Genomic DNA, 42,229 nt, shown 5'->3' on the forward strand with positions numbered 1-42,229 from the left:
AGTCTTTTCTACGCAAAATACTACTGTAAAGCAAACAAGCTTTACAAAAATAAAATTTTAATTTATTAAGGAGGGTCTAGTATGTCACAAAAACTAGTTCCAGAAGCTAAAAACGGATTGGCAAAATTTAAGAACGAAGTAGCTAACGAAATGGGCGTTCCTTTCACAGATTACAACGGAGACCTTACTTCAAAACAATGCGGTAGCGTTGGTGGAGAAATGGTTAAAAGAATGGTTCAACAATACGAACAAGGAATGAAATAAGAAAAACTGAATAAAAAAATAAGATATCCTCTTAGAGGGTATCTTATTTTTTTACTGCAAAAACTCTTCTACCATTTTGTACCCCAATTTATTTCTTTTACCTTTTTTCCCTTTAATATTATAGTTTATTAAAGATTGAAATACGCAAAATATTATTGTAAAGTGAGATACACTTTACAAATACTAAAATATAAAGGAGATAATATTATGGCACAAAAATTAGTTCCAGAAGCAAAAAACGGATTAGCTCAATTTAAGAAAGAAGTTGCAAACGAATTAGGAGTTCCACTAAGCGATTACAACGGCGACTTAACTGCAAAGCAAAACGGTAGCGTTGGCGGAGAAATGGTTAAGAGAATGGTTCAACAATACGAACAAGGAATGAAATAGAAAAAACTAAATAAACATAAATTAAAGGATGATATCATTTGATACCATCCTTTAATTTATCTCTATAACATTTGGTGGCTTACCGGGGAATCGAACCCCGGACACCTTGATTAAAAGTCAAGTGCTCTACCGACTGAGCTAGTAAACCATATATGGCAGGGATAGCAGGATTTGAACCTACGAATACCGCAGTCAAAGTGCGGTGCCTTACCGCTTGGCGATATCCCTACACATGGTGCGTGTTAAGAGATTCGAACTCCTGGCCCACGCCTTAGAAGGGCGTTGCTCTATCCAGCTGAGCTAAACACGCATAAATAACATTATAAACTTTCGATTTGCTAAAATCTACTAACTATAACATTTTTCTTATGAAACAAGGGTGATAATTTTGTACACCTCTTGACCACGTCATTTAGTATATTATCTTTATCACCCTTTGTCAACATTTTTTTATATTTTTATTACTTATACGATTCTCTTCAAAATCTATTATAAATATAATTTTCTTACTCTAAAGGTTTTTCAGTTAAAGTTGCAAACTCAAAATTATGACAATGTTGATCTACTACTTTAGTTGCTCCCTTTATTGCATGAACATGCTTATCAGTTCCTCTAATTTTTATATCTAATCCTGTTCTAATCATTATAGGATGATGATGACCATCTGGGGCAGAGTCAGTCTTTGTTTTTATAAGATGGTAGTGACGTCCATTTTCTAAATACTTAGCTTCTCCTGTTATTCCTGCAGTACGATGGTTATGTCTATCTTCACCATTCTCTGCTAACTTTGTACTTCCTGTAAATTCGTGTACGTGTTTATCATTATAACATCCACTATATTCTTCAGTATAATATTCATTGCCTGAATTACTCATAACTTCTCCTCCGTATTTTATGATTTTAACTAATAATGCAAAACTCTCTTCATTTAATTACTTCGAAAGAAAATTCTCACTATCTGTTAGTCATAATACATAATATGCAATAGCAATAATATGTTGCATATTAAGTATTAATATTTTTATATAAATAAGGCATCGTTAAACATATATGTCTAACAACGCCTTATAAAGGTATTTAAACAACTTTTATCTATAATCTTTTTTCAAAGTTACCTACTACATTCATGCCTTCATTAAAAATTATAAAAGCCTTTTCATCACTTTCGTTAACAATTTTTCTAAGTTGTCCAATTTCATATTTAGATATAACAGTTACTAAAATCAAAGTATCTTCTCCTGTATAAGCTCCATATCCATGCCATAATGTTACTCCTCGTCCAATTTCACTCATAATTCTTTTATCGATGTCATTCTCTTTAGTAAATATCATAGCCGTAGTATTAATATTTTGATAGTGAATCTTATCTACTATCAAGCCAAAAAATGTAGTATAAATGATAGAATATATCGCTGTTGGTAATTCAAATAAAACTGCACAACCTCCATAAATAATTGCATTTATTATCATTCCTAACTTTCCTACACTAAATTCTGAATACTTCTTAGCAAAATAAACGCCTAGTATATCTATTCCACCACCAGACCCACCAGCCTTTAATGTAATTCCAATACCTGTTCCTGTTATTATTCCTCCAATTAAACAAGCTGTTAATCTATCATCAATTATTGGCACTACAGGTATTGCTATAATTGAAAAGAATACTGTCTGAAAAACTATACTTACTACCGTTCTAACAAAAAACTTTTTAGAAATACTTTTATAAGCTATAAATAATAACGGTATATTTAATAAAAAGTTAATAATACCTGATATATCAAAATTATTTGGTATGGATATATAATTTCCTATTAATGTACGTATAATTTGAGATATACCTACAACTCCTCCATTATATAAACCAACTGGAACTATAAATAAATTAACTCCTAAACAAAAAATTAAAGCACCTATAATTATAACTACAATTTTTTTTATCTCTTCTTTATAAAGCACTTCTTTTCACCCCATTAATAATAATTATCACAAAAAATAATTCTATCATAAATTTTAAATATATCATATATAAATAATCTAAAATTTTACACACACAAAAAAAAAAAAAAAAAAAAAAAAAATAAGAAACTGCGATTAATCACAGCTTCTTATTTTAAAGTTAGTCTTGCTTAATATTAATTACAATTTGATCATTTTCTCCATGGATTATAACATTTGAACCATAAGTTATCTCTCCTGCAATAATCTTTCTAGCAAGCTTATTTTCTAGAGTATTTTGAATATATCTCTTTAAAGGTCTAGCCCCATATACAGGATCATATCCTTCTTGAGCCATAATATGTTTAGCTTCCGGAGTTATTTCTAGAGTTATATTTTTATCCTTTAATCTATTTGATACTTCTCTTAAGAATATATCAATAATCTTAGTAATGCCATTTTCACTTAAAGGCTTAAACATTATTATATCGTCAACTCTGTTTAAGAACTCTGGTTTAAATCTCATCTTCATTTCATTCATTACAGCTTCTCTTACTTGAGGCTCTACAGTATCTTCCGAAGTATTTTCTAAAAGATAGCTGCTTCCAATATTAGATGTCATTATGATTATAGTATTTTTAAAATCTACAGTCTTACCTTTGTTATCTGTTAATCTACCATCATCTAATATTTGTAAGAATATATTAAATACATCTTCATGAGCTTTTTCAATTTCATCAAATAATATAACACTATATGGTTTTCTTCTAACAGCTTCTGTTAATTGACCACCTTCATCATAACCTACATATCCTGGAGGCGCTCCAACTAATCTAGATACAGTATGCTTTTCCATATATTCTGACATATCTATTCTTATAATATTATCCTCAGAATCAAAAAGGTTTCTAGCTAATGTTTTTGCTAGCTCTGTTTTACCTACCCCAGTAGGCCCTAAGAAGATAAAAGAACCTATAGGTCTATTCTCATCTTTAAGTCCAGCTCTTGCTCGTAAAATAGCTGATGTTACGGAAGTAACGGCTTCCTCTTGACCTATTACTCTCTTACTCATTTCATCTTCTAATCTTAATAATTTTTCTCTTTCACCTTCTAAAAGATTACTTACAGGAATACCAGTCCATCTTGAAAGAATTTGTGATACTTCCTCTTCAGTAACTTCCTCTTTCAATAAAGCTCCTTCGTAATTTTCCTTTACTTCTACTTCCATAAGCTTTATAGCTTCTTCTAGCTTAGGTATATCACTATACTGAATCTGAGCTGCTTTATTATAATCATAAGCTCTTTGAGCTGCTTCAAGTTCTCCTCTTGCTGTATCAAGTTTAGACTTTAAATCCTTCAACTTTTCAATAGCTCCCTTTTCTCTTTCAAACTTAGCAGTCATTTCATCATTTTTAGCTTTAAGCTCTGCATACTCTTTTTCTAGTACCAAAAGTTTCTTTTTAGAACCTTCATCTTTTTCCCTTGATAATGCTTCTTTTTCTATTTCTATTTGAATAAGCTTTCTTCTAACTTCATCAAGCTCTGCTGGCAATGAATCAATTTCAGTTCTTATCATAGCCCCAGCTTCATCAATTAAATCTATAGCTTTATCTGGTAAATATCTATCTGAAATATATCTATCTGAAAGCTTTGCAGCAGCAACTATAGCCGAATCTTGGATTCTTACTCCATGATGAATTTCAAATCTTTCTTTTAAGCCTCTTAATATTGATATTGCATCTTCTACAGTTGGTTCATTAACTATAACAGGCTGAAATCTTCTTTCTAGAGCTTTATCTTTTTCAATATACTGTCTATACTCATCAAAAGTCGTAGCTCCTATACAGTGTAATTCCCCCCTAGCAAGCAATGGCTTAATTAAGTTACCTGCATCCATAGCACCATCTGTTTTGCCTGCTCCAACTATGGTATGAATTTCATCAATAAACAGAATTATTCTGCCTTCACTACTTTGAACTTCTTTTAAAACAGCCTTTAATCTTTCTTCAAATTCACCTCTATATTTAGCACCAGCAATTAAAGCTCCCATATCTAGCGAAAATATGATCTTATCTTTTAATCCTTCTGGTACATCTCCATTAACTATTCTATTAGCTAATCCTTCAACTATAGCTGTTTTACCTACTCCAGGTTCACCGATTAATACTGGATTATTCTTAGTCCTTCTAGAAAGTATTCTAACTGCCCTTCTTATTTCTTCATCTCTTCCTATTACAGGATCAAGCTTATGATTTCTTGCAAGTTCTACTAAATTTGTACCATACTTTGCTAAAGCATCATAAGTTCCTTCTGGATCTTGTGTATCTACTCTCTGACTTCCTCTCACCTCTGATAGAACCTTCATAAAACTATCTTTATTTACATTGTATTTTTCTAATATTCTCTTTGTTGACCCGTTTTTATCTACACCCATAATAGCTAACATTAAATGTTCTACACTTATATAAGAATCTTTAAAATCTTTAGCTATTGAATCTGCTTTTACTAAAACTTCTTCTACTTGTCTTGTTATATAAACTGATGAATTGTTAGCTCCCTCGCCAGTTACTTTAGGCATGTTACTTAAAGCCTGATCTATATCATACTTCATCATTTTTATATTTATTCCCATCTTAGTAAAGATGTTTGGTATTAATCCATCCTCTTGTTCTACTAGAGCAGAGAACAGATGAATTATTTCAATTTGTTGATGATTGTGCTTAACAGCCGTTAAATTAGCATCATTCAATGCTTGTTGTACTCTTAATGTCATTTTTTCAACGTTCATATTCTACTCACCTCATTTAATGTTTTTACCTTTAATAAAATAATAATACAAAAGTCAAAGAAAGTCAAAGTAAATTTATATATTTTTCATTTTTATTTTTTACCAATAAAATCATAATAATAATTAATATATTCATTTGTAACTATTCCATTAATATTTCTCCCCCTTTTGTTTTTATACCTAGTTATTGGTATAATAAGTATCATAATAAAAACTTATAAGAATCTGAGGTGAGATTTTGAGAAGGGAATTTATAAGTTATCCATTAGATTTACCAATTAAAGTATCATATTTTAATATTAGAAATTATCCAATACACTGGCATAATTCTATTGAAATCGTATATGTGATAAAAGGTTCCATAGAGATAACAATTGATTCTGATTCCTTTACTCTTAATGAAAAGGAAGTAGAAATTATAAATGTAGACGAGGCACATAAATTTTATAGCAAAGAAGATAATAAAATCTTAATTTTCAATATAGACCCAAGCTTTTTTGAAAAATATTATAAAGATATTAAAAATGTATTTTTCTATACAACATCTACATCTAATCAAGTTGGTGAGGAATATGATGAGCTTAAAGGGTTTTTAGCTAAACTTCTATGTGAATACGTTCAAAAACTTGAAGATTACGACGAGGAAATTGAAGATATTTTAATTAATTTACTATATCATTTAATAAATAATTTTCATTACTTAACTACTGAGAAAGAAGAGCTTAAGGAAAAAACAGAACAATTAGATAGGTATCATAGAATTTCAAAATATATATTCAATAATTATAATAATAATATTACCTTAAAAGATATTGCTAAAAAAGAATTTTTAAGTCCACACTATCTTTCTCACGAAATAAAATACGCAACCGGGTCTAGTTTTACAGACTTAATAAACCAAACTCGTGTTGAAGAATCAATAAAACTTTTATTAGATAGTGATATAAGTATTTCAGAAATTTCTGATGAAGTAGGTTTTTCCCATGTAAGATATTATAATAAAAACTTTAAAGAGTACTATAACTGTACTCCTCTTCAATATAGAAAGAAATTTTCTCTTACAGAAAAAGAATTTGAACTTGAAAAAGTTCTTTATCCTTTGCCTTTAAATGAATCATTAGAATCTTTATCTCATACTTTAGAAAAATATAATAGATATAACTTTGAAAATAAGTTATGGAATATTCATATAGATATGGATGAGACATTAAAGATATTTAATCCAGACTTTGGTCATATAATAAATATAGGTGAGGCTTTCGATTTATTAATTGAAGATAATAAAGATATACTAGAAGAAATACAAGATGAAATACATTTTGATTACGGTAGACTTGAAAAAATGTTTCATAACGATATGGGAGTATTTATAGATTCTGAATTTTATAATTGGAATAAAGCTAAGGCGGTTTTAGAATTTTTAACAGATATATCTCTAAAACCTTTAATCCTCTTAGATTCAATAGAGTATTCACTAGAAAAATATAAAAATATACTTACTAGTTTCATAGATTATTTTTCTCAAATAGATTATTTTGATATAGCTGATTTTTGCTTTCAATTTTCATCAGATTTATCTACAGATATTAAAGAGGGCTTAAAGTCATTTATAACTGATAATTATGATCTTGAAGTTCAAGAAGAAACATTTTTCTCAATAAACTCTTTAAACCCTATTTATGATACCGCATATATGTTACCATATATTATTCATAATACTGTTTTAAAAGAAAAGCATCTAAACTTTTTAAGGGCTTTTGATGTTTTAGAGAAAGCTATGAACATAACAAATGAGGTCTTTATCGGTGCTCCAGGCCTTATTAATGATATGGCAATAAAAAAACCTTCTTATTATGCTTATTATCTTTTAAGTAAATTAGGAAGTGAAATTGTATCAATTGACGATGGTTACATAGTAACTAAAAGCGATGATGAGTATGCAATACTTTTATATTCGCATGGAAATGATATAGATACATTAGCTAATTATGAAGATGTTTACTCAAGTAAGGGATTAAAAAAATCCTTTGAAAAGAAATTTTCTCTTAACATAGTAAACTTAAAAAATGATACTAGAATTACAACTTATGAAATTAACGAAAAGATAGGTTCATCTTATAATTATTGGCTATCTATGGGATCTCCAGATAGATTAAATAAAGAAGAAAAAGAGATTTTATATAAGGCCTCTTATCCTAAAATAGAATTTAAATATTCAAAAAAGAGTCTAGTTTTAAATATAATTACAGAATTAAAGGGGTACGGAGCTAAACTTATTGTTCTAAAAAACATAAAATAGCACATTAACAGTACATTTATATGTTATTTTTGTGTTTTCCATATATAACTTTTAAAGAATAATAACCTAATTGTACCTTTAAGTTGAACATCGATGTGAATATTTATGTTTAAGCCTTTCGTATATAATATAAATATAAAGAATTTTGAAAGGATGTTTTATATGAGAGGTTTATTCTTCAATTCAATGTTGTTAAGTGAATCAAAAAGCAAGTGGGCTCTATGGATTCAAATATATAATCTTTTTCACTAATTTTAATTGAATAATATTTTTTTGACATAATAAAGGGCTATTCAACTGAGTAGCCCTTATTTTAATATTAATTTTTCTCCAAATTCATTGCTAAAGTAAAATATTTTATAGCTTCTCTAGGCTCTCCTATATTATAATATAGCTCTGCCATTTCAGTATATCTTTTATATGTATCTTCATCATTAGCAGACTTTAAAAAGTAATCAGTAGAAATATTCATATATGTTTCTGCCTGCCTATATAATCCTTGTCTTTGTAAAATCATACCTTTTAAATAATATGCTCTCTCAATTAAACTTGTATCCTCGGAGCAAATAGACAGATTTAAGGCTTTATCTATCATTTCATCTGCTATTTCATATTCCTTATAAGTATAGAAAGTTTCAACACAATCTATTAAAACATCTATGTATTCATTACTTTCACCTTCACAGGATATTTTCATTGCATCTAATGTCTCTTGTTTCCCATTTTCAGCATTTCCAACTTGATAATAATATCTACCTATCCTTGACTTAATCTTAGATAAATAACTTCTATCACTTTCTAAGTATTCATAAGAAAGTTTAATATATTTCTCTGTATTAATGCTATATGATAATATACTAAGACATGCAAAAATATGATAAATAAGCCCCTTTAAAATTATGTCTTCTATGTATTCTATCTTATTAATAATATTTCCAACTAACGAATAAGATTTTTCTATTTCACCAATTTCCATATAACAAATACCTTGATTAAAAGATGCACGTATATAGTCATCACTATCTGAAAGATTATCTTCTTTTAACATTTCAAGTATTTTATCATAATAATTTATAGCCTCATAATATTCTTTTATTGTCATAAAAAATGTAGCCATATCCTTATAATAAATCAGTGTATTTTCTCTTATTTCATTTTTTATATATATTTCATAGTATTGAGATATTATTAATTGCATAAATTCTAAGTTATTATTATTTTTAAATAGTAAAAATAATTTATGTATAATTATAAAAGCTAAGTCATAATACTCATACTTCACCGAATAATCAAGTATATATTTAATTAAATCATATAATTCTTCTTTAGGTAAGTTACCTTTATCAATTACTTTTATATTTTCTTCTATTTGTCCCCTTATATCTTGAACTAAGTAGTCATAATTTACTTTTAACTTTTCTGCAATGTATCTCAGTGTATTTTCATCAGCTTTAATCTTTCCATTTTCAATACAACTCATTTTAGAAATTGATATTTTATCTCCACATAACTCTTTTAAAGTTATGCCTTCGTATATTCTTGCTCTTCTTATCTTGTCTCCTGTTGATAATATTTCCATTGCTACCCCCAGTAAATTAATTATTCAAAACGCCTAGCTCTTTCAATATATTTACACCTTGATCTAAATATTTAGCTGCTTCACTATCTTTTTTCCAATCAATATAGAATTTCCCTATCATAATAGCAACTTGTGCAGCCTTCTTTGACAATCCATTTGCTTTAGCTAAATTGAATGTATCTATAAGTATATTTTCCGCCTCTTTATACATCTCTTTTATAGTATATACCCTGTACCATAAAAGATTATATTCAATAACATTTTCAATAACATTTTCATCTATTACACGATTAATTTCCTTAAGAGTAATTTCACATTTTTCCATATTCTTAAGCTTTATATAGTTTTCGCATATATTAAATAATGTCTCAACTACTCTTTGATCTCTATTTCTCATTCTTAACTCTTTAGCTCTTTCTAAATGCTTAAATGATTCTTCAAAGTTTTCAAATTCATAAAACAATTTACCTAAATTATTTTCAATGTGCGCTATATGATTACCTTTATTAAGTTCTCTATATACCTCCAATGCTTTCTTAGAATACTTTATAGCATTTGATAAATCACCATTTTCGCTATATTTTTCTGATATACCAAGAAGTGTTTTGGCATATCCCTCCTCATCATATACCTGCTCAAATTTTTCTTTTGCAAGGAATGAATAATTCATAGCTTTTGATATGTTATCTATTTTAAAATATGCTTCTGCCATTTGATAATATATCTCTCCTAGCAATAAATCATTTCCTATTTCATTATCTAAATAAACTTTTTCAGCTTGTCTTAAATAACTAGTTGCAGAATGATATGCCTTTAACTTTAGAGTAATCTTCCCTAAATTAAGGAATGTATTAGTTACTTCCTCATATTTATTATTTTTTATAAATATAACATTTGCCGAAAGATATATTTGTTGAGCTAGAGCTAACTCTCCATTTTTCATAGCCACATTAGCTCTAATATATAAATTCTTTGCTTTTCTATATTCTAATCCAAATTTTTCAGCATAATATAACGCATTTTCAATGTATTTTTCTGCACTTACAAAATCTCCACTTAATACATATGATTCTGCAGTTCCTTCATAAAAAACACAAATTTTCTCTGCTTGACTTTCTTCTGACTCCATAAGATACTCAACAGAAGTTTGAAGATTCTCTGCTAAATACTCTAATAAATCCATAGATGGATTGGACCTTCCTGACTCTACTAAACTTATTTGACCTGGAGTAATTCTATTTGCCGCCAAATCTTTTAGCGTCATATTTAATTCTTTTCTTTTCCTTTTTATCTTTTCTCCTAATGAAAGAATCTCCATATTCTACTCTTCCCTCTTCTTTTTACAATTTATTGTAATTTTCAAAAAAATCTTTAATTATTTTTAATTATATCATAATTTTATTCAAAAAAGTATATATTTTATTCCACTTATAAGAAAACTGTTATGAAAAATATTCATAACAGTTTTTATACTATTTTATATAATGTAATACATTATCATATGCATCCCCTACCATACAACACATTTTCTTTCCAGTTCTTCTTACAGCTCTTTGAGTCTTTCTATCAAGCTGTGGTAAAATAACAATAGCAGCAGCTGCTCCTACTACAATTCCGGTTGCAAATCTCTTAAACATATTAATACACCTCTCTTAATAACTTTATTAATATTATTATGTGTATTTTTTGTTATTCTAAACGTGTTAAAATTTATTTACTTAAAGCTTCCTTTGCAAGCATATCTGCCATATCATTGTACTTATCACCACTATGCCCTTTAATTTTTTTAAATTTTATATCAATAAAATTCATTTTTTCTTGCATAAACTTATTATAATCTTGAGTTATTCTATTATTTCTCTTCCATGTACCTATCGCCCAAGATTCAACGCCTTGATAATCATAAGCTATAGTAACTTCTTTGTAACCTTTATCTAAAGCAAATTCTACAGCTTTTTGTGCTCCAAGTACTTCTCCCGAAACATTTCTAAGTGCAATAGCCTCCTCATCAAAGCCTTTACCATTATCTTTGTGTATAACCTCTCCATCCTCTACTGCAACTAGTCCAAATGAATAATTTCCTTTTTCTATCATAAAGCTTCCATCTACATATATACATAATCCTTCATTGCAATTCTCATCTTTTTTAACTGTGCTTACAGATTTTACTTCTGCATTCAATGCAATAAAATCTATAGCTTCTTTTTCTGAAGTAAAACTTTTGTAGATAGCACCTTTAAACCCTATAACTTCCTTTTTACATTCATCCCAAGAATTAAAAATTTTAGGCGCTCCTGATTTTCCTCTATAAACCGCGTAATATTTCAAACTTTATCTTCCTTTCATTACTAAACAGATAAAACTTCTTCAACAAACTCATATAAAGTTTCAACATTTTGAGCTGCTGTAAAGTTTGTTATATATTCTATTAAATTTTTTATTACTAATATTATATCATTTTTACCTTGCCAATTTTCTAAAATTATATGCAAGGGAACATCTTTTACAATTCTATTTAAAGCAAAAAATGCAACTGCTAATTCATCTATTTTACCTATAAACGGTATCTTATCTGGAATTATATCTGTAGGTACAACTATATAAGCTATAGATCCAGATATTATTAACTTCGTCTTAAGTGATACTCTATTATCCTTTAACAATCTTGTTAATAAAGCTGCTATATCAGGTATTACAAAAATATAATCAGAATACTTCTTAACTTTTTCAGGAAGCTTTTCTGATAATTTTTCTCTTCCAACTGTATATATATCTTCAGTCTTACCTCTTTCCTCAGCTTCTCTTAATTCCTCTTCATTTTCCTCTTCCTTGAATAGCTTAACTTCCTTTTTAAGCTCTCCCCCTAAGGAAATAGAAACATTATTAACTCCAACAACTAACTTATCATCTAATAATCTTAAGTCATTTATCGCAAAATCTATATAAGGAACATCCTTTAATATATATTTATATTGAATATTAACCTTACCTTCATTATAAGTTATTCCTTTATCAGCAAAAGACTTTAATACATACTTTAATGCTATTTTTCTAAAGAATGATGCTATTCCTATATTTAACACCTTAAATTTGCATATTTCCCCTTGAATCATATCATTATCTGCTGAATTAACTCTTAATCCGCATTCAAAATCAATAGATAATCCTTTTTTAAAATTACCTTTTATAAGTATACAATCAGATATTTCTATACTATTTACAGTTAATCCTTCAACTGATACGAAATCATTTAATATGCTTAAAAGGTCTTCTCCTGTTAATCCAACAGCTACATTTGTTATATTCATTATTTTAGCCCTCTCCCCTAAATTCAATCTATTTTTCAAACAATTAAAATCTTACTTTAAAGTATACTTCATTTACTTCTATTTTTAAAGCTTGTCTTTATTCTTTGATAAAGTTGTACATAAGTTTAAAAATGTAACTCCCTAAAAAAATAAAAAAGGTCTTTAGCCTAGAAAATATTTTCTAATCTTCTAAAGACCTTTTTGTATTAATTTTCATATCTCATTCTATTTATATAACAAGAATCACTTTCCATTATAAGGTACTACATGCGCTCTCTTAAACCCTCTTTTGTGCATATCTACCATTACATCAATAGCTTCATTGTAATCTTTATAATATCCAATACATACTCTCCAAGCTCTTTGCTGTGTCTCTTTTGGCTCAGTAACTGGAGTAAGTAATAACACCTTATCTACAATTGCCAAACATGCTTTTGCCACCATACGCCCATAACTTTTGCTATCAAATTTCTCCTCTACCTCAGCATTACTTAAGTACTCTCCATAAACTATAACTGACATAATAGAAACGTTATCATATTTTTTGCTCTCATCTTTCAACACTCCTTTTTCATCTGTTCCTAAATCACATAGTATTTCTTCACTTATAAGCTTTGCTAGCCTCTTATTATCATAGTTATCTTTACTATAAAACACCTGAACTCCTTTTGTACTTGTATCTATATGAGAATTCATATGAAAACTTACAAAAAACCTTCCATTATTTTTATCAGCTATGCTTAAACGTTCTTCTAAGGATAAATAAGTATCATCTTCCCTAGTCAGTATTACTTTTTCGCCATTTCTCTCTAAGTGTTTTTTAGCTTCTAATACTGCTTCTAATACTATATCTGATTCTTTTCTACCAAGCGTTCTTCCAATAATACCTGTGTCATTTCCACCATGACTTGCATCTAAAATCCAAACAGCCATGTTGTCATATCTCCTTTGAAACAATGCTATATATTTAATATATTAACTCTAAGATGCCTTTGTGATTAATTAATAGTTAAATTAATAATAAATGAATAAAGCCAGCAAAACTGCCGGCTTCAAATAATATTCTTAAAACTTCTTCTTAAGTTTTAAATGTAATTTTTATTTCTAACTATTAATTATTCCTTGATTAAAATACTGGAACAACTGCACCTTTATATTTTTCATTTATAAAATCTCTTACTTTATCAGAAGTAAGTGCTTCTGTCAAATCTTTTATTTTTTGAGTATCCTCAGTACCTTCTTTAACAGCTAATACATTTCTTCTTTCCTTTAATGCATCCTTATCCTTATCTTCTGCATAAAATGCATTTCCATTTACATCTAATCCTGCTTCTAAAGCATAGTTTCCATTTATTACAGCTATATCTACTTCTTCTAACACTCTTGGTAAACTTGCTGCTGTTAGCTCACTAAATTGTAAATTCTTAGGATTAGATGTTATATCAGTAATCTTTAATATATCTCCCTCTGCTAACTCTATAAGGCCTGCAGCTTCTAGAACTTTCAAAGCTCTTGTTTCATTACTAGAATCATCTGGAACAGCTACTGTTGCACCGTCTTCAATCTCTTCTACAGACTTATATTTATTAGAAAACACCCCCATTGGCTCTAAATGAATTTCTGCAGTATAAGTAAGATGTGTTCCTTTTTCTTCATTAAATGTATTTAAATATGCAATATGTTGAAAATAATTTGCATCAAGATCTCCTTCTTCAACAGATGTATTAGGTAATACATAGTCATCAAATTCAACTATTTCAACTGTATACCCTTTTCCTTCTAGCTCTTCTACAGCTTGTTCAACAATCTCTTTATGCGGAACTGGAGATACTCCAATCCTTATAGTTTTATCATCACTTGATGATGAATTGCTTCCCCCACAACCTATAAGTGATACTGCTAATGCCCCTGTTAATACTAATGATAAAATTGATTTTCTTTTCATATTTAATTGCCCCCTTATTTTTTTAGTTTTACTTATTTCTAATTTAATTTTTTATATAAATAATTTCCTAAGCTTTGCAAGCTTTGAACTATTATTATCAAAATAATTACTGTTGTTACCATATAGTCTGTTCGGAATCCCTGATATCCGTATGTTATTGCAACCTTTCCAAGTCCACCTGCTCCAACACTTCCAGCCATTGCTGAATATCCAATAACGCTAATAATTGTTAGCGTTAGCCCTGAAATAATACTTGGAACAGCCTCCTTAAGCATTACTTTAAATATAATTTGACCATCTGATGCTCCAAAAGATTTAGCTGCCTCAATTACTCCTGGATCTACTTCCTTTAATGAAGATTCAATTATTCTTGCTACAAACGGTGCTGCTGCTATCGTTAAAGGAACTATCGCAGCTGTATTACCTATAGACTTCCCTACTATAGCTCTTGTCAACGGTATTATAAAAACTATTAAAATAATAAAAGGAAAGCTTCTTAGCACATTAATTATAGCATCAAGAATTTTATACACTATTCTGTTAGGCTTTAATCCACTTGGTGAAGTAACAGTTGCTATTATTCCAAAAACAAATCCTAGAATAGTTGCAAATAATGTTGAGAAAAACACCATATATACTGTGGCTCCTAATTCTTTTATTATTATATTTATCATTTTCGCATCCATACTATAGCACCTCCAATATAATATCTTTATTTGATAAATAACTCATAACAGCTTCTCTATCTTTATTATCAATATTTATAGTTAATGTTCCCAATACTTCATCTCTAAACTTTTCAAGTTTCCCTCCAACTATTGAGAAATCTATATTAAGTTCTCTTGCCATCTTTGTTATAAGCGCATTTTCTGAAGATTTACTTGGAAAGAATAATTTTATATTTACACCTTCATGAGATAATGTATCATCATCCTCATCTCCTAAGAACTTCTTTAATGAAACTCCTGGTCTTAAGAATATTTCCTCTGATTTACCTTCAGCCACTAATACCCCACCATCAATCAGAGCTACCTTTTGACATATTTGCTTAATAACCTCCATTTGATGTGTAACAACCACGATGGTAATACCTAATTTCTTATTAATATCACTTAAAAGAGATAAGATATCTTTAGTAGTTTTAGGATCTAATGCTGATGTTGCTTCATCACATAAAAGAATCTTAGGTTCTAAAGCTAATGCTCTTGCTATTGCAACCCTTTGCTTTTGCCCACCACTTAACTCATTCGGCTTATTCTTAGCTTTGTCCGTAAGTCCAACAAGTTCTAGTAGCTCGTCCACTCTATTTTTTATAAAATCCTTTTTATATCCCCAAACTTCTAAAGGTAATGAAATATTTTCAAATACTGTTTTTCTCTTAAGAAGGTTAAAGCCTTGAAATATCATTCCTAAATCTTTTCTAAACTCTCGTTTTTCCTTCTCTTTAAGACATTTAACCTCTCTCCCCATTACAATTACTGAACCTTCATTATAATCTTCTAATCCGTTTATGCATCTTAACAAAGTAGATTTTCCAGCTCCACTATGACCTATAAGACCATAAATTTCACCTTCATTAATACTTAAAGTTATTCCCTTAAGAACTTTTACTTCTCCAAAACTTTTTTCTATATCCCTTATTTTTATCATTAATTTTCACCCCTTTTTTATAATCAAACTCCTTCTCTTATGGTCGAATGAGTATACTCTGTGTAACTTCAAGTATCCAAATTAAAAATTTAGATTTTCACTTATGAAACTCCTTTTACTAAATCACAGATTTAAATAAATATAGTCTTCTAAAAAATAAAAAAAAGCACTTGAGAATAAACTCAAGTGCGAAACAAATCACTATTAATTTACCCTCTCATCTATCAGCTCTAAAGCTGCTGGAATTAGCACCACGAATACAGTTAAGAATTAAGAGTTAAAAACTAAGAGTTAATGCTGAAATTTCCTAGAAATTTCTTAGCTTAAATTGTATAAAACTCTCTTACAAGTTTCATCAATAACTCTTAACTTTTCTCTATTAACTATTAACTAGTAACAGGTTGCTGGGTTTCACAGGGCCAGTCCCTCCACCACTCTTGATAAGAAAAAATATTAAGTTTTAATTTAGTTGATGTTATAAATATATACTTTATTTTCCTTTATGTCAATATTTTTCTATAAATTTTAATAATATTTTTTAAAACTCTATAATTTCTTCTTCGATATCTATTATTTCCGCTTCGCAATTTTCTTCTATAAACGTGATTATATCTTCCTTTGATGCATGTAGCACATCCTTAGAGCTTGCTACTTGTGATATTCCAATTTCTATAATTTTATGGGTATCTTGTTCTCCAATTTCTCCCACTGATACATTGTATTTATTTCTTAATCTCTTACTTATACTTAAAAGTATCATTCTCTTCTCCTTTAATGAATGTACCCAAGATGCTCTCAACTTAATTTTCAACACTAAAACCTTCAAATTATCACCTCATAATTATTTTTCTACTACCTTCAGTTTTCCCTTTTGAAATATGCATATAACCTTTTCTCTAATTAATATTCTAAATTTTATAGTGTATTCTTTTCTAACAGTATATCCTCAACCCTAACAGATAAAATTAAAAAAGCGAGAAGTTTTTAGTTTCCCGCTTTTTATCTATGTATAATTAATATGACTTTTAAAATATCATATGTATTAATATTCTTTTTTTATGCATAATCCAATTGCTCCTGGACCAGTATGTACTCCCATAGCTGAACCTATAGTTTCAAAGGAAATTTCACTAATATTATGTTTATTTTTAATTTCTTCAAAAAAAGCTCTCGCTTCTTCTAATGCTGCCCCATTTAATACCCAAACTCTACATTTTCCACCTTCTAAATAAGAATTAAGTATCTCCTTTAGCTTTGATATAGATTTTTTTCTACCTCTTACTTTGCAAAAAGGATAAAGATGTCCTTCATCATCTGATGATATAATCGGTTTTAAATGCAGCATCTCTCCAACAGTTCCTGCTACTCTACCTATCCTTCCGCCTTTTTTCAAAAATTCTAATGTATTAAAGGTAACATATCCACTTATACTTTTCTTTATATTAGGCAGCTTGTCTATTATTTCTTCAAAAGACGCCTTTTCTTTTATAAGCTTAGATACTTCTAAAGCAATAGCGCCAACTGGGAAACCTAAAGTTTTTGTATCAAAAAAATAATACATTAACTCTGGATGCTCTTCACAAAGAAGCTGTATACTATTAAAAGTTCCTGATAAGTTGCTTGATACACTAACTACTACAACATGAGTATATCCTTCGTCTTTTAATTTCCGGATAATATTCTCAGTGTATTGTAAATCTGGTAGCGAAGTGGTTGGTATAATTCCATTAGATAAATCTTCATATACTTGTTCTTCGCTTATTGTCACTTTATCTAAGTATTCTCTATCACTATAGATTATTCTAAATGGTAGTACTTGTATGTTATTCTCTTTAATAGTCTCCTGACTTAAGTCACATCCACTATCAGTTATTACTGCTATCTTTTGCAAATTACTTCCCCCTAGTTAAAACGATATCATAAATATATCATACAAAATTTGAATTAACCATATTAATTTTTTTACAATTCCTATTCTTATCTGCTTTTTTTGTGAATTCTATCCATATAAAAACTTATTATAAGTGTTAATGCATAATCAAATACTAAGAACACTAAGTTTGCTATTATTAAAAATAAAACAAAAGTAATCATCTTTGTATCACTGCTTATAAATCTCGAAAGAATTTCTTCAACACCTTTTATCACATTTATCCCCAATACATTTTGAAAAAGAATAAATCCTATTATAAATGCTATATTAAAAAAGCCTATTTTATATAATACTTCTAACTTACTCCTACTTCTTTCTGAGAAAAACTTAATAATACCATATATTCCAAAAAAAACAGCATAAAGTATACTTATATTGATTGGTACAATAAATAAGGCTATTAAAGCTGATGCTATATATACAAAAATAGCAGTTTTAATATCACTTCTTATAATACATATTGGTATTATTGCTGATGCTATAGTTAATATAGTTAGTGTATTTATAGGTATTAATGAAGTTGAATATAGAATAATACTTGTTAATGCAACCATTATCCCACCTAATGTTATTTCTTTAGATTTCATTTAATACCTCCTTTCATTAACTAAAAATATTTTTTCCTTACCTACTTTAATTCACTTATTTAAATTCTAAGTAAGAAACTTACTTTGCTAATTAACAACAACCTATTAAGTCTCCGCCCATCATCTCACAACAACAATCTGCACATATAAGATTATTGCAACAAGTACATGCATCAACTCCACCTTGAGCAGTTCTATATGGATTAGCATATCCTCCTGCTCTCATCTTCAACTGATTTAAACTTTGTCTATATTCAAAATTATTAGGATCCATTTGACATGCTCTCTCAATATTGCTAAGGGCTGAATCAAACCATCCTTTATTTAATTGAACTGCTCCATATAAGAAATGCCATTCAGCATCTCTATTTGACATAGCATTTAATCTTCTTTCTGCTTCTATATTATTTCTCATTTGAATAAGTCTTCTTATTTCAGCGTAGCCAGCTACATTATTGCTATATCCGCTATTATAACTTGAGTTTGAATTACTACTATAGTTGGAACTATAAGTACCTCCAGAGTTTCCTCCACCATTTTTTAACATATCATAAGCTTTATTTACTTCTGTTAATTTTTCTTGTGCTAAATCCTTAAGTGGATTATCTCCATATTGATCAGGATGATATTGCTTAACTAACTTTCTGTAAGCAGCTTTAATTTCTTCTTGGGATGCACCTTGCTTTACCCCTAGTACCTCATATGGATTCATTTTAAATACCTCTTTTCTTACTACTTTTACAATTACAATTTTGAACTATCCTAGTATACTTATCCATCATACCAAGACTAATTATATTTTCTAATATTTCTTTATTTCTTTTTAATGGCAACATATCTAAAGCTTCTTTACAGTTATAACCACAATTTAATATTGTGAATTCTATTCTTGGTTTTATTTCTTCAATAAATTCCTTATAACTTTTATTTTCTTTATTATATAAGTAATTTATAGGATTAAACTTATTATTATTAATATCTTCTTCTAAATCATCTAAAGCATCTATTACATAAATCCATTTTCCTATAGCATATCCTAAGTTATATAGATTACTTCTTAACACCTCAGAATCATTATCTATTTCTTCTGGATAAAGCTCTAATATATTCGCCACTATTAAGCTAAAAGGATCACATATTTCATCTATAGAGTTGAAATTTTTCTCTTTTTCTAATAAAGATAATTTATTTAAATTTTCTTCTATTATATCATTTACCTTTGTAACATTTCTATTAAATTTCTTTTTATATGGAGATAGTACCATTGCTCCCATTTTACTCTTTAAACTTTTATCATCATTTATATCATCTATTAGCTTATAATAAATTAAACTAACATTCATAGCTGCAGCATAAGAAAGTGCTTCTCCCTTTATAGCCATAGGCTTTTTATTATGTGGATGTGCTATACATCTTTTCATCTCAAATTTCGGGCCTTCACTATGAAGGGCATCTAGAAGTATTGCTAAAAAAGTCATATCATAATTCAAAGTCATTCTTGGTACATTCCCAAAGTTATCCTTAATGTGCATGCATACACCGCAGTAATATGCTCTAAAAGTTTCATACTCCCTTATTTTCATCTCTGGTTTAAGTGGAGTTACATATCCAAACAAAAAATCACTCCCTAAATATTTATATTAGTATTATAACTTATTATGTTAATCCATCAAATAAAATTTATACTTTTATCAGGTAAAATTCACAAAAATAGGTTATGCATAAGTTTATTGCATAACCTATTTCTAAAATTATTTAATTAGATAGCTATCTACTGGATTTGTTAAATCTTTGAGTATCCAAAATATCTTCAGCTCTATTTCATCTAAATTATCATTTTCAATCTTAATATATGATTTAAGCTCATAATTTTCACCATTGTCACTAGTAAGAGAGGTTCCATCTGATGAAATTATTAATTCTCCAGCTTCATCAAATACGCCTTCGAAAGTTAATCCTTCGATATCCTTAGCTTTTAAGATTAGAATATTATTTCTATACGAAATAAATTCAATATTGTAATTATTCTTTTCAATATATTCTCTTTCTAAATTAACCTTAATATTTCTATCATTTTTATTTGCATAATATACACCATCACAAGTGAATTTTAATGTTTTAATCCCATCATCTAATTCCCCTTCAAACTCTAAATACTTATTTCCAAGATCATCACCTGATATAAAAGAAGAGGAACTTACATATTTATTCCCTTTATTATCTACTAATGTTGGATTTTTAAAACTCATAAAATCATATATTTCACTTTCTAAATTAAACTTCATAACAATTCTAGTTTTAGATGTTTCTATCTTATCTATTACAATATCTCCAGCTTCTGTTTCTATTATATTATCAGATATTTCAATCTCTTTTAGTACATTTCCAAATATCTCTTTTTCTAATTTTATTGGAACATTAAAAGTTGTTATATAATCAATATTTTCTCTTTCAAAAAAGCTACTTTCATATTCATTTTCAGATAAAACTTCCCCTACTTTCGCTTCAGAATTTTTGAATTCTTTCTTTCCTACCTTTAATTCTAAATCAAACTCTTCAATATATTCAGTAAATCCTATTTCTAAATACGCACTTTCAGTTTCTTCCCCATTATAACCACTAAAACTAATCATACTAGGTATTTCTTCTCCTGTATTTTTATTAATAAATTTTGCCTCAACTATATAGTTGTCTGAGCCTATTAAATCATAGCTTATCCATAACCTTTTATAATCTCCAGCTAATCCATTAACTATTAACTTAACTCCATCTTTCTCTTCTATATAACTCATTTCTTTAGTTAATCCTTTATCTACTGCATTAGTAAAACCTTTATCAAAAGTTATTAGTTCTACAAGTTTATCAAGCCCAGGTATAAGGCTAGCTGCATAAGCTACTTTTGGAAAGATGTTAACTAATAATACAAATGTTAAAAAGGATGCCACTATCCCACTGGTGCATTTATATATCATTCTTCTTTTTCTTTTTGCTCGTCCTTCTTTTAGTGTCTTATTAATCATAAAATCTAACTCTTCTGGTATATCTATATTTTCATATTCTAATTTTTCATCTTCAAAATATTTTTTACCCATAACTAAACCTCCTTTATATCTACTCTAAGTAAACTTAACGCCTTATGCATTCTATTTTTCACTGTAGAAACTGAAATTTCTAATATATCAGCCACTTCATTTATTGTATATCCATGAAAATACTTCAAAATTATAATCGTCTTAAGTCCTGGATCTAATGCATCAATAGCATAACTTAAATTTTCATCTGCAGTTGTGGCTACTTTATCAACTATTATGCTTTCTTTATCTATAACAGTTTCTTTTGAACTCTTTCTTAGAAAATCCAAAGCAGTATTTACGATAATTCTGCTCATCCATTTATCTAGAGCTCTAATATCTTTAACTTTCGATAAATTAGAGTATCCTTTTAATATACTTTCTTGAAGTATATCCATTGCATCATGAGAGTTCTTAACATATGTATAGGCTAACCTATAAAACTTCTCCTTATTGCACGTTACACACTCTTCAAATTTTATCTCTAGAGTCTTCCCCCTAAGTTTAAGCATCTATTTTATCCTCCTATTTTGAATTAACCTTATAAGCTTATTTACTAATTCACTATCTAGACGATTTTAAATATACTTTTGTTTAATTTCCTAGGAAATTTTTTATTTTTATATAAAAAATGATTGATTAAAGATTTCACTCTTTAATCAATCATTTTTCACTCTATCTTATAACTCTCAAGTTATCTTCACCGTCTATTCTATTTTTCTTACCTTGCTTAGCTATATTCAAAAGAACTCCCATAGCTACTAAGTTGATTAATAAGGAAGTACCTCCTGTACTTATAAAGGGAAGCGGAACTCCTGTAACTGGTATCGAACCAGTTACAACAGAAATATTTATAATAGCTTGAATTGCTATAACTAAAGTTATACCTACCGCAAGTAATCTACCATAAATATCTTTGGCTTGCATCGCTACCTTTATAGCTGAAATAATTAAAAATACAAATAAACCTATTACAAATATACATCCTAATAGTCCAAATTCTTCTGCAAGTATTGCAAATATAAAGTCATTATGAGGCTCAGGCATATATAATGCCTTTTGCATTGAATTACCTAATCCCTGTCCAGTTACTCCACCTGATCCTATAGCCATAAGTGAATGAACTAATTGATAACCAGAATCTGATTGATCTGCCCACGGATTTAAATAAGTCGTTAATCTTTCTAATCTATACGGCTCAATTATAATTAATACAAGCCCTCCTAAAAAACCAACAGGTATTAAACCTAATAAAACTCTAATATTTGCTCCAGCTACCATTATCATAAAATATGTAACCATTGCTATAACTACAGTAATACTTAAATTTTTCTCAGCTAATACTAATACGGCAAATATTGCTCCAATTGATAGTGGTAAAAAAATTCCATTTTTTATAGTTTTAATTTCTTTACCCATTTTTACTATAACATGAGCCAATATAAATACCACTGCATATTTGGCTATTTCAGAAGGTTGTATTGATAATCCTCCAACCTCAATCCATCTTTTAGCACCATTTATTTCTTTACCTATAGCTAAAACTAATACAAGTAATCCTAATGTACCTCCAGCTAAAGGCCACGTAAACTTTCTTAGAAAATGATAGTCTACCCTAGCAAAAAGACTCATAAATCCAAGACCTATAATAGCCCACATAGCTTGTTTCTTTATAAAGAAGTATAAATCACCTTGCTCATATAATGCATAATAAGAGCTTGAAGTAAATACTAGTAATAACCCTATTAAAACAAGTAATATTACAGCTACATATACTCCATTATCTCTATCAATACTTATTTTAGTCTTCTTTTTTTTCTTTTTTTTATTCTTATTATATTTAATTCTTTTTTTTAACTCTACATTACTCACCACTACACCCCTTAATACTCAGATTCTTTTTTAAGAGTTAACTTTACTGAAGAACCCTTATCTACTACAGTACCTTTAGGTGTACTTTGATAATACACATAGCCTTCCCCTTCAAAAGTACATGTTAAACCTAAATTTTCTAATAAAGCCTTAGCATTTTCTACTGTTTTTCCCTTTAAATCTGGAACTACAACTTTTTTCTCTATACTACTACCCCTTGTTGAAACTTCAACTTCTGCCCCTTCTTTAATTGTTGTTCCTGGATAAGGATCCATAGATACTATACTATCTCCCTTACCATTTATCTTAACCTTTAATCCATTTTCTTCTAAAACTTTTTCAGCTTCTACTTTATTCATTCCTCTTACATCTGGAACTATTATATCTCTAGCTAAGCTATATTCATTATTAGCAAGAGGAGATTCTATATAATCAAAAATCATTTTGAATAGTTCTTTTACTAATGGAGCTGCAACCTGACCACCATAGTATTTTCCTGTGCTAGGTTCATCCACAGATATAAATACAGTAATTTCAGGATTTTCAACTGGCGCTAAAGCTACCATTGAAGCAATATATTTAGTGGTTGAATATCCACCTATTTCTGGGTCATACTTTTCTGCCGTTCCACTTTTAGCCCCAATATCATATCCTTGTACAAACGAACCCGGTTCCCCATCTTGAGTTGCTGTTCTCTCAAGATATCCTCTAAGTATAGCTGTTTTATCTTTTGATAAAAGCCCCTTCTTTATTGTAGGCTCAATAATTTCATCTACTATTGTATTTCCATTTTTATCAGTATGTGATATTTCTTTTACCATATGCGGTTGAATTAAGTCGCCACCATTAGCTATAGCATTAAATGCAGTCATAAGTTGCATAGTAGTTACAGAGTTTGTTTGTCCAAAAGCTATTGTCCCTAAATCTATTTCAGATATCTCATCTGTACTTTTCACTATACCAACTGCTTCTCCAGGTAGATCTATTCCAGTCTCCTTACCAAAACCTAATTTCTTTATATATTCATTCAATTTAACTTTCCCTAGTTTTTCTCCTAACGCCATAAATCCTGGGTTACAAGAATTCTTTAATATTTCAGGCAGAGTTTGTACACCATGTCCATTTAAATTCCAACAATGTACAACTGTTCCCCCAAAATTTACACTCCCAGTACAATTGAAAGTATCATTTTCTGAAACTACGCCTTCTTCCATTGCAGCTATCATAGTTATAACCTTAAATGTAGATCCTGGTTCATAAGCATTACTTACAATATTATTTCTCCACATTGATTGTATTTTCTCATTATCATCCGCTCCCTCAAAAGACTCATAGCCCTCCAAAGGCTCATTAGGATCATAATCTGGCTTACTAGCCATCGCTAAAATTTCTCCTGTATTAGGATTCATAACAAGAACAGAAGCTCCTTTAGCTTTATTCTCGTCCAATCCTTTTTGAGCTATTTTCTCAGCAAAATACTGAATATTTTCATCTATAGTAAGTACTACATCTTTACCATCAATAGCAGGTGTAAATTTGTAAGGTACAAAAGGCATCGTATTTTGATTACTATCTACACCTTCAATTTTCAACCCTGGAACACCTGCAAGATAATGGTTATATTCTAACTCAATTCCTGTTAACCCTTGTCCATCAGTATTTACACTTCCTAAAGCTTGTGCAAGATAATGTCCATTAGGATAATATCTTTTTACATCATTACTAACTGTAACTCCATATATATTAAGAGCTTTGACTTCATCCGCTTTACTTTGCTCAATACCTCTTATTAAGTTAGGATAAGGTTCTCCACTTTCAATTATTGATAAAACTTCTTCTTGAGTCATATCTAATGTACTAGCCAGCTTTTGAGCTATTTCTTTAACATCTATTTCTTCTTCTTCAGCTTCAGTTAAAAGAGCATTTATATCAAAGTCAACTCTATAAACTGTTGCAGATGCAGCTATATACTTACCATTTCTATCCAGTATGTTTCCCCTCTTTGCCGTAACTTGTATTTCTTGATTCCATTGAGTATCTGCTTTGTCCTTATACTCATTTCCCTTAACAAATACTATGTAGCCTAACCTCATAACTAAAAGTAAGAAAATTAAACATATTAAAGTTCCAATACCCGCTAGTCTATTCATTGCATTGCTTTTCACAACTCTTTTTTTCTTTCTTTCCTTAACTGTCTTCATCTTCTAACTCTCCATTCAATATCTTCCATAAGCATAATTAAACTGCCAACTATCACTTTATTTAACTATCTTATATTATATTGCTTTTTAGTAAAAATATAAATACCTAAACATAAAAGAAGAGATACTTTTTACAGTATCTCTAGTATTTGTTCTGGCTTGTTCACTATATAATTTGCTCCCGCACTTTCAAGTTCACCTTTTCCTCTAAATCCCCACTCAACTCCAACAGATTTAACCCCTGCATTTTTAGCAGTATTTATATCAATTTCAGAGTCACCAACATAAAGACACTCATCTTTATTTACCTTAAACTCATCTATCACTTCAAGTACTGCCCAAGGGTCTGGCTTTTCTTTAGTATTTTTTTTATGTCCATATACAACTTCAAATCTATCACCGAAGTAATTTTTAACTACTTCGGTTGTAAATTCATGTGGTTTATTAGATACTACTGCAATATTAATACTTTTACTTATTAAACAATCTAGCATTTCCATAATTCCATCATATGGTTTTGTCATATCTATCATATGCTTTTCATAGTAACTATCAAATAACTCTAATGCCTTTTCTATATTTTCAACACTTCGATTATCTTCTGGTAGCATTCTTTCTACAAGTTTGTATCTTCCATTTCCAACAAACGTCTTATATTTTTCTACCTCATGTGTTTTATACCCTAAAGTAGTTAAAGCATAATTACAAGCATTTGCCAAATCTTCTATTGTATTTAATAATGTTCCATCTAAATCAAATATAATACTATTAATCATTATAATACCATCCTTAAAATATAATCTTATATCATTTTAAAATTATTATATCACAAAGACACCTAATCATTTTTATCAAATTTTATAATAAAGACAACTGAGTTATCTTTATTATATATTTTATAGCTTATATTTTTATGTTGATCTAATATAGTTTTAACAATATATAACCCTAGCCCTGTACCTCCTGTTTTTCTATTTCTAGATTTATCAACTCTATAGAATGCCTCAAAAATATTTTCAATTTCACTTTCTGGTATGTTAACTCCAGTATTTTCTACTATTAATTCTTCATTAGTTAATTTTATATTTACTTTCTCCTCTTTAGGTGAGTGTATAATACTATTTTTTATTATATTCGTTATTGCTCTTGTCAATAAATTATTATCTCCTTGAATATGCACATTCGCTTCAATATATTTTTCTACAACTATATTTTTATCTTCACAAAAATAATATAAATCACTTAATATATCTTCAATTAACATAGAAAGGTTTATATCAGTAAACACGCATTTTAGTTTTTGATCTTCTCTCTTGCTCATATCTAGTAGTTCTTGTACAAGTTCTCTCATCTTTTGTACTACATCATAAGACTCTTTAAGATATTTATCCCTATCTTTATATCTTCCAATTTTATAAATCATTCCCTCTATTTGTCCGCTAATAATAGTAATAGGTGATTTAAGTTCATGAGATATAGTTGCAATAAATTCTCTTCTTTGCTTTTCTATCTTTCTCTCAAGTTCTATCTCTTCAGTTAACTTCGAATTAACTCTCTCAAGCTCCCTAAATGAATTCTTTAGATTTTCATTCATTAAATTTAAACTCTTTGAAAGTTGACCTATTTCATCATCACCTTTAATCTCTATTACATTGTCAAAGTTAAGCTCTGCCATTTTCTTAGCTACATAGTTTATTTTGATCAAAGGTTTACTAATTTGTATAGAGTAAAATGTTGAAATAGTAATCGCAATAAGTACTATAGCAATTATTGCAAAAGGAAAGAATAGCGCCACTATTGTAGCTGCTTCATCAATTGGACTTACTGCAACATGAACTATTAGAGAATACCTTCCTTTAAGGCCTTTTATACTTATATCATCTTCAATATTCAAGCTTCCTCTTTTATTTATTGGCTTATACACAGCTTCATTTACTTCTTCTAAGTTTAATCTTATACGTTTTAAAAGATGAGGCGGTATTTCTTCCTCTTTTAGAAATGGTATCTTTCCAGGATCATTTAACCATTCCCTAAAAGAACTGTAAACAACAGATACTATCTTGTTATCTTTATCTTTTTTTACTACAATTAAATCTAAATTATTTTCATAAGAAAATTTATCTAAAGTCTCTGATAAATCTAATCCATCAGTTTCTTCTAATGTAGTTTTTAAATCATCTATACTACGATATATCTTATTTAATTTATAGCTCTCATATACTTTAGGCATAAATAGATATATTCCACCGTATAACAATGTAAAAGAAATAATTATAATAAGAACACTCCATATAAAATTCTTCTTCTTTATGCTTAGGTTATTCCACTTGTTTTTCAAGAACATATCCTACACCCTTTATAGTTTTTATATAATCTTTTTGTATTTTCTTTCTTATGTTCTTCATATGAGCATCTATAACTCTTGTATCGCCAAAATAATCATATCCCCATATTTTTTCTATTAGCATTTCTCTTGAAACTACAATAGGGTAGCTATTGATCATTAATGCTAATATATTAAACTCTTTTAAAGTAAGTTCGATTTCCTCTTCATTAACATAAGCTTTAAAAGTTTGCAATTCCAATCTTAACTTTTCAAACTCTAAAATATCGCTTTCTTCCTTTTCTTTTTTATGTCTTCTTAATACTGCTTCTACCCTTTTTATTAGTACATTAAATGAAAAAGGTTTAGATATATAATCATCAGCTTTGAGTTCAAAGCCTCTTACTTCACTTTCCTCATCGCCCAAAGCAGTTAAAAAAATTATAGAAACATTTTCATCTAATCTTTTTATCATCTTACAAAGCCCATAACCATCAAGCTTTGGCATCATTACATCTAATATAACTAAATCGTAATTTCTACTCTTAAACTTTTCATATCCCTCAATTCCATCTGATGCTATATCTACAATATAGTCTTGTGATGATAAAAACTCCACTATTAATTCTTGTATTTGACTATCATCTTCTACTACTAAAATTCTGCTATTCATAACTTTCCTCCACAAAACTTTTTACATAGTTAATATTCTATCATATGATACTTATGTAAAAATAAATTCATCAAAATTTCATACTAAGTAATAATACTAGTCTACCATCCTAATCTGAATTTTTCCTGAAATTAATTAATACAAATTTTCATTTTTATTCATAAATTCTTATAGCATAGTTCATTCTTTATCTACATTAATAAATTAAAATACATATTACACACAACTTAGGAAGGATGACTAGCTTGAATAAGAAATATAGAATAAAAACTATTCCCTTATTAATATTATTAACAATACTTTTATTATCATCATTTTATATTTATAAAACTTTCATCTCAAAAGAAAATATACCTGATGAAAGTGTTTTACTTAATGATAATATAGACACTAAAATTATTACTAATACTCGATCTAACTATGATAGTAGTCCAACATTATCCCTAACAACTTCAGATTATGCCTCTTTATCTTATACAGAAAGATTAGACATGCTTTATGATAATAATTATTCTCTAGAAGATAGAATAAAAATATATTTAGCCGATGATTTAGATAATATTGGATTAATTTATTATAATTTTGAAAATAATAATACTATTAACATAAATGAAGATAAAAAGTTTATAGCTGCAAGTACATATAAGGTAGGTCTAAATCTCTATGCTTATTATTTAAATTCAATTGGTAAATTGGATTTAGATCAATATATAGAATATTTACCTGAAGATTATGAAGAAGGAACTGGTATTTTACAAGATGAATATTATATTGGATCTTATAAAATTCAAGACTTACTAGATTTATCAATTATATATTCTGACAACATTGCGACAAATATGGTTGGCCGTTATCTTGGTGGTCATGAAGCGGTACGTAAAAATTTATATAATTTACTTAAAATAGATTTTCCACCAGAAGAAAATATTATTACTCCTGAAATAGAATGTAAAATATTAAAGTATATTTATGAATTTAGTTATTATCCAAATTTCAGCCATATGCTATCAGTATTAACTCATTCGGAATATAACGATAGACTAACTAAATACATAGATTCAGATATAGTAGCTCATAAAATTGGTACTTATGATACTTATATACATGATGTTGGCATTGTTTTTAATAATAGCCCTTACATAATCATTTTGTATACTCATGATATTGAAGATGCTGAAGAAAAAATTGCTAACATATCAAATGCAATCTATCAATATAATAATTTAGCTTATTAATATTTTAAAAGAAATTATAATGTATTATAATTTAATTATGGTATATTATGTAATAAAAGGAGCGAGCATTTATGAGTAAAAAGAAAAAGAAGCTATCTAAACATAATGAAAAAGCAGAAAAAATATTATCATATGGAATTGTATCAGGACTTGCTATAGGTGTACTTGCAGCCTTCATATTGTTTATTTTAACAGATAATATGTTTTGGATGGTACTTCCTTTAATAACTACCTTTGTGGGATTTGCTATTTCTACACTTATAAATAAAGGAAATTCTAAAACAAAACCTTCAACTAGTAAATCAAAATAATAATCTTTTAAAATTAATTTTAACTATACGCAGTTTGCCTTTAAATAAAAAAGAAATCTCAAATCTAACTAGTACACTAGTAAAGTTCTGAGATTTCTTTTTATTTATATCTTTATTCTTCTACAAATTTAATAAGATCTTTACCTAACTTAGCTACTCTAGCTAAAGAGTATACATCATACCCCTTTTCATTTAGCATATCTCTTCCTGGTTGGAAAGACTTTTCAATAACTATTCCAATCCCTGCAACCTTTGCACCTGCCATCTCAACTAATCTTGCAGCTCCTAATGCAGCTTCCCCATTTGCTAAAAAATCATCTATAATAAGTATATTATCATCTTCATTTATATATTTTTTGGAAAGCGTTAATTCATAATTACTACCTTTTGTAAAAGAATGTACTAATGTCTGATATACTTCTCCATTTAATATTTTTGAACTTTGCTTCTTTAAAGTTACCATTGGTATTCCCATTTGTAATGCTGTCATAACTGTAGGAGCAATTCCTGAACTCTCTATTGTAAATATCTTCGTTACATTTTTCTGCATAAAATAATCTTTAAAGTATGTTCCTATTTCATACATAAGCTCTGGATCAACCCCATGATTTAAAAACGAATCAACTTTAAGAACATTTTCGCTTAACGCTTGTCCTTCTTCTAATATCTTTTTACGTAATTTTTCCATAATAAACACCTTCCATTTCTAATTTTTCTTCAGTTAATACTATTTAAATACTAAGGCTACTTACGCTCTATAATTAATATTACTGAAGAAATACTTATAACTACTATCTCTCATATAAATTCAATATTACTGTTTATATAAACGTAACTATAATGCTCTTAAATATTTAAAAATAAATTTCTATATATCTATTAAACAACTAAAAACAGACATCTCTGTACACTTTAATAAAATAATAAAAACCACCTCAAAAAAACTTGAGGTGGTTAATTTAAATCGCAAATCTCTTAATAAATAGAAATTTATACAATAAAATAACGTCCCTCGTAGTCTGCCAATTACGGTCAGCAGGTAGAAACTTTCGGACCAATTTCCGAATTTATACGAGCTTTATATTATAAACGAATTATAACATATATTTAACAAAAAATATATGTATTTATTTAATTTTCTAAAAGACAATTAAATTGAATTAATATATTCATCAATAGCTTCTGCAACTTTCTTAGATAACCTCACTGCCTCTACTACAGTCTTCGCTCCTGTAACTACATCTCCACTAGCAAAAACACCCTCTCTAGATGTTCTTCCACATTCATCTACGTGCACTAATCCTGAAGATAAAGTATTTATACCTTTTGTTGTTGAAACTATATTACTTCTTGGTCCTTGGCTTACTGCAATTATGACTGAGTCAGTATTAAATACGCCTTCTTTTCCCTTATCTATAGTTACGGTTCTATTTCCTTCTGCATCAAAAACTTCCTTAGTTTCTTCATATCTAATTCCATCTTCTAATATCTCTAAAGGATTTTTATAATAAAGGAACTTTACTCCATCAAGCTTTGCATATTCTACTTCTAATTTTTCTGCTGGAGCATCTATTTCACCTTTTCTATACATTACATATACTTCTTTTGCTCCTTTTCTTATAGCTGTTCTAGCAACATCCATAGCTGCGTTTCCAGCTCCTACTACAGTAACTCTATCACCTAAGTCATAGACATCTGGGTTTTTCAAATAATCTATACCATAATGAACATGTCCAAGAGTCTCCCCCTTAACATTCAAGGTTCTCGGATTCCATACTCCTGTTCCTATAAAAATAGCCTTATATCCATCTCTAAACAAATCATCTATAGTTATATAAGGGCCTATCATTGTATTAGGACGTATTTTAACCCCTATTTCTACAAGCTTTTCTTTTATATTATCTAATATATCCCTAGATAATCTAAATTCAGGTATTCCATATCTTAAAACTCCTCCAATTTTATCATGAGCCTCAAATATTGTTACATTGTAACCTTTTTGAGCTAATAAAATTGATATTGTTATACCTGCTGGTCCTGATCCTATAATAGCAACTCTTTTATCCTTATCTATTTTTGATTTACTAAAAGCCTTATGTATATAAAAATTAGATATATAATTTTCTACATCGCCAAAGTGGACAGGATTCTTTTTAGCATTTAAAACACAATTACCTTCACATTGCTTCTCATGAGGACATACAAGAGAACATATTACAGATAATGGATTATTATTAAATAACTTCTCACCTGCTTCCTCAATTTCACCATTTAAAAATAAACTTATTACTTCAGGTATTTCTGTACTAACTGGGCATGCAGCTTTACATCTTGGTTTCTTGCACCCTAAACACTTTCTTGCTTCTTCTAATACGTGATTACTCAAACTTTCTCCTCCTATGTTTCTATATTAATTTAAAATAATTATATCATCTTTGCCTAAAAATCCAAGTCAATGATTTTATTAATTTATATTTACGTATAATTAATTATTTAAATTCAAACACTATTTAATGATTTATTGATATTTTTATAAAATAAGGAGAGATTTTATGTCAAGCTATACAGGTACAGTAAAATGGTTTAATCAAGAAAAGGGATATGGCTTTATTTCTGCAAATGACGGTCAAGATATTTTTGTACATCATTCTCAAGTTAAAGAAAAAGGGACTGATAAGGATTTGCACGAAGGAGAAAATGTATCCTTTTCAATAGGTGAAGGGGAAAAAGGCCCTATGGCTATAAATGTACAAAAAATTTAAAGCACGAAACACTTTATTGGGTTAAAAGTTAAAAGTGTAAAGTTAAGAGTTTATGAATAAAGTCAGCTAAGCTGACTTTAAATAATTATAATTTTAGAAACTACCTAGAAGTTTCATCCCTAACTTTTCACTTTTAGCTCTTCACTATTAACTAAAGAGTGTTTCGCACTTTATTTCATTTAAGTAATTATCTTAACATTTCTAATAATTCTTTAACTATAGATTTTGCTTTTGAAGGCAATTTATCCAATTCTTTTTGTCTCTTTTTTTCATTATCGATTTGAACAATTTGCATTACTCTTTGTTGCAAACCTGGTATAGAATTTAATTCCTCTGCTAATTGATTAAATCTACTTGCAAATCTTGGATCTTTCATTTTTTGTTGAAGAAGCCCTATTAATTGATAAGCGTCCATACATTCCTCCACTTTATATCTTTTACTGTTATAATACGTTTGTAGTTATGTATGTGCTACCACTTTTTAATAGCAATTTAAAAGACGTTGCATTTTGTCCTGCAACGCCCCATAACCACCTATAACTTTAATAACAAAAGTTAGTTGGCTACAATACTATTATATGAAATTTCATTTTTATTATACATAACTTGCTCAGGTTTGATTAAAAGCTATTCATTGCCTTAGCAAACTTTTCAATATTTCCCCTTTCAATCATATCTACAAATTTTTTCATATCTATTTTTTTAAATTTTTCATTAGTTTTAGATAATGATTTAGCTACTTTTCTTATTATAAATCTTTCTATGAAGTTCATATCTTTAAAATTAAAAGCGCCTCCAAAATACCCTTGTGTAACTGCACCAAATAATAATTCTTCTGGAAAATTATCTTTAATCTGTGCTTCAATGTTTTCCTCATTCATACAACATACGTATAATCCCACTTTTTTATCTTTTAAATTCCCATAATAGTTTTCACATACCTCTGTTATTTCCTTTTGAATTTTCCCCATGTAGATGGAACCACCAATTATAATTTTATCGTAGATATTTAAATCAAGTGTTACATCCTTTCTTATATCCACTATATCTACTTCTCCTTTTAACTTTCCCTCTAAAAGCTCTGCACATTTTTTTGCACATCCATGATTGCTACCATATATAATTAAAGTCCTCATTTCTCTAATCACCCCATAGTTAATTAATTTCATTATTTATTTATAAAATCCTTCTAAATAATATAAAAAATCCTAAAGATAATTCTATTGATTATTATGTTTGCTAATATTATAAAATTCCTTACTTATACAATTTTTTACAATATATAAACAAAAAGGTTATTGCACTTATTAACCATGCAATAACCTTTCATCATCATATAATATTAATTTTCTTGTAACTTACCATCCTTTAAATGCAAATCCATTTGTGGATAAGGTATACTTATATTTTCTTCATTAAATCTAACCATAACTTTCTCTAATAAATCAAAGTAAACTGTCCAGTAGTCTGATGTCTTACACCATGCTCTAACCACAAAATTTATAGAACTTGCACCATGCTCATTTATAGATATAAATGGCTCTGGATTTTTAAGTATTAACTCATTAGCGTCTACAACTTGTGTAAGAATTCTTTTAACCTTAAATATATCGTCATCATAAGATACACCAAAAACTATATCAACTCTTCTTGTATCTTTTGAAGAATAATTTACTATACTATCATTAGCTAATGACCCATTAGGAATTAGTATTTGTTTATTATCTGGAGTAACTAAACATGTGTAAAATATACTTATCTTTTCAACTGTTCCTGAATGCCCTGCCCCTTCAATATAATCTCCTACATTAAAAGGTCTTATTAAAAGAATAATCACCCCTCCAGCGAAATTTGATAAACTACCTTGTAATGCAAGCCCTATCGCTAAACCAGCTGAAGCAAATATAGCTGCTATCCCAGTAGCTTTTATTCCTACAAACTCTAACACTGCCATAATTAGAACAACTCTCAATACTACTTCCACTAAAGCATCTAAGAAGTTTCTTAGAGTTTTATCTACATTATTCTTATCCATTAAAACATTCATAATTTTAATAAGTTTCTTTATTAACTTCCATCCTATAGACAATACTATAAGGCCTATAACTAATTTTACACCATCAGTTAATACCCAAGCTAAAGTTAAATTTAATATTTTTTCAAGTTGTGTCGTCATATTTCCTCCATTATACTTTATTTAATCTCCTTTTATACATTAATTTAAAATATCCTCTTTTTCAATAACAATTCCTTCCAATATAATAATTTATATAAATTTATTGATTAAATAAAGATTTAATTTCTGAATTTATCCCTTCAATATCTATATCATTGCCTATTACTTTGTTGTTTACATTATATTTATCCTTTAACTTTAGAATTCTATATACACTTTCATCTATTTTTTCTTCTGATATAATTTTACTATTAACTGCATCTTTCACAGCTACTATTGAGTTTATAATATCATCATATCCATGACATACAAGTACAAGATCACTTCCTGCATTTATAGACATAATAACTGCATCTGCCAAATTATAATTATCTACTATAGCTCCCATAGTCATATCATCTGTTGCTATTACTCCATCAAAACCTAAGCTATCTCTCAAAATATCAGTAGTTACTTTCTTTGACATAGTAGCCGGATATTCATTATCTATACTTTCTAATATTATACTAGAAATCATCACTACATCAGCGCCATTATCTATTGCATTTTTAAAAGGAATAAACTCTAAATTTTCAAGTTCTTCTAATGTTTTTTTTACTATAGGCAATCCATAATGTGAATCCACATCTGTATCCCCATGCCCTGGAAAATGTTTCACCACAGGGATTATTTTACCATCTTTTATACCTTCCATAGTCTTGATTCCTAGCCTTGAAACTATTTCTGAATTATTACCAAATGCCCTTTCTCCTATTACCGTATTATTGGGATTACTATCAATATCCAATACTGGAGCAAAGTCCATATTAAAGCCAAGACTATTTAATTCCTTTGCAATAATCTTACCTACATTATAACTTAGATTCTCATCATTAAATTGTCCTATATACCCACTAGAAGGAAGTTTTACAAACTCTTCTGGAACTCTCGAAACAACACCGCCCTCTTCATCTACAGATATAAATAACGGAATATCTTTTTCTATAGCTTTTATTTCATTATTCAAGTTTATTATTTGATTTGAATCTACAATATTTCTTGAAAAATATATAAGTCCTCCAACTTTTTGATTCTTTACTAAATCTACTATTTCATCATTTATTTCTTCACCCTCAAATCCCACTATAAAAAGTTGACCTATCTTCTCCTCCAAAGACATAGATTCTACTTTATCCTTTATTTTATCTACCTCTTCAATTTCATTATTGTTTTCACTAATATTATTATCCTCTTCTTGTACTGAACTGCCGCTACAACCTGTGAAGAACAACATAATTAGAGCATATATCATTAAAAATTTAATATTTTTCACTTTTCTACCCCTTGCAGTTAATATCATACCTTTTTTAATATTAACATCTTATCCTTGATTTAATCAAAAAATAGGTGTACCTAGATATCTAAGTACACCTTTTGTTACTTTATTTCAAATTAATAGACCATAATCCATGTAAATTACAATATTCTCTTACTGCAACCACATTATTATAATCTACATTAAATATACCTTCTGGCTTATCTCCAGCTTTTAAGTTCAATCTAATAACCTCAGTATCTGTTAGAACTTCTATCCATTGTATATGGTGTTCTTGAATCATCGGATGCTCAACTTCTCCAACCTTAACAAATACTCCATCTTCTCTCTTCTCTACTACTGGTAGATGTTTTTCTCCTACTCCATCTTTAGTTCTCTCATCCTTTAAAGTCATTGGTTTTCCACAACATACTAAAGTCCCTGCAGCCTCCTGTAATACTTCAACGATATTTCCACATATATCGCACTTATAAATAGCGTTTGTTTTTGTCATTTAATTACCTCCCTTAAATTCTCTCAACTTATACTATATATATTAATATTGTTATAATATAATGCTAAATCTTATTATTTTCAACTAGTTCATTTATTAATGCACAAATATTTTTGGAGGAATCATTTTTATCAAATGATTTGCATGCTTCTTTCATATTATTTAGCTTTTCTTTGTTTATTAGTAATTCTTCAATTAACTTATCACAGCTTTGTCCTTTTTCTAATTTAATTGCCATATTATGATTTATTAAGAAATCTGCATTCTCTTCCTCTTGCCCTGGTATTGCATCAAAAATTGCCATAGGTATATTTGATGCTAAAGCTTCTGTAATTGTTAAACCACCTGGTTTAGTTATTATAATATCTGCAGCTTGCATAAACTTATTAACTTCGTCTGTAAAGTAAATTAATTTAGTTTGCTTTTCACTCTTATTTATAACTTTAGCAAATTCATCATATAGCTTTTGATTTTTCCCAGTAATAACAATCACTTGAAAATCTCTATTTATATTTATTATATCTTCATAAATCTTAAAAACATTTGTTACTCCAAAGCTTCCTGCCATCATTAAAATTGTAGGCAAGTTAGGATTTAACTCTAATTCATCTAGCACTAAATCCTTGTCTTTCTTTTCAAAGAAAACTTGCTCTATAGGTATTCCATAAGGGTATATTACTTCTTCTTTAATTCCAATATTACTCATCTCTTTAACCATATCGTCATTTGAAACTATATAAGCATCCACCTGCTGGTTTACCCATGTCTTATGTGGTGCATAATCTGTCATTATACATACTAAAGGAATATTTACAAGTTCCTTTGACTTTAATATAGAAACCATCTCTGTTGGAAATGGATGTGTTGTAATTATAACGTCTGGCTTAAATTCATCAATTAATGGTAATAGCTTATTTGCAAATAAATAGTTAAGTCTACTCACAAAGCTAATCCAACGATCTTCTTTGTTTGTTAACTCATAAAGTTTTCCATATATTTTGGGTGTCTTGGTTGCTAAATATACATATCCACTTGTTACCGTCTTATTTAAAATTGGATTAATATATAGTAAGCTATCTACAATTTTTACATTTGCACTTTCATCATGCTCACTCATGTAATTTTCTATAGCTCTTGAGGCTCTCATATGGCCTCCCCCAGTGGATGCTGATAAAATCAGTATATTCATTTTCTACATACTCCTTCTTCTACTTACATATGACTACATTACTAAAATTATGTCTCTAGCAATTATACTTTCCATTATAAGAAATATTCGTTTGTATATTATATATTATTTTTAGTTACTTTACTATTTTTTAATATATGACCATACTTTTGACTCTTTAACACTCTACCTATTATATCATCTTAACCCACTATTTTCTTTAAACAATATCTTAATAAATTCTTAAAATATACTAAAATTCTTCTTTATTTATACCAGTTTATTTTATCTCCATAACAAGTAACTACATTATACATTAGTGCAGGGCTATATTTATAAGACTTTATTATATTTTTAATTATCAAACAAGCTTCATCATCATTTAGTTTCGAATCAAAATATAATTGAACTCCTTTTCTGCTTTTAAAAGAAAATAAATTTTCATCATTAACTTTATACTCTTCTATTAATTTAATAATATCATTTTGTTTTAATGGACAACTTACTAATACCATGATCTAACTCCTCATATGTTTTATTATCCTAATTATAACATATGAATATAATTTTACTAAATATATATAAGCTAATAACTTTATATTTAAGTTAAATAATGTTTAAATTTTTTTAAAACTCATATTAAAACAAAAATGTACTTCACTTCAATAAAATAATAAAAATATAAATTATTAATCTAGTGAAGCAAAGTACAAATGTTATCCTTAACTATTAGCCTTTGTTTTATTAAATAGTTTGCTTACTTCCATAATCAATGCTGCAAGCAATCCAAAGCCTAAGCAAATTAAAAAGTTAAGCATACCAAATTCATTGGGTATATCAAATATACTTCTAACTCCTGGAATTAGTACTATACAATATAACAAAAGGCAAATTATTATAGCTCCAATAGCATAGATATTTTTAAATACACCCAATTTGAATGCTGTAACTTTGTCTGATCTTGCAGGTAAAGTTTGAAATATTCTAGCTATTGTTACTGTAGAAAATGCCATTGCAGCGCCAAGTTCTGGTGATACTTTATTCCCTATATATTGAGCTAAAATTACAACAATCCCTATTATAACACCTCTTAAAAGTACTGCTTGCCATGTTCCACCTTGCAATATTCCTTCATTAATATCTCTTGGCTTTTCACTCATAATATTCTTTTCTGCCGGTTCAAGCCCTAAAGCTATTGCTGGAAGTGAGTCATTTATTAAATTAATAAATAATAGTTGTAATGCTGTAAATGGATTTGACCATCCAACAAAAACTGCAAATAGAATAGCTATTATAGCTCCTAAATTACCTGCAAAAAGATATGTAATAGATTTTTTTATATTGCTATACACAGTCCTTCCTACTTCAACTGCTGAAACTATAGTTTTAAAATTATCATCTGTTAATATCATTGCAGCTGCATCTTTAGCTACATCTGTTCCACTACCCATTCCAATTCCTATATTAGCTTGCTTCAACGCTGGGGCATCATTTACTCCATCACCAGTCATAGCAGTAATATATCCTTTTTCTTGCCAAGCTTTAACTATACGAATCTTATTTTCCGGTGAAACTCTTGCATAAACTGTTATATGCTCTAGCTTTTCTTCTAATTCCTTTTCGCTTAACGCATCCAATTCTTGACCAGTTAATGCTATATCTCCATCTTTCATTATTCCTATTTCTTTCGCTATAGCAGCTGCCGTAGTTTTATGATCTCCAGTAATCATAACTGTTTTTATTCCTGCTCCAGTTGCCTCCGCTACAGCTCCATATACTTCTTCCCTTGGAGGATCTATCATAGCCATTAATCCTACTAAAGTCATATCTACTTCGTCATCTAATGCAGGAACAAAGTTCTCATCAGGCACATCCTTTAATGCAAAAGCTAATACCCTTAATGCTCTATTGGAAAAATCCTCATTTTGTTTTCTATATTTATTTAAAATTTCTTCAGTAATCTCTACTTCATCACCATCATCTAAAGCTTTAGATACACGACTAAATACTACATCTGGCCCACCTTTAGTAAACATTATAGCATTTCCATTTATTGAATTTACTGTAGACATTAATTTTCTATCAGAATCAAAAGGAATCTCACTCAATCTATCATATTTATCTCTTAACTCTTTATAATCTATTCCTCTTTTATTTGCAAACCTTAAAAGCGCTACTTCTGTAGGATCTCCAAGTTCCACTCCAGCCTCAGTAATATCGGCATCATTACATAATGTTGAGCTTAAATTCATAGCTTCAACTTGTTCTGATGAGTCGCCTTCTGCCTTTACTTCTTCTTTTGTTATTCCATACATAAAGAAATCTACAACTGTCATCTTATTTTGCGTTAATGTTCCAGTTTTATCAGTACATATAACACCAGTAGACCCTAATGTTTCAACAGCTGGAAGCTTTCTAACTATAGCTTGTTTTTTTGCCATATCTTTAGTTCCTACAGCTAATACTATAGTTACTATTGAAGATAAAGCTTCTGGAATAGCTGCTACAGCTACCGCAATTGCAAACATAAACGAATCAAAAATTAGAGCTTTTAAATCACTTCCAGCTAAATATCCTCTTATAACTTGAATTGCAAATATAGCAGCTGCCAAAATCATTATAATTATACCTAACTTCTTACCAAAATCATCAAGCTTTTGTTGAAGTGGAGTCTGTTTATTTCCTGCTGTTTCTAAAAGTGCTGCTACTTTTCCCATTTCTGTATTCATACCTGTTTGAGTTACCACTAGCTTACCTCTTCCATAAACAACAGTAGCTCCACTAAATACCATGTTCTTTCTATCGCCTATTCCAACTTCTTCATCTATTTTATCTGTATGCTTTAATACTGCCTCAGCTTCTCCTGTAAGCATACCTTCGACTACTTTTAAAGTCTGTGCTTCAATAAGTCTACCATCAGCTGGTATATAATCTCCTGCCTCTAAAAATACTACATCACCAACTACAATTTCCTTAACAGGAACTGTAACTTTTTTACCATCTCTTAACACTTTCGCACTGGGTGCTGATAGTTTTTTTAAACTATCTAAAGAACTTTCTGCTTTCCTAGTTTGAGTAACTCCTAATACAGAATTTAATATTACTACTAAAAATATAATAAGTGATTCTACAACTTCACCTAAAAACATTTGTACTATAGCAGCTATAAGTAACACAATAACTAATGGGTCTTTAAAACTCTCTAAGAACATTTTCCATAAAGGAACCTTAGATCCTTCTTTTAACTCGTTATACCCATCTCTTTCAAGTCTATTTTTAGCTTCACTGCTTGTAATACCTTCAGCATTGCTTTCTAATTCTTTTACTACATCGTAATATTCTTTTCTATAATACATATAACTACTCCTTTTATTAAGTGAATAAATTTATAATTATAGTATTATCTTTTAAAAATATTTTATTTAATATAATGAACTTTACTGTAATAATTATATTTTTTTATAATACATAGTATTATAATTGTAAATATTAGGAGGTATGAAAATGATTAATAAAACTTGTCCGCACTGTAATTATAAATTTTCAACTAAAGATATTTTTTTAAGAAAGTACTCGCAATTTATAAATTGTCCTAAATGCAAAACAAAGTTAGTAGCATCTATAAAATCTAAATTTATATTTAGCATTATAATGCTATTTACCTTCATAGCTTGGGCAGTTATTGTAAATTCATCTAATATAAATATTGGCTCTTGGGCAAAATATCTTTTAGCATTCATTTTATTTTTTATACTATTCTTTATAATAGAACCTTTAACTTATAAATTTGAAATCTCTAAAGACTTATCAAAAAGCAAAAGATAAAATAATATTAATTGAAAATTTAAGAATTATTTAAGTTTTTATCAATTGCTTTATTTGTAAAATATAGTATTATAATAAAATATATACTAAATTTTTTAATATAGGTGGTTAATATGAAACTAAAGG

41 protein-coding genes, 3 tRNA genes and 2 riboswitches are annotated in these 42,229 nt (G+C 28.6%); of the genes, 7 read left to right on the plus strand and 37 right to left on the minus strand.

Annotation, left to right across the window (positions count from 1 at the left end):
* The first annotated feature begins 81 nt into the window (after window positions 1-81).
* Together H8S20_RS14420 and H8S20_RS14425 are read left to right on the plus strand one after the other, a co-directional pair.
* Window positions 82-264 (plus strand): alpha/beta-type small acid-soluble spore protein, encoded by a 183-nt coding sequence (locus tag H8S20_RS14420; RefSeq protein WP_032119273.1) that lies wholly within the window; start codon window positions 82-84, stop codon window positions 262-264.
* 207 nt (window positions 265-471) lie between these two features.
* The gene (locus H8S20_RS14425; RefSeq protein ID WP_032119274.1) at window positions 472-654 is read left to right on the plus strand and encodes an alpha/beta-type small acid-soluble spore protein; all 183 of its coding nucleotides are present in this window, start codon (window positions 472-474) and stop codon (window positions 652-654) included.
* Between the two features lie 72 nt (window positions 655-726).
* Here H8S20_RS14425 and H8S20_RS14430 read toward each other — a convergent pair.
* The 6 genes from H8S20_RS14430 to clpB form a co-directional block, all read right to left on the minus strand.
* A tRNA-Lys gene (locus H8S20_RS14430) sits at window positions 727-802 on the minus strand.
* A gap of 5 nt (window positions 803-807) precedes the next feature.
* A tRNA-Gln gene (locus tag H8S20_RS14435) sits at window positions 808-882 on the minus strand.
* A 5-nt stretch (window positions 883-887) separates the two neighbouring features.
* Window positions 888-964: transfer RNA gene (locus H8S20_RS14440), tRNA-Arg, on the minus strand.
* 196 nt (window positions 965-1,160) lie between these two features.
* Window positions 1,161-1,529, minus strand: coding sequence for a YmaF family protein (locus H8S20_RS14445; RefSeq protein WP_032119275.1), 369 nt, complete (start codon window positions 1,527-1,529; stop codon window positions 1,161-1,163).
* Window positions 1,530-1,746: 217 nt separating this feature from the next.
* Window positions 1,747-2,610 carry a YitT family protein gene (locus tag H8S20_RS20510; protein ID WP_186860542.1) on the minus strand — a complete coding sequence of 288 codons (864 nt, stop codon included), beginning with the start codon at window positions 2,608-2,610 and terminating at the stop codon, window positions 1,747-1,749.
* 160 nt (window positions 2,611-2,770) lie between these two features.
* Window positions 2,771-5,377, minus strand: coding sequence for an ATP-dependent chaperone ClpB (clpB, locus tag H8S20_RS14455; protein ID WP_186860543.1), 2,607 nt, complete (start codon window positions 5,375-5,377; stop codon window positions 2,771-2,773).
* Window positions 5,378-5,615: 238 nt separating this feature from the next.
* On the opposite strand from clpB, the gene H8S20_RS14460 reads away from it, so the two are divergent.
* Window positions 5,616-7,676: a helix-turn-helix domain-containing protein gene (locus tag H8S20_RS14460; protein ID WP_186860544.1), complete on the plus strand. Its 2,061-nt coding sequence runs from the start codon at window positions 5,616-5,618 to the stop codon at window positions 7,674-7,676.
* A 319-nt stretch (window positions 7,677-7,995) separates the two neighbouring features.
* Here the strand turns inward: H8S20_RS14460 and H8S20_RS14465 are convergent, their stop codons facing one another.
* The 21 genes from H8S20_RS14465 to H8S20_RS14565 form a co-directional block, all read right to left on the minus strand.
* Window positions 7,996-9,255 carry a helix-turn-helix domain-containing protein gene (locus H8S20_RS14465; RefSeq protein WP_186860545.1) on the minus strand — a complete coding sequence of 420 codons (1,260 nt, stop codon included), beginning with the start codon at window positions 9,253-9,255 and terminating at the stop codon, window positions 7,996-7,998.
* Window positions 9,256-9,271: 16 nt separating this feature from the next.
* Window positions 9,272-10,573 carry a helix-turn-helix domain-containing protein gene (locus H8S20_RS14470; protein WP_032119280.1) on the minus strand — a complete coding sequence of 434 codons (1,302 nt, stop codon included), beginning with the start codon at window positions 10,571-10,573 and terminating at the stop codon, window positions 9,272-9,274.
* A gap of 154 nt (window positions 10,574-10,727) precedes the next feature.
* Window positions 10,728-10,892, minus strand: coding sequence for a YtxH domain-containing protein (locus H8S20_RS14475; protein ID WP_186860546.1), 165 nt, complete (start codon window positions 10,890-10,892; stop codon window positions 10,728-10,730).
* Between the two features lie 73 nt (window positions 10,893-10,965).
* Window positions 10,966-11,583, minus strand: a complete 618-nt coding sequence (locus H8S20_RS14480) for a ribonuclease H1 domain-containing protein (protein ID WP_032119281.1) — start codon at window positions 11,581-11,583, stop codon at window positions 10,966-10,968.
* Window positions 11,584-11,603: 20 nt separating this feature from the next.
* Window positions 11,604-12,563: a YkvA family protein gene (locus H8S20_RS14485; protein ID WP_186860547.1), complete on the minus strand. Its 960-nt coding sequence runs from the start codon at window positions 12,561-12,563 to the stop codon at window positions 11,604-11,606.
* Between the two features lie 243 nt (window positions 12,564-12,806).
* Complete coding sequence (locus H8S20_RS14490; protein ID WP_032119283.1) at window positions 12,807-13,496, minus strand: N-acetylmuramoyl-L-alanine amidase family protein; 690 nt, start codon at window positions 13,494-13,496, stop codon at window positions 12,807-12,809.
* A 193-nt stretch (window positions 13,497-13,689) separates the two neighbouring features.
* The gene (locus H8S20_RS14495) at window positions 13,690-14,508 is read right to left on the minus strand and encodes a MetQ/NlpA family ABC transporter substrate-binding protein (protein ID WP_032119284.1); all 819 of its coding nucleotides are present in this window, start codon (window positions 14,506-14,508) and stop codon (window positions 13,690-13,692) included.
* Window positions 14,509-14,546: 38 nt separating this feature from the next.
* Window positions 14,547-15,182: a methionine ABC transporter permease gene (locus H8S20_RS14500; protein WP_032119524.1), complete on the minus strand. Its 636-nt coding sequence runs from the start codon at window positions 15,180-15,182 to the stop codon at window positions 14,547-14,549.
* Window positions 15,183-15,195: 13 nt separating this feature from the next.
* Entirely contained in the window at window positions 15,196-16,158 is a 963-nt protein-coding gene (locus H8S20_RS14505; RefSeq protein ID WP_032119285.1) for a methionine ABC transporter ATP-binding protein, read from the minus strand.
* A gap of 214 nt (window positions 16,159-16,372) precedes the next feature.
* Window positions 16,373-16,605, minus strand: a riboswitch (SAM riboswitch).
* 91 nt (window positions 16,606-16,696) lie between these two features.
* Entirely contained in the window at window positions 16,697-16,984 is a 288-nt protein-coding gene (locus H8S20_RS14510; RefSeq protein WP_186860548.1) for a DUF503 domain-containing protein, read from the minus strand.
* 216 nt (window positions 16,985-17,200) lie between these two features.
* Window positions 17,201-18,049, minus strand: a complete 849-nt coding sequence (locus H8S20_RS14515) for a DegV family protein (RefSeq protein WP_032119287.1) — start codon at window positions 18,047-18,049, stop codon at window positions 17,201-17,203.
* 86 nt (window positions 18,050-18,135) lie between these two features.
* Window positions 18,136-18,678: a DUF2232 domain-containing protein gene (locus tag H8S20_RS14520; RefSeq protein WP_032119288.1), complete on the minus strand. Its 543-nt coding sequence runs from the start codon at window positions 18,676-18,678 to the stop codon at window positions 18,136-18,138.
* A 91-nt stretch (window positions 18,679-18,769) separates the two neighbouring features.
* On the minus strand, window positions 18,770-19,390 hold the full coding sequence (locus H8S20_RS14525; RefSeq protein WP_186860549.1) for a J domain-containing protein: 621 nt from the start codon (window positions 19,388-19,390) through the stop codon (window positions 18,770-18,772).
* 1 nt (window position 19,391) lies between these two features.
* Window positions 19,392-20,294 (minus strand): DUF5685 family protein, encoded by a 903-nt coding sequence (locus tag H8S20_RS14530; protein WP_186860550.1) that lies wholly within the window; start codon window positions 20,292-20,294, stop codon window positions 19,392-19,394.
* A 135-nt stretch (window positions 20,295-20,429) separates the two neighbouring features.
* Window positions 20,430-21,770 carry a DUF4179 domain-containing protein gene (locus tag H8S20_RS14535; protein WP_186860551.1) on the minus strand — a complete coding sequence of 447 codons (1,341 nt, stop codon included), beginning with the start codon at window positions 21,768-21,770 and terminating at the stop codon, window positions 20,430-20,432.
* Between the two features lie 2 nt (window positions 21,771-21,772).
* Complete coding sequence (locus tag H8S20_RS14540) at window positions 21,773-22,261, minus strand: RNA polymerase sigma factor (protein WP_186860552.1); 489 nt, start codon at window positions 22,259-22,261, stop codon at window positions 21,773-21,775.
* A 163-nt stretch (window positions 22,262-22,424) separates the two neighbouring features.
* Entirely contained in the window at window positions 22,425-23,621 is a 1,197-nt protein-coding gene (gene ftsW / locus H8S20_RS14545; RefSeq protein ID WP_366456334.1) for a putative lipid II flippase FtsW, read from the minus strand.
* 11 nt (window positions 23,622-23,632) lie between these two features.
* Window positions 23,633-25,822 carry a stage V sporulation protein D gene (locus H8S20_RS14550; RefSeq protein WP_032119293.1) on the minus strand — a complete coding sequence of 730 codons (2,190 nt, stop codon included), beginning with the start codon at window positions 25,820-25,822 and terminating at the stop codon, window positions 23,633-23,635.
* A 131-nt stretch (window positions 25,823-25,953) separates the two neighbouring features.
* On the minus strand, window positions 25,954-26,598 hold the full coding sequence (locus H8S20_RS14555) for an HAD family hydrolase (RefSeq protein WP_032119294.1): 645 nt from the start codon (window positions 26,596-26,598) through the stop codon (window positions 25,954-25,956).
* Between the two features lie 62 nt (window positions 26,599-26,660).
* The gene (locus H8S20_RS14560; RefSeq protein WP_186860553.1) at window positions 26,661-28,166 is read right to left on the minus strand and encodes a sensor histidine kinase; all 1,506 of its coding nucleotides are present in this window, start codon (window positions 28,164-28,166) and stop codon (window positions 26,661-26,663) included.
* Window positions 28,141-28,818 (minus strand): response regulator transcription factor, encoded by a 678-nt coding sequence (locus tag H8S20_RS14565; RefSeq protein WP_186860554.1) that lies wholly within the window; start codon window positions 28,816-28,818, stop codon window positions 28,141-28,143. The genes H8S20_RS14560 and H8S20_RS14565 overlap by 26 nt, the downstream gene beginning before the upstream one ends.
* Before the next feature lie 245 nt (window positions 28,819-29,063).
* Between H8S20_RS14565 and H8S20_RS14570 the strand changes: the two genes are divergently transcribed.
* The gene (locus H8S20_RS14570; protein ID WP_186860555.1) at window positions 29,064-30,053 is read left to right on the plus strand and encodes a serine hydrolase; all 990 of its coding nucleotides are present in this window, start codon (window positions 29,064-29,066) and stop codon (window positions 30,051-30,053) included.
* A gap of 71 nt (window positions 30,054-30,124) precedes the next feature.
* The gene (locus H8S20_RS14575; protein ID WP_186860556.1) at window positions 30,125-30,364 is read left to right on the plus strand and encodes a hypothetical protein; all 240 of its coding nucleotides are present in this window, start codon (window positions 30,125-30,127) and stop codon (window positions 30,362-30,364) included.
* 112 nt (window positions 30,365-30,476) lie between these two features.
* On the opposite strand, the gene H8S20_RS14580 is transcribed toward H8S20_RS14575, so the two are convergent.
* Both H8S20_RS14580 and H8S20_RS14585 read right to left on the minus strand, forming a co-directional pair.
* A complete protein-coding gene (locus tag H8S20_RS14580) occupies window positions 30,477-31,052 on the minus strand; it encodes a xanthine phosphoribosyltransferase (RefSeq protein WP_032119297.1) in 576 nt (191 codons plus the stop codon).
* Between the two features lie 307 nt (window positions 31,053-31,359).
* Window positions 31,360-31,459: riboswitch (purine riboswitch) on the minus strand.
* Window positions 31,460-31,514: 55 nt separating this feature from the next.
* Window positions 31,515-32,750 (minus strand): NAD(P)-dependent oxidoreductase, encoded by a 1,236-nt coding sequence (locus tag H8S20_RS14585; protein ID WP_186860557.1) that lies wholly within the window; start codon window positions 32,748-32,750, stop codon window positions 31,515-31,517.
* A 166-nt stretch (window positions 32,751-32,916) separates the two neighbouring features.
* On the opposite strand from H8S20_RS14585, the gene H8S20_RS14590 reads away from it, so the two are divergent.
* Window positions 32,917-33,126 carry a cold-shock protein gene (locus H8S20_RS14590; RefSeq protein ID WP_032119299.1) on the plus strand — a complete coding sequence of 70 codons (210 nt, stop codon included), beginning with the start codon at window positions 32,917-32,919 and terminating at the stop codon, window positions 33,124-33,126.
* Between the two features lie 187 nt (window positions 33,127-33,313).
* Here H8S20_RS14590 and H8S20_RS14595 read toward each other — a convergent pair whose 3' ends face one another.
* The 8 genes from H8S20_RS14595 to H8S20_RS14630 all read right to left on the minus strand — a co-directional run bounded on the left by H8S20_RS14595 (window position 33,314) and on the right by H8S20_RS14630 (window position 41,634).
* Window positions 33,314-33,541, minus strand: a complete 228-nt coding sequence (locus H8S20_RS14595) for a hypothetical protein (protein ID WP_032119300.1) — start codon at window positions 33,539-33,541, stop codon at window positions 33,314-33,316.
* Between the two features lie 205 nt (window positions 33,542-33,746).
* Window positions 33,747-34,262 (minus strand): flavodoxin domain-containing protein, encoded by a 516-nt coding sequence (locus tag H8S20_RS14600; RefSeq protein WP_032119301.1) that lies wholly within the window; start codon window positions 34,260-34,262, stop codon window positions 33,747-33,749.
* A 206-nt stretch (window positions 34,263-34,468) separates the two neighbouring features.
* Complete coding sequence (locus H8S20_RS14605) at window positions 34,469-35,302, minus strand: mechanosensitive ion channel family protein (RefSeq protein ID WP_032119302.1); 834 nt, start codon at window positions 35,300-35,302, stop codon at window positions 34,469-34,471.
* Between the two features lie 100 nt (window positions 35,303-35,402).
* Window positions 35,403-36,614: a beta-N-acetylhexosaminidase gene (gene nagZ, locus H8S20_RS14610; RefSeq protein ID WP_366456340.1), complete on the minus strand. Its 1,212-nt coding sequence runs from the start codon at window positions 36,612-36,614 to the stop codon at window positions 35,403-35,405.
* Window positions 36,615-36,723: 109 nt separating this feature from the next.
* Entirely contained in the window at window positions 36,724-37,110 is a 387-nt protein-coding gene (locus tag H8S20_RS14615; RefSeq protein ID WP_032119303.1) for a desulfoferrodoxin, read from the minus strand.
* A gap of 64 nt (window positions 37,111-37,174) precedes the next feature.
* The gene (locus H8S20_RS14620; protein WP_032119304.1) at window positions 37,175-38,299 is read right to left on the minus strand and encodes an MGDG synthase family glycosyltransferase; all 1,125 of its coding nucleotides are present in this window, start codon (window positions 38,297-38,299) and stop codon (window positions 37,175-37,177) included.
* 245 nt (window positions 38,300-38,544) lie between these two features.
* Window positions 38,545-38,793 carry a hypothetical protein gene (locus H8S20_RS14625; RefSeq protein WP_186860558.1) on the minus strand — a complete coding sequence of 83 codons (249 nt, stop codon included), beginning with the start codon at window positions 38,791-38,793 and terminating at the stop codon, window positions 38,545-38,547.
* A 207-nt stretch (window positions 38,794-39,000) separates the two neighbouring features.
* A complete protein-coding gene (locus H8S20_RS14630) occupies window positions 39,001-41,634 on the minus strand; it encodes a cation-translocating P-type ATPase (RefSeq protein WP_186860559.1) in 2,634 nt (877 codons plus the stop codon).
* Window positions 41,635-41,782: 148 nt separating this feature from the next.
* Here H8S20_RS14630 and H8S20_RS14635 point away from each other — a divergent pair, with 148 nt between their 5' ends.
* Window positions 41,783-42,103 (plus strand): hypothetical protein, encoded by a 321-nt coding sequence (locus H8S20_RS14635; protein WP_032119306.1) that lies wholly within the window; start codon window positions 41,783-41,785, stop codon window positions 42,101-42,103.
* Window positions 42,104-42,229: the final 126 nt, after the last annotated feature.

The sequence above is a fragment of the Clostridium hominis genome (assembly GCF_014287825.1).
Taxonomy (GTDB): domain Bacteria; phylum Bacillota; class Clostridia; order Clostridiales; family Clostridiaceae; genus Clostridium; species Clostridium hominis.

Coding starts and splice junctions, on each gene's coding strand:
- H8S20_RS14630 (WP_186860559.1), bottom strand. CDS start 41,634: ATGTATTATAGAAAAGAATATTACGATGTAGTAAAAGAATTAGAAAGC.
- H8S20_RS14635 (WP_032119306.1), top strand. CDS start 41,783: ATGATTAATAAAACTTGTCCGCACTGTAATTATAAATTTTCAACTAAA.
- H8S20_RS14575 (WP_186860556.1), top strand. CDS start 30,125: ATGAGTAAAAAGAAAAAGAAGCTATCTAAACATAATGAAAAAGCAGAA.
- H8S20_RS14425 (WP_032119274.1), top strand. CDS start 472: ATGGCACAAAAATTAGTTCCAGAAGCAAAAAACGGATTAGCTCAATTT.
- H8S20_RS14590 (WP_032119299.1), top strand. CDS start 32,917: ATGTCAAGCTATACAGGTACAGTAAAATGGTTTAATCAAGAAAAGGGA.
- H8S20_RS14475 (WP_186860546.1), bottom strand. CDS start 10,892: ATGTTTAAGAGATTTGCAACCGGAATTGTAGTAGGAGCAGCTGCTGCT.
- H8S20_RS14605 (WP_032119302.1), bottom strand. CDS start 35,302: ATGACGACACAACTTGAAAAAATATTAAATTTAACTTTAGCTTGGGTA.
- H8S20_RS14625 (WP_186860558.1), bottom strand. CDS start 38,793: ATGGTATTAGTAAGTTGTCCATTAAAACAAAATGATATTATTAAATTA.
- H8S20_RS14595 (WP_032119300.1), bottom strand. CDS start 33,541: ATGGACGCTTATCAATTAATAGGGCTTCTTCAACAAAAAATGAAAGAT.
- H8S20_RS14600 (WP_032119301.1), bottom strand. CDS start 34,262: ATGAGGACTTTAATTATATATGGTAGCAATCATGGATGTGCAAAAAAA.
- H8S20_RS14505 (WP_032119285.1), bottom strand. CDS start 16,158: ATGATAAAAATAAGGGATATAGAAAAAAGTTTTGGAGAAGTAAAAGTT.
- H8S20_RS14445 (WP_032119275.1), bottom strand. CDS start 1,529: ATGAGTAATTCAGGCAATGAATATTATACTGAAGAATATAGTGGATGT.
- H8S20_RS14465 (WP_186860545.1), bottom strand. CDS start 9,255: ATGGAAATATTATCAACAGGAGACAAGATAAGAAGAGCAAGAATATAC.
- H8S20_RS14565 (WP_186860554.1), bottom strand. CDS start 28,818: ATGAATAGCAGAATTTTAGTAGTAGAAGATGATAGTCAAATACAAGAA.
- H8S20_RS14495 (WP_032119284.1), bottom strand. CDS start 14,508: ATGAAAAGAAAATCAATTTTATCATTAGTATTAACAGGGGCATTAGCA.
- H8S20_RS14485 (WP_186860547.1), bottom strand. CDS start 12,563: ATGAATATAACAAATGTAGCTGTTGGATTAACAGGAGAAGACCTTTTA.
- H8S20_RS14620 (WP_032119304.1), bottom strand. CDS start 38,299: ATGAATATACTGATTTTATCAGCATCCACTGGGGGAGGCCATATGAGA.
- H8S20_RS14580 (WP_032119297.1), bottom strand. CDS start 31,052: ATGGAAAAATTACGTAAAAAGATATTAGAAGAAGGACAAGCGTTAAGC.
- H8S20_RS14550 (WP_032119293.1), bottom strand. CDS start 25,822: ATGAAGACAGTTAAGGAAAGAAAGAAAAAAAGAGTTGTGAAAAGCAAT.
- H8S20_RS14470 (WP_032119280.1), bottom strand. CDS start 10,573: ATGGAGATTCTTTCATTAGGAGAAAAGATAAAAAGGAAAAGAAAAGAA.
- H8S20_RS14555 (WP_032119294.1), bottom strand. CDS start 26,598: ATGATTAATAGTATTATATTTGATTTAGATGGAACATTATTAAATACA.
- H8S20_RS14420 (WP_032119273.1), top strand. CDS start 82: ATGTCACAAAAACTAGTTCCAGAAGCTAAAAACGGATTGGCAAAATTT.
- H8S20_RS14535 (WP_186860551.1), bottom strand. CDS start 21,770: ATGGGTAAAAAATATTTTGAAGATGAAAAATTAGAATATGAAAATATA.
- H8S20_RS14500 (WP_032119524.1), bottom strand. CDS start 15,182: ATGATAAATATAATAATAAAAGAATTAGGAGCCACAGTATATATGGTG.
- H8S20_RS14615 (WP_032119303.1), bottom strand. CDS start 37,110: ATGACAAAAACAAACGCTATTTATAAGTGCGATATATGTGGAAATATC.
- H8S20_RS14525 (WP_186860549.1), bottom strand. CDS start 19,390: ATGAATCCATATGAGGTACTAGGGGTAAAGCAAGGTGCATCCCAAGAA.
- clpB (WP_186860543.1), bottom strand. CDS start 5,377: ATGAACGTTGAAAAAATGACATTAAGAGTACAACAAGCATTGAATGAT.
- H8S20_RS14520 (WP_032119288.1), bottom strand. CDS start 18,678: ATGAAATCTAAAGAAATAACATTAGGTGGGATAATGGTTGCATTAACA.
- H8S20_RS14490 (WP_032119283.1), bottom strand. CDS start 13,496: ATGGCTGTTTGGATTTTAGATGCAAGTCATGGTGGAAATGACACAGGT.
- H8S20_RS14560 (WP_186860553.1), bottom strand. CDS start 28,166: ATGTTCTTGAAAAACAAGTGGAATAACCTAAGCATAAAGAAGAAGAAT.
- H8S20_RS14540 (WP_186860552.1), bottom strand. CDS start 22,261: ATGCTTAAACTTAGGGGGAAGACTCTAGAGATAAAATTTGAAGAGTGT.